At 29.2% G+C, this 57,671-nt stretch carries 53 protein-coding genes and 1 tRNA gene (2 of these 54 cut by a window edge); 39 read left to right on the top strand and 15 right to left on the bottom strand.

What is annotated here, in order from left to right:
- The 6 genes in view from guaB to HMPREF9309_RS00845 are tightly spaced (at most 39 nt apart) and all read left to right on the top strand, a layout consistent with a single transcriptional unit that may run on beyond the window.
- Positions 1-1,294 carry the 3' portion of an IMP dehydrogenase gene (gene guaB, locus HMPREF9309_RS00870; protein WP_016646027.1) on the top strand. Its footprint begins 155 nt before the window's first position, so 1,294 of the gene's 1,449 nt are visible here — the last part of the coding sequence; its start codon lies beyond the left edge, outside the window; its stop codon occupies positions 1,292-1,294.
- On the top strand, positions 1,294-2,391 hold the full coding sequence (metX, locus tag HMPREF9309_RS00865) for a homoserine O-acetyltransferase MetX (RefSeq protein ID WP_016646026.1): 1,098 nt from the start codon (positions 1,294-1,296) through the stop codon (positions 2,389-2,391). The genes guaB and metX overlap by 1 nt, the downstream gene beginning before the upstream one ends.
- Positions 2,384-2,584 carry an exodeoxyribonuclease VII small subunit gene (gene xseB, locus HMPREF9309_RS00860; RefSeq protein ID WP_016646025.1) on the top strand — a complete coding sequence of 67 codons (201 nt, stop codon included), beginning with the start codon at positions 2,384-2,386 and terminating at the stop codon, positions 2,582-2,584. The genes metX and xseB overlap by 8 nt, the downstream gene beginning before the upstream one ends.
- Positions 2,577-3,380 carry a carbon-nitrogen hydrolase family protein gene (locus HMPREF9309_RS00855; RefSeq protein ID WP_016646024.1) on the top strand — a complete coding sequence of 268 codons (804 nt, stop codon included), beginning with the start codon at positions 2,577-2,579 and terminating at the stop codon, positions 3,378-3,380. The genes xseB and HMPREF9309_RS00855 overlap by 8 nt, the downstream gene beginning before the upstream one ends.
- On the top strand, positions 3,373-4,044 hold the full coding sequence (locus tag HMPREF9309_RS00850; protein ID WP_016646023.1) for a HesA/MoeB/ThiF family protein: 672 nt from the start codon (positions 3,373-3,375) through the stop codon (positions 4,042-4,044). Before HMPREF9309_RS00855 ends, HMPREF9309_RS00850 begins: the two co-directional genes overlap by 8 nt.
- A 39-nt stretch (positions 4,045-4,083) precedes the next feature.
- Positions 4,084-4,674 carry a YqiA/YcfP family alpha/beta fold hydrolase gene (locus HMPREF9309_RS00845; RefSeq protein ID WP_016646022.1) on the top strand — a complete coding sequence of 197 codons (591 nt, stop codon included), beginning with the start codon at positions 4,084-4,086 and terminating at the stop codon, positions 4,672-4,674.
- Between the two features lie 134 nt (positions 4,675-4,808).
- On the opposite strand, the gene HMPREF9309_RS00840 is transcribed toward HMPREF9309_RS00845, so the two are convergent.
- The gene (locus HMPREF9309_RS00840; protein ID WP_016646021.1) at positions 4,809-6,020 is read right to left on the bottom strand and encodes a multiheme c-type cytochrome; all 1,212 of its coding nucleotides are present in this window, start codon (positions 6,018-6,020) and stop codon (positions 4,809-4,811) included.
- Between the two features lie 133 nt (positions 6,021-6,153).
- Positions 6,154-7,353, bottom strand: a complete 1,200-nt coding sequence (locus HMPREF9309_RS00835; protein WP_016646020.1) for a multiheme c-type cytochrome — start codon at positions 7,351-7,353, stop codon at positions 6,154-6,156.
- A 170-nt stretch (positions 7,354-7,523) separates the two neighbouring features.
- On the opposite strand from HMPREF9309_RS00835, the gene murC reads away from it, so the two are divergent.
- The 11 genes from murC to HMPREF9309_RS00780 are packed head-to-tail and all read left to right on the top strand — an operon-like array spanning position 7,524 to position 17,667.
- On the top strand, positions 7,524-8,831 hold the full coding sequence (murC, locus tag HMPREF9309_RS00830; RefSeq protein WP_016646019.1) for a UDP-N-acetylmuramate--L-alanine ligase: 1,308 nt from the start codon (positions 7,524-7,526) through the stop codon (positions 8,829-8,831).
- Entirely contained in the window at positions 8,828-9,178 is a 351-nt protein-coding gene (locus HMPREF9309_RS00825; protein WP_016646018.1) for a hypothetical protein, read from the top strand. The genes murC and HMPREF9309_RS00825 overlap by 4 nt, the downstream gene beginning before the upstream one ends.
- Positions 9,165-11,363, top strand: a complete 2,199-nt coding sequence (locus tag HMPREF9309_RS00820; RefSeq protein WP_016646017.1) for an endonuclease MutS2 — start codon at positions 9,165-9,167, stop codon at positions 11,361-11,363. Before HMPREF9309_RS00825 ends, HMPREF9309_RS00820 begins: the two co-directional genes overlap by 14 nt.
- A gap of 39 nt (positions 11,364-11,402) precedes the next feature.
- Complete coding sequence (locus tag HMPREF9309_RS00815; RefSeq protein ID WP_016646016.1) at positions 11,403-12,008, top strand: LysE family transporter; 606 nt, start codon at positions 11,403-11,405, stop codon at positions 12,006-12,008.
- On the top strand, positions 12,005-13,117 hold the full coding sequence (gene dapE / locus HMPREF9309_RS00810; RefSeq protein ID WP_016646015.1) for a succinyl-diaminopimelate desuccinylase: 1,113 nt from the start codon (positions 12,005-12,007) through the stop codon (positions 13,115-13,117). The genes HMPREF9309_RS00815 and dapE overlap by 4 nt, the downstream gene beginning before the upstream one ends.
- 10 nt (positions 13,118-13,127) lie before the next feature.
- On the top strand, positions 13,128-13,499 hold the full coding sequence (locus HMPREF9309_RS00805) for a RidA family protein (RefSeq protein ID WP_016646014.1): 372 nt from the start codon (positions 13,128-13,130) through the stop codon (positions 13,497-13,499).
- A 1-nt stretch (position 13,500) separates the two neighbouring features.
- Positions 13,501-14,592, top strand: a complete 1,092-nt coding sequence (locus HMPREF9309_RS00800) for a nitrous oxide reductase accessory protein NosL (protein ID WP_016646013.1) — start codon at positions 13,501-13,503, stop codon at positions 14,590-14,592.
- Complete coding sequence (locus tag HMPREF9309_RS00795; protein ID WP_016646012.1) at positions 14,585-14,869, top strand: hypothetical protein; 285 nt, start codon at positions 14,585-14,587, stop codon at positions 14,867-14,869. Before HMPREF9309_RS00800 ends, HMPREF9309_RS00795 begins: the two co-directional genes overlap by 8 nt.
- A gap of 2 nt (positions 14,870-14,871) precedes the next feature.
- The gene (locus HMPREF9309_RS00790) at positions 14,872-16,041 is read left to right on the top strand and encodes an ABC transporter permease (protein WP_016646011.1); all 1,170 of its coding nucleotides are present in this window, start codon (positions 14,872-14,874) and stop codon (positions 16,039-16,041) included.
- A gap of 5 nt (positions 16,042-16,046) precedes the next feature.
- The gene (locus HMPREF9309_RS00785; protein WP_016646010.1) at positions 16,047-16,700 is read left to right on the top strand and encodes an ABC transporter ATP-binding protein; all 654 of its coding nucleotides are present in this window, start codon (positions 16,047-16,049) and stop codon (positions 16,698-16,700) included.
- Position 16,701: 1 nt separating this feature from the next.
- Complete coding sequence (locus tag HMPREF9309_RS00780) at positions 16,702-17,667, top strand: hypothetical protein (protein WP_016646009.1); 966 nt, start codon at positions 16,702-16,704, stop codon at positions 17,665-17,667.
- Positions 17,668-17,712: 45 nt separating this feature from the next.
- Here HMPREF9309_RS00780 and HMPREF9309_RS00775 read toward each other — a convergent pair whose 3' ends face one another.
- Positions 17,713-19,497 (bottom strand): biotin/lipoyl-containing protein, encoded by a 1,785-nt coding sequence (locus tag HMPREF9309_RS00775; protein ID WP_016646008.1) that lies wholly within the window; start codon positions 19,495-19,497, stop codon positions 17,713-17,715.
- Between the two features lie 160 nt (positions 19,498-19,657).
- Here HMPREF9309_RS00775 and pyk point away from each other — a divergent pair, with 160 nt between their 5' ends.
- Positions 19,658-21,112, top strand: coding sequence for a pyruvate kinase (pyk, locus tag HMPREF9309_RS00770; protein WP_016646007.1), 1,455 nt, complete (start codon positions 19,658-19,660; stop codon positions 21,110-21,112).
- Here pyk and recR read toward each other — a convergent pair.
- The 3 genes from recR to HMPREF9309_RS00755 are packed head-to-tail and all read right to left on the bottom strand — an operon-like array spanning position 21,109 to position 23,623.
- Positions 21,109-21,675 (bottom strand): recombination mediator RecR, encoded by a 567-nt coding sequence (gene recR, locus HMPREF9309_RS00765; protein WP_016646006.1) that lies wholly within the window; start codon positions 21,673-21,675, stop codon positions 21,109-21,111. The two genes, pyk and recR, sit on opposite strands and share 4 nt — an antisense overlap.
- Positions 21,672-22,955: an ArsS family sensor histidine kinase gene (locus tag HMPREF9309_RS00760; protein ID WP_016646005.1), complete on the bottom strand. Its 1,284-nt coding sequence runs from the start codon at positions 22,953-22,955 to the stop codon at positions 21,672-21,674. Before HMPREF9309_RS00760 ends, recR begins: the two co-directional genes overlap by 4 nt.
- Entirely contained in the window at positions 22,952-23,623 is a 672-nt protein-coding gene (locus HMPREF9309_RS00755; protein WP_016646004.1) for a response regulator transcription factor, read from the bottom strand. The genes HMPREF9309_RS00760 and HMPREF9309_RS00755 overlap by 4 nt, the downstream gene beginning before the upstream one ends.
- A 116-nt stretch (positions 23,624-23,739) precedes the next feature.
- On the opposite strand from HMPREF9309_RS00755, the gene dnaJ reads away from it, so the two are divergent.
- Complete coding sequence (dnaJ, locus tag HMPREF9309_RS00750; RefSeq protein WP_016646003.1) at positions 23,740-24,855, top strand: molecular chaperone DnaJ; 1,116 nt, start codon at positions 23,740-23,742, stop codon at positions 24,853-24,855.
- 67 nt (positions 24,856-24,922) lie between these two features.
- Here dnaJ and HMPREF9309_RS00745 read toward each other — a convergent pair whose 3' ends face one another.
- Genes HMPREF9309_RS00745 through HMPREF9309_RS00725 form a run of 5 tightly spaced genes read right to left on the bottom strand, consistent with a single transcriptional unit; the run spans position 24,923 to position 32,476 of the window.
- A complete protein-coding gene (locus tag HMPREF9309_RS00745) occupies positions 24,923-25,300 on the bottom strand; it encodes a response regulator (protein WP_016646002.1) in 378 nt (125 codons plus the stop codon).
- Positions 25,301-25,304: 4 nt separating this feature from the next.
- The gene (locus HMPREF9309_RS00740) at positions 25,305-29,381 is read right to left on the bottom strand and encodes a response regulator (protein WP_016646001.1); all 4,077 of its coding nucleotides are present in this window, start codon (positions 29,379-29,381) and stop codon (positions 25,305-25,307) included.
- On the bottom strand, positions 29,378-30,172 hold the full coding sequence (locus tag HMPREF9309_RS00735; protein WP_016646000.1) for a hypothetical protein: 795 nt from the start codon (positions 30,170-30,172) through the stop codon (positions 29,378-29,380). Before HMPREF9309_RS00735 ends, HMPREF9309_RS00740 begins: the two co-directional genes overlap by 4 nt.
- A gap of 56 nt (positions 30,173-30,228) precedes the next feature.
- Entirely contained in the window at positions 30,229-32,034 is a 1,806-nt protein-coding gene (gene uvrC / locus HMPREF9309_RS00730) for an excinuclease ABC subunit UvrC (protein ID WP_016645999.1), read from the bottom strand.
- Positions 32,021-32,476, bottom strand: coding sequence for a hypothetical protein (locus HMPREF9309_RS00725; RefSeq protein ID WP_016645998.1), 456 nt, complete (start codon positions 32,474-32,476; stop codon positions 32,021-32,023). Before HMPREF9309_RS00725 ends, uvrC begins: the two co-directional genes overlap by 14 nt.
- A gap of 164 nt (positions 32,477-32,640) precedes the next feature.
- Here HMPREF9309_RS00725 and guaA point away from each other — a divergent pair, with 164 nt between their 5' ends.
- The 14 genes from guaA (at position 32,641) to HMPREF9309_RS00655 (ending at position 48,859) form a co-directional block, all read left to right on the top strand.
- The gene (gene guaA, locus HMPREF9309_RS00720) at positions 32,641-34,179 is read left to right on the top strand and encodes a glutamine-hydrolyzing GMP synthase (protein ID WP_016645997.1); all 1,539 of its coding nucleotides are present in this window, start codon (positions 32,641-32,643) and stop codon (positions 34,177-34,179) included.
- Positions 34,180-34,491: 312 nt separating this feature from the next.
- Complete coding sequence (locus tag HMPREF9309_RS00715; protein WP_016645996.1) at positions 34,492-34,710, top strand: helix-turn-helix domain-containing protein; 219 nt, start codon at positions 34,492-34,494, stop codon at positions 34,708-34,710.
- Complete coding sequence (locus tag HMPREF9309_RS00710; RefSeq protein ID WP_016645995.1) at positions 34,707-36,680, top strand: HsdM family class I SAM-dependent methyltransferase; 1,974 nt, start codon at positions 34,707-34,709, stop codon at positions 36,678-36,680. Before HMPREF9309_RS00715 ends, HMPREF9309_RS00710 begins: the two co-directional genes overlap by 4 nt.
- Positions 36,667-37,731, top strand: coding sequence for a restriction endonuclease subunit S (locus tag HMPREF9309_RS08875; RefSeq protein ID WP_034907610.1), 1,065 nt, complete (start codon positions 36,667-36,669; stop codon positions 37,729-37,731). Before HMPREF9309_RS00710 ends, HMPREF9309_RS08875 begins: the two co-directional genes overlap by 14 nt.
- Positions 37,695-38,267 (top strand): restriction endonuclease subunit S, encoded by a 573-nt coding sequence (locus HMPREF9309_RS08870; protein ID WP_155827298.1) that lies wholly within the window; start codon positions 37,695-37,697, stop codon positions 38,265-38,267. The genes HMPREF9309_RS08875 and HMPREF9309_RS08870 overlap by 37 nt, the downstream gene beginning before the upstream one ends.
- 393 nt (positions 38,268-38,660) lie before the next feature.
- The gene (locus HMPREF9309_RS00695) at positions 38,661-39,305 is read left to right on the top strand and encodes a uroporphyrinogen-III synthase (protein ID WP_016645992.1); all 645 of its coding nucleotides are present in this window, start codon (positions 38,661-38,663) and stop codon (positions 39,303-39,305) included.
- 254 nt (positions 39,306-39,559) lie between these two features.
- Positions 39,560-40,807: a phosphoribosylamine--glycine ligase gene (purD, locus tag HMPREF9309_RS00690; protein WP_016645991.1), complete on the top strand. Its 1,248-nt coding sequence runs from the start codon at positions 39,560-39,562 to the stop codon at positions 40,805-40,807.
- A complete protein-coding gene (locus tag HMPREF9309_RS00685; protein WP_016645990.1) occupies positions 40,804-41,226 on the top strand; it encodes an RDD family protein in 423 nt (140 codons plus the stop codon). Before purD ends, HMPREF9309_RS00685 begins: the two co-directional genes overlap by 4 nt.
- Positions 41,216-43,453 (top strand): LPS-assembly protein LptD, encoded by a 2,238-nt coding sequence (locus tag HMPREF9309_RS00680; protein ID WP_051115714.1) that lies wholly within the window; start codon positions 41,216-41,218, stop codon positions 43,451-43,453. The genes HMPREF9309_RS00685 and HMPREF9309_RS00680 overlap by 11 nt, the downstream gene beginning before the upstream one ends.
- On the top strand, positions 43,450-44,160 hold the full coding sequence (locus HMPREF9309_RS00675; protein WP_016645988.1) for a hypothetical protein: 711 nt from the start codon (positions 43,450-43,452) through the stop codon (positions 44,158-44,160). The genes HMPREF9309_RS00680 and HMPREF9309_RS00675 overlap by 4 nt, the downstream gene beginning before the upstream one ends.
- Positions 44,145-46,307, top strand: coding sequence for a polyribonucleotide nucleotidyltransferase (locus HMPREF9309_RS00670; protein WP_016645987.1), 2,163 nt, complete (start codon positions 44,145-44,147; stop codon positions 46,305-46,307). Before HMPREF9309_RS00675 ends, HMPREF9309_RS00670 begins: the two co-directional genes overlap by 16 nt.
- An 81-nt stretch (positions 46,308-46,388) precedes the next feature.
- On the top strand, positions 46,389-47,240 hold the full coding sequence (locus HMPREF9309_RS00665) for a universal stress protein (protein WP_016645986.1): 852 nt from the start codon (positions 46,389-46,391) through the stop codon (positions 47,238-47,240).
- Positions 47,241-47,395: 155 nt separating this feature from the next.
- Positions 47,396-48,070 (top strand): hypothetical protein, encoded by a 675-nt coding sequence (locus tag HMPREF9309_RS00660; protein WP_016645985.1) that lies wholly within the window; start codon positions 47,396-47,398, stop codon positions 48,068-48,070.
- Between the two features lie 141 nt (positions 48,071-48,211).
- A complete protein-coding gene (locus HMPREF9309_RS00655) occupies positions 48,212-48,859 on the top strand; it encodes a hypothetical protein (protein ID WP_231370837.1) in 648 nt (215 codons plus the stop codon).
- Between the two features lie 789 nt (positions 48,860-49,648).
- Here the strand turns inward: HMPREF9309_RS00655 and argH are convergent.
- From argH to pckA, 3 genes are read right to left on the bottom strand one after another with little or no spacing between them, the layout of a single operon-like run.
- Positions 49,649-51,040 carry an argininosuccinate lyase gene (gene argH / locus HMPREF9309_RS00645; protein ID WP_016645982.1) on the bottom strand — a complete coding sequence of 464 codons (1,392 nt, stop codon included), beginning with the start codon at positions 51,038-51,040 and terminating at the stop codon, positions 49,649-49,651.
- Positions 51,041-52,372, bottom strand: coding sequence for a CAP domain-containing protein (locus HMPREF9309_RS00640; RefSeq protein ID WP_016645981.1), 1,332 nt, complete (start codon positions 52,370-52,372; stop codon positions 51,041-51,043).
- Positions 52,347-53,924, bottom strand: a complete 1,578-nt coding sequence (gene pckA / locus HMPREF9309_RS00635; RefSeq protein ID WP_016645980.1) for a phosphoenolpyruvate carboxykinase (ATP) — start codon at positions 53,922-53,924, stop codon at positions 52,347-52,349. Before pckA ends, HMPREF9309_RS00640 begins: the two co-directional genes overlap by 26 nt.
- Positions 53,925-54,159: 235 nt before the next feature.
- On the opposite strand from pckA, the gene HMPREF9309_RS00630 reads away from it, so the two are divergent.
- The 5 genes from HMPREF9309_RS00630 to HMPREF9309_RS09085 all read left to right on the top strand — a co-directional run bounded on the left by HMPREF9309_RS00630 (position 54,160) and on the right by HMPREF9309_RS09085 (position 56,874).
- Positions 54,160-54,855 carry a thiol:disulfide interchange protein DsbA/DsbL gene (locus HMPREF9309_RS00630; RefSeq protein WP_016645979.1) on the top strand — a complete coding sequence of 232 codons (696 nt, stop codon included), beginning with the start codon at positions 54,160-54,162 and terminating at the stop codon, positions 54,853-54,855.
- 31 nt (positions 54,856-54,886) lie between these two features.
- The gene (gene dsbI / locus HMPREF9309_RS00625; protein WP_016645978.1) at positions 54,887-55,552 is read left to right on the top strand and encodes a protein-disulfide oxidoreductase DsbI; all 666 of its coding nucleotides are present in this window, start codon (positions 54,887-54,889) and stop codon (positions 55,550-55,552) included.
- A gap of 154 nt (positions 55,553-55,706) precedes the next feature.
- Positions 55,707-56,051 (top strand): ATP synthase F0 subunit C, encoded by a 345-nt coding sequence (gene atpE, locus HMPREF9309_RS00620; protein ID WP_016645977.1) that lies wholly within the window; start codon positions 55,707-55,709, stop codon positions 56,049-56,051.
- Positions 56,052-56,088: 37 nt separating this feature from the next.
- A tRNA-Leu gene (locus HMPREF9309_RS00615) sits at positions 56,089-56,174 on the top strand.
- Between the two features lie 28 nt (positions 56,175-56,202).
- Complete coding sequence (locus HMPREF9309_RS09085) at positions 56,203-56,874, top strand: hypothetical protein (RefSeq protein ID WP_016645976.1); 672 nt, start codon at positions 56,203-56,205, stop codon at positions 56,872-56,874.
- A gap of 47 nt (positions 56,875-56,921) precedes the next feature.
- Here HMPREF9309_RS09085 and HMPREF9309_RS00605 read toward each other — a convergent pair whose 3' ends face one another.
- Positions 56,922-57,281 (bottom strand): histidine triad nucleotide-binding protein, encoded by a 360-nt coding sequence (locus HMPREF9309_RS00605; RefSeq protein ID WP_016645975.1) that lies wholly within the window; start codon positions 57,279-57,281, stop codon positions 56,922-56,924.
- 133 nt (positions 57,282-57,414) lie between these two features.
- On the opposite strand from HMPREF9309_RS00605, the gene pheS reads away from it, so the two are divergent.
- Positions 57,415-57,671, top strand: the 5' portion of a protein-coding gene (gene pheS / locus HMPREF9309_RS00600) for a phenylalanine--tRNA ligase subunit alpha (RefSeq protein WP_231370841.1). Its footprint extends 727 nt past the window's final position; 257 of the gene's 984 nt are visible here — the first part of the coding sequence; the start codon lies at positions 57,415-57,417; its stop codon lies beyond the right edge, outside the window.

Below are 57,671 nucleotides of genomic sequence, written 5' to 3'. Positions count from 1 at the left end.
TGAGTATAGAACAGCCATTATGATGGCAAGACTTGGAGGAATTGGAATAATCCATAAAAATATGGATATAAAAACCCAAGTTAGAATGATAAAAAGAGTTAAAAAAAGTGAAAGTGGTGTTATCATAGATCCAATTTTCATAAAACCTAATGCAACTATAAAAGAAGCACTTGATATAATGAGTGAATATAGAATTTCAGGAGTTCCGGTTGTAAATGATGATAGGGTTTTAATAGGAATTTTAACAAATAGAGATTTAAGATTTGAGACTGATTTTACTGCTTTAGTTGGTGATAAAATGACAAAAGCGCCTCTTATAACAGCTCCAAAAGGCTGCACACTTGATGATGCAGAAGAGATTTTTAAAAATAATAAAGTTGAAAAACTTCCAATCGTTGATGAAAACGGCAAATTAGATGGTTTAATCACAATAAAAGATCTTAAAAAAAGAATAGAGTATCCAAACTCAAATAAAGATAAATATGGAAGATTGATTGTTGGTGCTGCTATTGGCGTAGGACATTTTGAAAGAGCAGAAGCTTTAGTTGATGCAGGTGTTGATGTTTTAGTGCTTGATTCAGCTCATGGGCACTCTAAAAACATAATAAATACTTTAAAAGAATTAAAATCAAATTTAGATGTTGATGTTATAGTTGGAAATGTTGCAAATCCAAAAAGTATAGCAGATCTTGCAAAAGCTGGGGCGGACGCAATAAAAGTTGGAATTGGACCTGGAAGTATTTGTACCACTAGAATAGTAGCAGGAGTTGGTGTGCCACAAATTACAGCTATTAGTGATTGCGCCGAGGAAGCTAAAAAATATGATATTCCTGTAATTGCAGATGGTGGTATAAAATACTCAGGTGACATTGCAAAGGCTTTAGCTGCAGGAGCAAGTTCTGTTATGATAGGAAGTTTGCTTGCAGGTTGTGATGAGAGTCCAGGAGATTTAATAACATTCCAAGGAAGACAATATAAACTTTACCGTGGAATGGGCTCAATCGGAGCAATGACTAGAGGAAGTGCTGATAGGTACTTTCAAGAAGGAACTGCAAGTGATAAATTAGTTCCTGAAGGAATTGAGGGAAGAGTTCCTTATGCAGGAACTTTAAAAAATGTTGTTTTTCAGCTTTTAGGAGGACTAAGAAGCTCTATGGGATATTGCGGAAGTATCGATATACCAACATTCCAAGAAAAGGCTGAATTTGTAGAGATAACAACAGCAGGTCTAAAAGAAAGTCATGTTCATGATGTTGTTATAACAAAAGAAGCACCAAATTATAAAGTTCATTAGTGAAAATAAGCACAAATTTAGAGTATTTTAACGAGCCGCTTCATTTAGAAAGCGGTCGTATCTTATCATCGTTTAAGTTAAAATACGAAACTTATGGAAAATTAAACGAAAATAAAACTAACGCAGTTGTAGTGTGTCACGCTCTAACTGGCTCTTGTCATGCTGCAGGTCGGTATGATGGAGATGCAAAGCCAGGTTGGTGGGACACGCTTATTGGCGATAACAAAACAATAGATACAACAAAATATTTTGTAATTTGTGTAAGTATTTTAGGAAGTCCATTTGGCTCAACAAACCCTTTAAGTATAGATGAAAATACCGGCGCAGAATATAGACTAAAATTTCCTGTTCTTACAATTAGCGATGTTGTAAATGCACAAATGAGGCTTTTTACAAGGCTTGGTATAAGAAAAGCTCATGCTGTGGTTGGTGGAAGTTTAGGTGGTATGCAAGCGCTTTGCTTTGCGATTGACCATCCAAATTTTAGCGATAGAATTGTAATGCTTGCTTCAACTTATGCAACAAGAGCATGGGCAATAGCTTTTAATAAAATAGCAATTCATGGTATTTTAAATGATATTATTTTTGATAATGGAAACTACGATAAAAATTTAGTTGCAAAACACGGGCTTGTTGGCATGGAAGTTGGCAGGATGGCAGGGCATATAAGTTTTTTAAGTCCCTCATCAACAGATATGAAATTCGGAAGAAACTATGTTGCAACAGATGGACTTTACGAGCTTAAAGGAAGATTTGAAGTAGATAGATATATGGAGTATAACGCTTCAAATTTTGCCAAAAAATTTGACCCGCTTTGCTATCTTTATATTGTAAAAATGATGAATATATTTGACTCAACAAGAAATTATGATGATTTAAAAGATGCACTTTCAAATGTTAAAGCAAAGCTTACACTAATTGCATTTAAGGGCGATATGCTTTTTATGCCAGATGAGATGAAAGAAATTTATGATGCATTAAATGATCTTGGCAAAAAAAGTGAGTTTTATAATATTGAAAGCAGTTATGGGCACGATGCGTTTTTAGTAGAGTGTGATAAATTTGAAAATTATATAAAAAAGGCGTTAAATGAGTGAAAAAATAGATGAAATTGAAAGTTTTGAAGATAAAGTAAAAAAGCTTGAAAGCTTACTTGAAAAACTAAAAGATGAAAATTTAAGTTTAGAAAAAAGCGTTGAAATTTACAAAGAAGCTTTAAGTTTATTAAAACAAACTTCTAAAATTTTGGATAAAGCAAAACTTGAAATTACTGAGATTAGTGATGAGTAAAATTTGTATTATTCAGCTCCCGACTTTATCGATGAGTGAGGGGCGAATTGATTATTACATGAGAATTGTAAAAGACAGCGGTGCATCACTTGTTGTTTTGGGTGAATATGTTTTAAATAGCTTTTTTACTGAGCTTTTAAAAATGCCAAAAAGTCTTATTAATGAACAAATCTTACACAAAAAAGAGCTTTTTATCAAGCTTGCAAAAGAATACAATACAACCATAATAGCACCCTTTATAACAAAAAAAAATAAAGGTTTTGTAAAAGGTGTAGCTAAATTTTCTCCAAATTCATATAGATATTTTGAGCAGAATTTTTTAATAAATTATGATCATTGGAATGAGGAAGAGTTTTTTTTAAATGATGTAAAAGAGTTAAATTTGCCTGTATTTAACCACGAAAATTTCAAATTTGGAGTTTTAATGGGTTTTGAAACTCATTTTGATATTTGTTGGCAGTATTTACTAAAAAAAGATGTTGATGTGGTTTTAGTGCCAACAGCTGGGACTTTTGACTCAAACCAAAGATGGGAAGAAATTTTAAAAACAAAAGCTTTTACAAATTTAGTCTATGTTTTAAGAGCAAATCGTATTGGAAAGGCTAAATTTGATAAAAAAGTTTGTGAGTTTTATGGAAAAAGTTTTGCTGTAACTCCAAATGGAATAATAAGTAGCAAGTTAAATGAAGAAGAGGGAATTTTACTTTTTGAACTTTCAAAAAATGAGTTAAAAACTCAGAGGAAATTTTGGAAATTTAGAGAAATTTTAGCTAAAAAAGGCTTTAAAAATGAGTGATTTCGAAAGTGCTTATTTTAAAAGACAAATTCAGCTTTGGGGCAAAAAAACTCAAGAAAGCTTAAAAAATAAAAAAATCTTAATAATTGGTAGTGGTGGGCTTGGAAGCTCGCTCGGTCTTTCACTTGGAAGTAGCGGGATTGGAGAAATTCACGTTGTTGATTTTGACAAGGTCGATATTTCAAATATTCATCGTCAAATTTTATTTAAATTAGATGATGAGGGGAAATTTAAAGCAGAAGTTTTTAAAAGCGTGGTTGAAAGTAGGTTTAACGGCGTTAAAGTTTTTTCTCATATTTTAAATTTTAAAGAGTTTATAAAAAAAAATAATGTTAAGTTTGATCTTATTTTAGATGCAACTGATAATTTAGAAACTAGAGTTTTGATAGATAAATTTGCTAAAGATTTAGAAATTCCTTGGATTTATACTTCTGTTCAGGAGTTTTTTATTCAAATTTGTTTTATGGATAAAGCTAAGTTTAATGCATTTGATAAAAAAGGGATAAAGCCAACTGGAATTGCGTGCCCAATTGTCATGATGGCTGCTGGGCTTGAAGCAAATTTGGCTATTAGATATCTAGCCGGACTCGAAGTAAAAAAAGATTTGTTTTATTATATTGATATTTCAAGTGGTGAGATAAAAATAAATAAATTTAAAATATGATTAATTTAAATTTTAAAATTTAAAGAAAGAAAATATAAAATGCAAAACTTTAAAGAGTGTTTAGATGATTTAAAATCAAAAAGAGTTCTTATCATTCATGGCTTTAATAGCTCGGGAAATGGAACAACCGCAAATAATCTAAAATCAGTTTTAAGTAATTTTGCAATAACTAAAATAATCGCACCAGATTTCAATCTATTAAATTATGATGAAACAATTTTGAAAATAAATGAATTATCAAAAAATATAGATATTGTAATAGGTCATAGTTTGGGTGGATACTACACAATGAGTTTAGAAAGATTAGAAATTTTTAAAATAGTAATTAATCCTTGTATTGACCCTTTGGTTATTAATCTTGATCTTAATAAAAAAATAAACTTAAGAGGACTTAATAGACAACTTACTTTTGGGATGTTTGCCAAATCAGATGAATTATTTGACTTTTATGACTGTTTTAAAGACAATTTTTCAGCAGAGTTTTATGGCGTTTTAAACTATACAAGAATTCCAGGCACTCACAGACCGGACAAAGACTCCTTAAATTTAGGACTAATAAAGGCATTTGAGTATTTTACAAAAATTCATAACTCGATAGATTTAATTAGTGAGAGTAAAAATATAAAATAAAGTTTATAATACTTAAAAAAGTTATATTGTCTTTTAAAAAATCTACAAGAACGACACTTTTTACTTGTATCTATAATATTTTAAATCGGTATAAGATAATAAAATATCTTATACCGATAATATTTTTTCAAAAATTATTTAATTATTAATTCGCGCTCTAATACCGGATATATCTTAGTAAAAGATTCATCCTTCACTAGAAGTCTTTTTTGAAGTTCTGGCTGAATTAAATAGTAATTAAGCTTAGCTTTGATAGTGCTTGTTCCTTTTGGAAATACAACTTCAAATTCTCTTGATTCATTTGGTTTTAAAGTAGTATCACTATCCATTACTTCAGCACTATATGAAAGAGTTATAAAGCCTGTTTTACTTCTATATCTTTTTTCAAAACTTAACTTTTGATCATCTAGTATTTTTGAATTTTTATCATAAAATGTTAGATTAAGCTCTAAAGATCTGCCACTAAATCCACTTGGCATATTGTGAGCTATTTTGTTTATAACGCTTACTTTAGCTGTTTTGTTGTCTATTTGATTAATATCAATATCAAGCGCATTTGATAAAATCCTTGGATTGTTTCTTACACTTGCAAAAAGATGAGGTCTTGTTTTTCTAAAAACTGCATTATCAGGTTCAATATTTGGTGATATTATCTCTCTTCCCTCTTTTCCCATGTGACAGTCCGCACAAAGTTCAGTTGAGCCAGAATTTATTAGTTCATGCCCTGTATTATAAACTGAATGTTCGCTTTTTCCTCCCTTTCCTTGATGACAAGATAAACATAGATTGTTATTTTCTTTAAAGAAATCTCTTTTATAGCTCAAATGAAACTCTTTTCCTCTTTGATGCTCATCATCAAACGGTCCAACTATGATATCTCCATTTACCCAGTTAAAGTTTTGATATCCTATCTGTGAGTCATCATCTCTTGGCTTTATGCTATCTACGTTGTGGCAGATATAACAGCTTATTCCATTTTGGATATGCTTTACTTTAAGTGAGCTATCAACATATTCAGTTTCTTTTGTATTTAATTCAAAAGTTTTAGCTAAGACATAATTACTACTTACATTTTTTACATCAAGCCTTGGATTGTGACAATTTGAACAGCCAACCAATGTTTGCTCGTATGTTTGAAAGCTATCTATACTCACAAGCCTTGCACTTTTGGCAAAAAGCTCATTGTTTTTTTCATGTGAGAGTGCATGAACTGATGTTTTCCACATGCTATATTGGGAGTTGTGACACTGACTACAGGCTTTTGGATCTGTAAATTTCTCAACTATTTGTGCATTTTGTGCCTGTAAAGAAAATACCATGATAAAAAATAAAAATATTAAACGCATAAATTTTCCTTTAGTTATAGTTTTTTGAGCCATTATACTGAAATAAAACTAAAAATATATATAAAATCAGTAAAAAAAGCTATATTTTAAAAAATATTTATTAAACCCTGGAAGACAAGTTAAAAAACTTGTCTTAATTTAAGCTAAATGTAGCCTTATAAATTTCATAAGGTTTTGTGTATTTTTCATCATTTATTATAATTCTTTCTTGAAGTTTTGGTGATAAAACATAGTATAAAACCTCAACTTTTGCAGAGCTTGTATGAAGTGGGATATCAATTTTTATATTTCTATCTTCATATGCTTTTAAAGTAGTATCTGATATAAGCTTATCCGCAGTATATGAAAGAGTTATAACTTCAAGCTTATTGTGATAAATTTTTTCAAAATTTATACTTTGTGATTTTAACTCTTTTGCGTTATTATCAAAAAATGTAACTATTATAGTTATATTTCTTCCACTAAATCCACTTGGGAGATTGTGTGATGTTAAATTTAAAACATTTAAATTTACTTTATTTTGAGCTATTTTTTTAAGATCTATTTTTAAAGAATCATTTAAAAGCTCAGAGCTGTTTCTAACGCCTGCAAAAAGGTGAGCTCTAAGATCCCTTACTTTAGCTGTTTCTGGTTTTGAATGTGGTGATATAATACCTTTTGTAGTAGGTTTCATATGACAATCTACACATCTTTGGGTATCGCCACTTTGTAAATGTTCATCGCCTGTATTATAAATAGCCAAAGGGTTATTTAAAGCAGTTCCTTGATGACAAGATAAACATAAATCATTTCCATCTACAAAAAAATCTCTTTGTGAGCTTGTGTGAAAACCAGCTCTATTATCTGGATCTTCATAAGGGCCTACAATAGTATCATCTTCTGTCCATTTAAAATTTTTATATCCCACTTGGTTTTGAGAACTTTTTGCCTTTATGCTATCAACATTGTGGCAGATATAACAACTTATTCCATTTTGTATATGTTCAACACCTAAAGCCTCATCTATTTTTTCAGTTTTTTGGGTTTTTAGATCAAAAGCTTTTGCAATTGTATAAACATCATCAACTTCTTTTATCTCAAGTCTTGGATTGTGGCAATTTGAACAAGATACTAAAACTTCCGCATGTCCTTTACTTGCTTCAAGAGCTACAAATCTTACACTTTTTTCATAAAGTTCATTGTTTTTTTCATGCGAAAGTGAGTGAAGTGAAGTTTTCCACGCACTAAACTGTTCATCATGGCATGATTTACAATTTTCAGGTTTTGTAAAACGCTCAATAATCCCAGCATTTCCAAAAATTACAGTAATTAAAATACAAAGTAACACTCTCATAAAAACACCTTTTTATAAAATTTATTTTCAGCATTTAATTTTCTTATATTTTTAATTAATAAATTATTAAATTATAACATAAAATAATCAAAATAAGTATATAAAATAGATAAATATTAAAAAGTTTTTGGTAAAATAGGCAATTCTAATAATTTTTAAAGGTAAATATTTTGAAAAAAGTTCATTTTATAGGAATTGGTGGAATTGGAATTTCAGCAATTGCAAGATTTTTAAAAGAAAAAAAATTTATTATAAGTGGCTCTGATATTAGTGAAAGTGAAACGGTAAGGGATTTAAGAAATGAAGGGATGAAAATTTCAACTCCTCACTCAAAAAACAATATCACAGATCAAGATTTTGTGGTTTATTCAGCTGCCATAAAGCCAGATAATGAAGAGCTTGTGGAAGCTAATAAAAAAGGAATTAAATGCTATTCAAGAAAAGAAATTTTACCCTTTGTTTTAAAAGATAAAAAGGTTTTTTCAGTTGCTGGAGCTCATGGCAAAAGTACCACCTCAGCAATGCTTTCAAGTTTGATTGAAGGAAGTGTTATAATTGGAGCTATTTCAAAGCAGTTTGGCTCAAATATGAAATATTTTGAAAGCGATAAGATAGTTTTTGAGGCAGATGAAAGCGATAGCAGTTTTTTAAACTCAAATCCTTACTTGGCTGTTGTAACAAATGCCGAGCCAGAACATATGGAACATTATGATTTTAGTATAGAAAAATTTCATGCTGCTTATAAAGGCTTTTTAGAAAGAGCTGAAATTTGTGTTATAAACGCAGAAGATGAGTTTTTAGGAAGTTTAAAAAAAGAGTGTATTAAACTTTTTCCAAGCAAAGATATAGAGGACATTAAACTTGTTTTAAGGGATTATGAGCCATATATGAGTTTTAGGCTTAAAAATTTAGGAAGATTTGAAGTTTTTGGCATTGGTGAGCATATCGCAATTGATGCAAGCCTTGCTATTTTAGCGGCAAGTTCTCAAATAGGGCTTGAAGAAATTAGAAAAAATTTAACATTTTATAAGGGCATAAAAAAAAGATTTGACATTTTAGTTGCAAAAAAAGACTTTGTTTTAATAGATGATTATGCTCATCATCCAACTGAGATAAAAGCAACTTTAAAAAGTGTAAAAGAGTATGCAAAACTTTTAGGGATTAATAAAATCACAGCTATTTTTCAGCCACACAGATTTACAAGGCTTAAAGCAAATTTAAATGGCTTTAAAGAATGCTTTAAAGAATGTGATGATTTAGTTATTTTGCCAGTTTATAGTGCTGGAGAAAGTGATAATGGAATTTCATTAAAAGATGAGTTTTCACATTTAAATCCACTTTTTGCAAACTCTGTAAAAAGAGTAGATGATCATATAGAATTTAGTGATATTTATGATGTTAAGCATATTTTAAATGAAGGCATTGTTGTTGGGTTTGGTGCTGGAGATATATCAAATCAGTTAAGGCAAAAAATATGAGATATGTTATTTTTATAGCTTTAATAATTTTTATTTTAATAATTTTAAGCTTAGAAAATTTAAGTAAAAAAATTAAAGCTTTAATTATATCAATTTTAGTTTTAATTGCACTATTTGGGTATTTTTTTGAAATTAATAGCGAAGAAAAAAGTTCAAATTTAGACACAATAGTAACTGCATTTTTACAAGGACAGACGATAAAGTGTGGAAAAATAGATGCAAATTTAACAAATTTTGACTATCTTCCTGCAACAAAAAGCTTAAGTGCTAAAAGAGACGCACCTGAAAATTTTAAAAATTTAATATTTGATATAAAAGATTGCAAGGTTTTAAATGGAAATATTTAAAAAACTTGACTTGGATGAATACTTAGCCGAGTTTAACTCATATCTTGCAAGGAAAAAACCACTTTTTTTAGAAGGCGATAGTAAAACTTATTATGACTGGATAGATGAAATATCAAAATTTGATGTCACGCTTTGTGAAAATATCTCAAATTTAGACGATGCGTTGATGAGAATTTCTAAATTAGGCATTTTACATATAAGTGAAATCTATGAAATTTCAAAAATTATAAAATATTTTAACTATATAAAAAAAATTGAGTTTGACGGAAGTTTTGCAAACTGGCTTTTAAAGATAGAAATTCCAGAAGCTATAACAGAAATATCAAATTATTTTGATGAAAAAGGTGAGTTTAAAGATAGTGTTGATGAGAGGTTTTTTACTTTTAAAAATGCTTTTAAAATTAAAAAAGATGAGATTAACTCGCAACTTAAAAAGTTAATTTATACAAAAAGTTTAACGCCATATTTAGTAGATACTCAAATTCATTATATAAATGATAGTGAAACACTTTTAGTAAGAGGTGGGTTTAATCACGCTTTAAAAGGAAGTGTTGTAGCAAGAAGTAGTGGTGGGTATTTTTATGTTTTGCCTAGTGCAATATCAAAACTAAAAAGCGATCAAGCTGAAATTTTAGATAAAATTGAGGAAATAACCTTTGAACATTGTAAGAGAATTTCAGGTATTTTTAATAAAAATTTAAGTTTTTTAAGATTTATAAATAAATCATTTGATCGTCTTGATAGTGTTGTAGCAAGGGCAAATTTTGCCAAAAGCAAAGACTACGAGTTTATCTTAGCGTCAAATTCAAACGAAATTATTATAAAGGATTTTGCTCATCCAATACTTAAAAATCCAAAAAAAGTAAGTATAAATTTTACTAAAAATATACTTTTAATAACTGGTGTAAATGCGGGTGGAAAAAGTATGCTCTTAAAATCAATTTTAAGCGTAGCACTACTATCAAAGTATTTACTTCCTATGAGAATCGATGCAAATAAAAGCAAAATTGGCACTTTTAAAGAGTTTTCGCTTATCATGGAAGATCCGCAAAACTCTAAAAATGATATTTCAACTTTTGCTGGAAGAATGCTAAGTTTTTCAAAACTTTTTGGTAAAAAAAACCTTCTTTTAGGAATTGATGAGATAGAGCTTGGAACTGATTTTGAAGAAGCAGCAAGCCTTTATGCTGTTATAACCCAGCATCTTTTAAAACAAAATATAAAAATGGTTATTACAACTCATCATAAGCGTCTAGCTATGATTTTGGCTAAAAATAGCGATGTGGAGCTTGTTGCTGCACTTTATGATGAAAAAAAATCTCTTCCAAAATATGAATTTTTAGAAGGCACAATAGGAAAGTCGTATGCTTTTGAGACAGCTTTGAGATATGGAATTTCACCAAATATTGTAAAAAACGCAAAAGAACTTTATGGAGATGAAAAAGAAAATTTAAACGAAGCTATCAGTAAGACTTTAAATTTGGAGTTAAAACTAAAAGAGGAGCTAAAAAAAACCTCTCAAAAACAAAATAAATTAGATGATTTATTAACTAGTCTAAAAAATCAAAAAGAAAATTATGAAAATGCTCAAAAAGAAATTATTTCAAAACTAGAATTAGAGTATTATAAAGCTATAAATGAGGCTAAAAAAGGTATAAATTTACAAGATACAAAAGATAAACAAAGAAGTATTAATAAAGCAAATGAGTTTAGAAAAGCTATAAAAAAACCTGAATTTAAAGCCCAAAACGAGACTTTTGAAGTTGGGGATTATGTAAAATATGGTTTATTAAAAGGAACTATTTCAAAGCTTAATAAAACAGATGCGATAATTTTAACGGATGATTTAAGTCTTAGAGTTCCTTTAAAACTTCTTAAAAAAAGTAACTCTAAACCTATAAATCAAAAATCAAAGATAAAAATAAGTATAGAAAAACCACAAAAACCAGATTTAGTTTTAGATTTACATGGTCAAAGAGTTGAAGAGGCTTTAAATAATTTAGATAAATTTATCTCAGATAGCCTTTTAATGGGATTTGATGAGGTTATCATAAAACATGGAATAGGAACAGGTAAACTGTCAAAAGCGGTTAAAAATTTCTTAAATTCTCATCCAAGTGTGAAATCATATAGAGACGGAGCACCAAATGAGGGTGGTTTTGGCTCAAAAGTAGTTAGTTTATGATAAGAAATTTAAATTGAATTTTAAAAAGCAGAATTTTAAATGAGTTCATTTTTGCAAGGTGTTTTGCTTGGTTTTGGTGTAGCAGTGCCAATTGGTCCTTTAAATATTTTAATAATGTCATACGCTTTTACAAGCTATTCAAAAGCTCTTTGTTTAGGGCTTGGAGCGATGAGCACTGATGTTTTTTATTTAATACTTCTTAGTTTTGGAGTTTTGCACTTATTAAACACTCCAATAACTTTAAAAATAGTTGCTATTTTTGGAAGTTTGTTTTTGATTTATATGGCTTTTGGTCTTATAAAAGATGTAAATAAAGAGATCAAAACAAAATCAAATTTAGAGCCAAAAGGATATCTAAACACTTATTTTAAGGGATGTTTTTTAAATTTAACAAATCCTTACGTGATAATTTTTTGGTTTAGTATGGCAGCAATTACAACTAGTACAAATAATTTATCATTAACACTTTTTGGGCTTATTGTAGGAATTTTAAGCTGGATTTTAGTTTTTCCACTTATTATTTACAAAAGTAAAAATTTTATAAGTAAAAAAATGATGAGAGCACTAGCTTATTTTTCAGCTTTTGTGTTGCTGTTTTTTGCTTTAAATTTATTGTATCAGCATTTTTTTAAGGAAATTTTATGAAAAAAGAGATAGATCAAGAACTTTCGCTTTTAACAGAACTTTTGAAATTTAAATCAATTACTCCTAATGATGATGGTTGTTTAAACTATATAGCTATGCTTTTTGTGGATTTTGAAACTAAATTTATAGAAAAAAATGGAGTTAAAAACCTTTTTTTAAAAAAGAAATTTGGTGATGGCAATCACCTTTGTTTTGCAGGACATGTTGATGTTGTTCCACCAGGAGATGGTTGGCAAAGTGATCCGTTTAAACCAGTAATTAAAGATGGCTATATCTATGCCAGAGGTTCGCAAGATATGAAAAGTGGCGTTGCTGCGTTTTTATCAGCGATTTTAGAAACAGATGATTTTGATGGGACTTTAAGCATACTTTTAACAAGTGATGAAGAAGGGGACGCTATTTATGGAACTAGGGAGGTTTTAAAATATTTAGATGAGATAGGTGAACTTCCTGATTATGCTGTTGTAGCTGAGCCAACTTCTGATATAAAATTTGGAGATACTATAAAAGTTGGAAGAAGAGGGTCAATTAATGGCACATTAACTATAAAGGGCAAACAAGGACATGCTGCTTATCCAAATAAGTGCATTAACCCAGCCCATATTTTAGCAACTAAATTTAATGAGTTTGCTGGATTTAATTTAGATAATGGTGATGAGTTTTTTGAGCCAAGCAAAATTGTAATTACCGATATTCGTGGTGGTATGGAGGTTTGTAATGTCACTCCAAATGAAGTAAAAATTATGTTTAATGTAAGAAATGGAATGCTTACAAATTTAGAAAAAGTTGAAAATTATATTAAAAATTTATATGATGATTATGAAATTGATTTAAAAATTTCAGCTTCATCTTTTCCTTTTATTACTTCAAAAAACTCTAAAATCATTACAAATTTAAGTAAAAGTGTGGAGAAAATATCTGGCATTAAGCCAAAGCTAAACACAGCTGGTGGCACAAGTGATGCAAAATATTTTGCAAAATTTGGCGTTGAGTGTGCTGAGTTTGGCGTGGTAAATGATAGAATTCATAGTCTAGATGAAAGAGTTAGCATAGATGAATATAAAAATTTATGTAAAATTTTTAAAGATTTAATACAAAATTTCAACTAAGGAGAAAAAAATGAAAGTTATAAAAACATTAGAGGCACCAGCGGCAATTGGTCCATACTCACAAGCTATTAAGGCAAATGGATTTTTGTTTGTTTCAGGACAAATTCCACTAACTCCAAACGGTGAACTTGCAGGAGATGATATAAAAACTCAAACAAAACAAGTTTTAAAAAACTTAAAAGCGATTTTAAAAGAAGCTGATTTATCGCTAAAAGATGCAGTAAAAACAACAATTTTTTTAAAAAACATGGATGATTTTTCTGTAGTAAATGAAATTTACGCACAAGCTTTTAAAGAGCATAAACCAGCTAGAAGCACGATTGAGATTTCAAAACTTCCAAAAGATGTTTTAATAGAAATAGAGCTTATCGCAAAAGCATAAAATGATAAGAAGCTTAACCGTTTTTTTATTTTTTTCTTTATTTGTTTTTGGGGATGAGCCAAATTTACAGTTAGGCTTAGATGAAAATTTATCTACAAAATTAGATGATTTTTCATCCTTTAGTGCAAAACCTTTAAGAAATTGCATTAAAACGGCATATTTTGCAAAGCTAAAAAGTGGTGAAAATTTACAGTATTGCGACCTTGGAGAGCTTTCATTTCACTCTATGGATGAGGATATTTTATTTAGCTCTATAAAAGTTGCTGATTATAAAACCTTGTCCTTAATGCCTGCTTTAAAAGCAAATTATGTGGTAAATGAAAAAGGCGAGTTTGCTTTTTTAAATAAAGATGATGCAATTAGTTTTACAAATAAATTTGGTGGTAAAATAACCGATTTTGATAATGCATTTGACAAAGCCTACATAAGACAAAGTAAAATAAAAAAAGATAAATTTAATCAAACAATGGCTAAGAGAATTTATGAAAAAAGGTGTGAAAAGCTATCAAAAAGTGATTATAAATTTATAAATGAATTAAAAGTTGATATTTTTAAAAAATGTAAAAATTTATACTATGATGATAGGCTCAAAAATTTTGAAAATTTAAGTGGCATTTTAGAGGGCATTTTTGATGAAAAAAAAGCAGATCTTGTAGTAAAATATATCTGGTTTTTTGAAAAGCAAAAAGATGAATTAAAAATAGAATTTTCTAAAACTGATAGATGTCCAATTTGTGGAATGTTTGTCTATAAGTATCCAAAATGGGTAGTTGTGGTTAATTTAGAAGATAAAACTTTTCATTTTGATGGTGCAAAAGATATGATGAAATTTATCTTAAAAGATGAAAACATAAAAAATAAAGCTAGCATTTTAATAAGAGATTATTACACTCAAAAAGTCATTAATGCAAAAAAAGCTTTTTTTGTTGCGGGAAGCGATGTTTTAGGGCCTATGGGAAATGAGCTAATTGCTTTTGAAATGCATGAAAGTGCAAGAACTTTTAGGCTTGAGCATGGCGGAACTGAAATTTATAAATTTGATGAGATTACAAACTCAGTAACTTGTGCTTTAGATGGAAGAAGTTGTGAATAATAAATTTATTTTTTTAGTTATTTTTGTATTTGGGTTTTTGTTTGCCCAGATAATTTATTTAAACTCAAGAGATGAGCATTTGGATGAAAGGCTTGAGTTTGTAAAATTAACCAAAACAAATAGTTTTGCATTTTATAACGAAACTCCATATTTAAGGCATCAGTTTTCTTATGAGATAAATGATGTTTTTAGTTTTCATCCTGGCTTTAGAGAAGTAGAAATTGGCACTTTTGTAAACTCAGGCTATGCTAAAAAATTTATAAACAATAAAGAGTAAGTATGAAAAATATATTTAATTACACCTTAGCTTCAATTACAAGATATGGTTATAAAAACTTAACTATTACATTTATTTTTGGAGTTTTAGTTTGGCTTTTATCATCGGTTTTGATGATAACAAACTCACTAAATAACGAATATAAAAGCATTTCAAAAGAATTTCCTGATATTTTGGTAAGTAAGAGTTATGGTGGGAGAAGCTATTTAATAGAGGGAAATTTAACTGGTGAGTTTTTGAAAATTGCTGGAGTAAAAAGTGCAAAAGGGCGTGTTTGGGGGCAATATTATTTTGAAAGAAATAGGGTTTATTTAAGTATTTTTGGTATAAAAAGTTTTGAAGAGCAGTATCAAAAAGAGATAGAAAAAATAGCCGAAGTTTTTAACGAAAGTAAAAATCCGCCTTTTATGATAACTTCAAAAAGTATTTTAAAAGTTTTAGAGGGGGATTTAAAACTTTATAAAAGTGTGCCATTTTTTACACCAGAAAACAGTATGATAAAAGTAAATGTTGGTGGGGTTTATAAATTTAACCACTCTTTGGAAAACAACGACATAATACTGCTTGATGAGGATGTTGCAAGAGAAATTTTAGGTATTAAAAAACCATATTTCAGTGATATAACTATAGATGTTTCAAATCCTTCAGAAGTTGATTTTATAGCCAAAAAAATAGCCATTTCAAACTCAAATTTAAAAGTCATTACAAAAAATTCTATGTTAAAACAATATCAGCTTTTATTTGATTATAAAAGTGGGCTTTTTTTAATGCTTTTTGTGATATGTTTTGTAACATTTGCAACCGTTTTATATGATAAAGCAAGTGGTTTAAGAAGTGAAGAAAAAAGAGAAATAGGCATTTTAAAGGCTCTTGGCTGGGAAATTTCACATATTATAAATTATAAATTGATGGAAAGTTTAATTTTATCGGTTTTTGCTTTTGTTATTGGTGTAAGTTTGGCAATATTTTTTGTCTATATTTTGCAAGCACCTTTTTTAAAGCAAATTTTTGTAGGATATAGTGAGTTAAAATTTCCATTTGAGCTTGTTTTTAATTTAAATTTTAAAATAATAGCGCTTTTGTTTTTTGTTACAGTGCCTTTATATGTGGCAGTTTGTATAATACCAGCATGGAAAATAGCCGTAAGTGATGCGGGTGAAATTTTAAGGTAGGCAAAATGGAAAATTTTATAGAGATAAAAAATATTACTAAAACTTTTAATGAAAACACAAGCCAAGAATTTACTCCGCTTAAAAATATAAGTTTTAATATTAAAAAAAATGAGACATTTTTTTTAAAAGGAGTTAGCGGAAGTGGCAAAAGCACGCTTTTAGGTCTTATTGCAGGACTTTATAAGCCAACTTTTGGAGATATTGTAATTGGTGGGGAGAGTATTTCTAAACTATCTTTAAAATTTGCTTCCAAATTTAGGAGAAAAAATATAGGCATTATTTTTCAAAATTTTAATTTAATTCCAACTTTAAGTGTGATTGATAATATTTTACTCCCAACTTTGCCTGATAAAAATGGAAATTTAGAGTATATAAAAGAGCTTCTAGATAGGTTTGGAATTTATTCAAAAATCAAATCAAAAGCCTTAAATTTAAGCGGTGGAGAGCAGCAAAGAGTTGCTATAATTAGGGCCTTAGTAAATAATCCAAGTATTATTTTAGCCGATGAGCCAACTGCAAATTTAGATAAAGCATTAAGTCAAAAACTTATAGAATATTTTTCTTTAATGAAAGATAAAACAATAATCATATCAACACATGATCCATTTTTATTAGAAAGTGGCTTAGGTAATGATTTTTATGAGTTAAAAAAGGATTAAAATGCTTATGTTATCACCTTTTATAATAGCTCTTTTAGTTGTTGAGAGTTTAATAATTTTTTTTGGAACAATAGCTTTTGTATTTGCAATTAAAATTGTCAAAAACTACAACCCCGATATTCTTTCAGATTCTCAGTATAACTTAGCAAAAAATGGATATTTGGTTTCAACCATTATATTTTTTATATTAGCAGTAAAAATTCCACTATTTTTATTTTTTGTTTGGACTATGGATGATATTTCGTTTTTAGTTCCAGGTGCTATGTGCGCTGCTGGGATAGTTGATGCAACAAATTATGGTGTTTTTATGTTTGGAGTAAAAATTTTGAATCTTTTCTTTTTAAGTGGCTGGATATTAATAAATAAAGAAGACTCTAAAACTAAGAATTCCATTTTTTTAAAGCTTAAATTTAAATTTTTTATACCCTTATTCTTGCTTTTAGTTTTAGAATTTATTTTAGAAATTTTACATTTTAGTGGCATAAATTTAAGTGAACCTGTGGTTTGTTGTAGTGATATTTTTAGACAAATTGGACTTCACGATATGAAATTTTGGCATAAAGATAGTTTTATTTTGGGTATTTTTTATATTTTATTTTTTTTAAATTTCATATCTGCATATTATAAAGCTGATCTTTTGATAAGCATTTTTTCATTTTTATTTATACCATCCACAATTTATGCAATAATTAGATTTTTTTCACCATACATTTATGAACTTCCTACTCATAAATGTCCATTTTGCATGCTTCAAGCAGATTATTATTATATTGGATACTTTATTTATGCGCTTATTTTTATAGGTGGAATTCCTGGATTTTTTATATTTATAATGGATTTGTTAAATGTAAAAATTTCAAATTTGTGGTATAAAATTTCCATGTTTGCAAATTTGGTTCTAGTGATTTTATTAACCTATTATCCAATAAGTTATTATATAAAAAATGGAGTTTGGCTTCAAAATTAATTAATAAATTTGTAAAACCAAATTTAAAATTTGGTTTTACTTTTTTTATTCCAAAGAGGCTATTATATCGCCACTTTCTACATTCCCGCCAACTTTTACAAATACTTCTTTTATAACGCCATCGCTTGGGGCATTTACTTCTATTTCCATTTTCATAGCCTCTAAAACAACAATTGGCTGGTTTTTCTTTACAGTTTCACCATTTTTAACAAGCACTTTATAAACATTTGCTGAAATTTCAGAAATTATATCTTTGTTTGATGCTTGTCTTTTTTCTTCTTTTTTGTTGGTTTTGCCTGAGCTTAACTTTTCAATATTTTTAATGCTTAAATCTTGATTTTGACCTCTTGTAATTTGAACATTGTATTTTTCACCATTTACTATTATTGTATAATCACCTTGCTTAGCTGGTTTTGGTTCAAATTTTCCTTTTCTCACATTTACTTTTGCCTCACCTTTTAAGTAAGCAATTCCTTTTTCTTTACATGCAAGAGCTATGAAAATGTTTTCTTCAGTTGTTTCTATGTTTGCGTGTTCAAGTATTTTTTTAGCATACGCTATACTTTTTGTAGAGTCTTCATCAGCTATATCAATCGCAGCTCTTGTAGTTGGCTCTAAGCCAAGTTGCTTGCTAGCAAGTTCTATAATTTTCTCATCAGCCTTAACAGGAGTTTTTCCAAAGTATCCAAGCACCATTTTGCCATATCCTTCTGCTATTTTATTCCATTTTCCAAACATGACATTATTAAATGCTTGTTGGAAGTAAAACTGGCTAACTGGAGTTACACTTGTGCCAAATCCACCTTTTTTAACAACCTCTCTCATTGCTTTTATAACTTCTGGAAATTTATGAAGAATATTATTATCTCTCATCATTTGAGTATTAGCCGTAAGAGCTCCACCTGGCATTGGAGAAAATGGGATAATAGGACTTACTTTTGTAGCTTCAGGTGGTAAAAAATACTCTTTCAAACAGTCATTTAAAACATCTTCGTATTTTAATATTTTTTCACTATCAAGACCACCTAAATCATAGTTTTTACCTTTTACAGCATGAAGCATGGTTAAAATATCTGGTTGGCTTGTGCCACCACTTACAGGACTTGCTGCAAGATCGATTCCATCAACTCCTGCTTCAAGTGCAGCTAAATAACATGCCACGCTAACGCCTGCAGTTTCGTGAGTATGAAGTCTAATGTGAGTATTTTGTGGAAGTAGTTTTCTAGCCATTTTTATAGTTTCATAAACTTTATTAGGGCTTGATGTTCCACTAGCGTCTTTAAAACATATACTATCAAAAGGAATTTCACTTTTTAAAATTTCTTTTAAAACTTTTTCGTAAAATGCCGCATCATGGGCTCCAACACACCCATTTGGTAAATCCATCATAGTAATTACTATTTCGTGTTTTAATCCATATTTTTTTATAGATTTACCACTAAATTCTAAATTTTTAACATCATTTAATGCGTCGAAATTTCTAATTGTTGTAGTGCCGTGTTTTTTAAACATTTTAGCGTGTAAATCAACAATTTCACGGCTACCGGTATCAAGTGTGACTGTATTTACACCACGACTTAGAGTTTGAAGATTTGCCTCATCTCCTACGATGCTTCTAAATTTATCCATCATATCAAATGCATTTTCATTTAGATAAAAAAACAAACTTTGAAATCTAGCTCCACCGCCAAATTCAAAATGCGTAATACCAGCCTCTTTTGCCGCGCTAACTGCTGGTAAAAAATCATCCATTAAAACTCTTGCACCATAAACAGACTGAAAGCCATCTCTAAAAGTTGTATCCATAACATCAATAAATTTTTTTGCCATTTTTTTTGCCCTTTTGTCAAACTAATTTAGGATTGATTTTATCAAAACTATGCATTAAAAAAGCTGAAATATCAAAATTTATAAAAGTATCTAAAAAGTTATAAAAATATGATATTATTTTATCAAATTTAAAGGAATGGATTAAAATCAAGGAGTTAAAATGGATAAAAGAACTAAAATTTTAGCAACTATAGGTCCTGCAAGCGATGACATTGACATAATTGAAGGTTTAGTAAAAGCAGGAGTTAATGCTTTTAGGATGAATTTTAGTCACGGCGATCATAACTATCATAAGTCAAATTTGGAAAAAATTAAAGAAGTTGAAAAAAAACTTAATAAAAGAATTGGAATTTTTCAAGACATAAGTGGTCCAAAAGTTAGGGTTAAGACTCTAAAAGAGATGTTTAATTTAAGTTCAGGCGATAAGCTTATTTTTGTAAAAGATGAGATAGTTGGTGAAAAAATAGATGAAAAAATATATAAGCTTTGTATAAATCATCCTGAGATTTTAGAGCTTATTAAAAATGGTGAATATATTTATCTTTGTGATGGTGCAATAAGAGCAAAAGTTAATTTTGCAAGTAAAGATGAAGTTCATGCTGTACTTGAGAATAGTGGAATTTTAACATCAAATAAGGGAGTAAATTTTCCAAATACAAAATTAAATATTGATGTTATTACAAAAAAAGATGAGCTTGATTTGGAATGGGGAGCAAAAAACGGTGTTCATTTTGTGGCTGTTTCGTTTGTGCAAAAAGCAAGTGATGTCTTAAGAGTAAAAAGAATACTTGAAAACTACGGAAGCAAAGCAAGAGTTTTTGCCAAAATTGAGAAATTTGATGCTGTTGAAAATATTGATGAAATCATAAAAGTAAGTGATGGAATAATGGTTGCAAGGGGTGATTTGGGAATCGAAGTACCTTATTACGAAGTGCCGAATATACAAAAAATGATAATTAAAAAAGCAAATTTATACTCAAAACCAGTTATTACAGCCACTCAAATGATGCTTTCAATGACACAAAACGAAAGAGCTACAAGAGCTGAGATTAGCGATGTTGCTAATGCTGTACTTGATGGAACTGATGCTGTAATGTTAAGTGAGGAAAGTGCCGTTGGAAAACATCCTGTAAAAGTTGTAGAAGCAATGAGTAACACCATAAAAGAAATTGAAAAAATTTATCCTTATTATAAGAGTTTTGATGCGGTTGATGAAACAGATATGGTGGCTTATAGCTCGGTAAGTTTAGCTAAAAATATAAATGCAAAAGCTATACTTTCTATAACAGGATCAGGCAGATCAGCTATAAAAATGGCTAGAAATCGTCCAGAAACTAAAATTTATGCCATATCTCATGATGAAGAAACAGCTCACTTTTTAACACTTGCTTGGGGGGTAAGTCCTGTGATAGTAAAAGATAAAAGCGATGTTGATTTTTTAATCGCAGATACGATAAAAGAGGCTTTTGAAAAAGGATATATTGATCTTGATCATACCTATATAATGACAGCAGGTTTTCCAACAGGAGTTGCTGGAAGCACAAACTATATAAGAATTATCAAAAAAGATCAAATTAAATACTACCAAAATATTGCTAAAAATAGAAAAAATTAAGTTTTCATTCTATTATTTAAAGCCTTGATAAGAGAGAGCATATCAACATTATCAAGGCTTACGCCAGTTGGAATTCCTTGAGCTATTTTACTAAAATTTATATCAAAATCACTAAATTTATCTTCGATATAAAGCATGATTCCATCGCTATTAATTCCAGGTGTTAAGGCAAAAATAACTTCTTTTATTTGATTTTCATCAATGTATTTTTTTAAACGTTCCAAAATGCTATTATCTACATCATCTAAAACAAAATATAATCCATTATAAGAGCCGCTTTTTTCTATTATCAAAATATCTTTTGGGCTTTCTACAATGCAAAGAATTTCTCTATCTCTTTGATCATCTGCACAAATTTCGCAAATTTCATCTTCGCTTAAAGCCCCGCATTTTGAGCATCTTTTTAAAAGCTTAACCGCATCTTCTATACAGTGAGCTAAATTTAATCCAGCAAAAGAGTCATTTATACTTACATGATACGCATATCTTAAAGCTGATTTTTTGCCAACTCCAGGAAGCTTCATAAAAGCTTCTACCAACTCATCAAATTTGGAAATATTCATTTTTTCTTTTTTAGAAATTTTGGTTTTTTAGGGATTTCACAACTTGCTTTATTTTTGTTAAAAACTATGCAAAAATGGTGCTTTCCATCTGAATAGTAATAATCTAAACAGTACTTGTGCATATCACAAATTCTATCAATTATATAAAGTCCAAGTCCCATTCCAGAAACTTTTTCATTTATATTTCTAACAAAAGCTTGTTTGTAATGAGCTATATCTACTGGAAGTGGGTCACCACTATTTGCAATGCAAATTTGCTCATTTGTTGAGGTGATATAAACTTTTTGATCATTTGAATATTTTAAAGCATTGTCAATTAAATTTTTAAGTGCTAATGAAAACATTTGAAAATCGGCTTTTAAAAGTGGATCGCTTATTAAATTTAGTTCAACTTTTTTATCCCAATCATCAAGCATTAGTAAATCTTTGGCTTGTTCCAAAATAAGACTAAAATGATAATCTTCATAATTTATAGAGTAAGATTTTGATAAGAGTTGTTCAATTTTAGCAAACTCGTTTATTAAAATTTCAAGTCTTTCAAATATATTTATAAGGCGTTTTTTTTGAAGCTCATTTGGTATCATTTCAGATACGATTCTACCTTTTCCAATAGGTGTTTTTAATTCATGCATAATTGTTCTTAAAAACAGTTGGCGCGATCTAATAAGCTCTTTTATTTTTATAACCGCTTTATCAAATTCTTTTGCAACTTGTGCTATTTCATCATCACCTTCGACATTTACTGTTGCGGTTTCTAAATTTCCTGTTGCAAATTTTTTAATATTATTATTTAATTTTTTAAGAGGAGCCAAGCTTTTTAAAACTGAAAAATAAAGTGATCCTAACAAAATAATAGTTATAAAAAATCCAACCCAAAGTGGATCGTTTAAATTTTTGCCACCGCTACTTTCAAAAGTCGCACTAAAATTTGGATTTTTTATATGCATAAACATAGAATTTTGATATTTTAATGAAACAATATCTCCAATTGGAGTTTGGCGAGTAAATACAATATCGCCTCTTGTTAGAACATTAGATATTAAATTTTTATCTTTTGTAGCGGTTAGATTAAAATTGCTAAAATATTCATCTAAGTTTTCAGGCGGAGTTTTTCTCTCATATAATCCTAAAAGATAATTTATGGAATTTATCTGTGAAACTGTCATTCTATCAAATGCTTGGTTTAGTTGAATTCTTCCAAAAGTTATGAAAAGAATGCATACTAAACCAAAAGCAATTGCAAAGACAACACTTATTTTTGTGCTTAGTGAGTATCTCATCCTAAAAGTTTATATCCGATTCCGCGAACTGAAAAAATATGAGTTGGATTTTTAGAATTATCACCTATTTTTGTTCTTAATCTTCCAATTATAACATCTAAGCTTTTTGAATTTTTATCTTTTAAGCTTTTGCAATGATATACAAGTTGCTCTCTTGAGACTGAAAAGCTGTGTTGTTTGATAAGATATTCTAAAATTTCATATTCAGCTGGAGTTAAAACTAAAGCCTCATCGTGAAAATAAATTTCATGTCTTTTTTCATCGACTCTAAAAGCACTATCAATATCGTTTTCTTCTACTTGAGCTGTTTTTTTATAGCGTCTTATTAAACTCATTATTCTTGCATGCATCTCTTTTGGATCATAAGGCTTTGGAAGATAATCATCAGCTCCAATTTGAAGTCCAACAACTCTATCGCTTACATCACTTCTTGCAGAAGATATAATGATAGGAATATCATACTTTTCTCTTATTTCTTTACATACTTCAAGTCCATCAAGTCCTGGTAAAGTAAGATCAAGTATTAATAAATCGTAGTTTTTTATGCCAGCACTAAGTCCCAAATACGGATCCTCAAAATTTGTTATTTTTATATTAAATTGACTTAAATACTCAGATAAAATTTGTGCAAATTCTGTATCGTCTTCTATCATTAGTACATTAACCATGTTAATCCTTTCAATTTTTTTAGTGATAATTATAGCTGAAATTTGTAAAGATTTATAAATGCTTAAAATAATTTTGATAGAATTAAAGGTTAAAATTTTTTAGGAGTATATAAAAAGTGGCTACAGAATTGGATTATTACGAAATATTGGAAGTCTCAAGAAATGCAGACTCTGAAACAATTAAAAAATCTTTTAGAAAACTTGCTTTAAAGTATCATCCAGATAGAAATCAAGGCAATAAGGAAGCTGAGCAAAAATTTAAAGAGATAAATGAAGCCTATCAATGTTTAAGCGATAAAAACAAAAGAGAAATTTATGATAGATATGGAAAAGACGGCTTAAATAATGCTGGGTTTAGTAGTGGTTTTGCCGGAGGTTTTGGCGGCTTTGAAGATGTTATGGGCGATATATTTGATTCATTCTTTGGAGGCGGTAGAACAAACTCAGGAAGAAGAAAAAAACCTATTGATAATTATGATTTAGACATTGAAATTTTAGTTGATTTAGATTTTAAAGAAGCTGTTTTTGGAGTCCAAAAGGAATTAAAATATAAAATAAAAAAACCATGTAAAGAATGTGATGGAGTAGGTGGCCAGAAAACAACTTGTGATTATTGTGGAGGAAGAGGGCAAATAAGCCAAAGACAAGGCTTTATGAGTTTTGTTCAAACTTGTCCAAAATGTGGCGGTCATGGTGAAATGCTAAAATCAAAATGTCCAAAATGTGGTGGCAAAGGGTATGATGAGGTTGAGCAAAGCTTTAAATTTGATATACCAAAAGGCGTCGATAATGGCATAAAAATAAGAATAAGCCAAAAAGGAAATCTCTCAAAAGATGGAAGTTACGGGGATTTATATGCTGTAATTAGAGTTAAAGAAGATGATAAGTTTGTAAGAGATGGTGATGATGTTTATTTAGAAGTACCAGTTTTTATAACTCAAGCAATGCTAGGAGAAACTATTATCATACCAACATTGGATGGCCAAAAAGAATTAAAACTTAGAGTTGGAACACAAGATAAAGAGCAATTTGTTTTAGAAAATGAAGGAATTGAAAATTTAAGAACTAAAAAAAGAGGAAATTTAATAGCTCAAATTTCAATTAAAATGCCAAAAAAATTAAATGAAAATCAAGAAAAACTTATAAAAGAACTTGGAAAAAGTTTTGGAATAGAACCAAATAAGATGGTTGAAGAGAGTATGTTTGATAAGATAAAAGGTTGGTTTAAATAAGGATAGGGTTTATATCTACTATTACAAAATATAAAAAGATTTTCCGCCACTAATTGGCGGGAAATCCTTATAGACCAATAAAATTATTTATTTTTTCAAATAAAACTTTTTCTGTTATAGGTTTTGTTACAAAATCATTAGCACCTTTGCTAAGTGAATCTTTTTTAGTGGTTTCATCTGTTGTTAAAACTATAACAGGTATGTTTTTTATAAGTGTTTTAACTTGAGTGTTATCCAAAAACTCAAGCCCGTTCATAACGGGCATTACAATATCAAGTAAAATTATACCGATATCTTTTCTTTGAGTTAAAATATTAAGAGCTTCAAGTCCATTAGGAGCTTTAATAATCTCACCTATACCACCATGTTTTTTTAGCATCATTTCTACCAATTTTAAGTTAATAACATCATCATCAACTGCTAATACATTTACTAAATTTTCCATTCATTCATCCTATATATTTTTTAGTTAATTCTTCAAGTTCAGCCTTATTAACCTTACTATCGGTTATTTCAGCAAATCTATTTTTAACATCTTCACTAATATTATCATTTTGATTACTAAATAAGACTACTTTTGTGTCAGGGCTTACTTGATCTATGATATCTAGTAAAAGCTTAGCATCAAAATTTTCAAGCTTAGAATCAAGCATAACTAGTTTATATGAATTCGCACTAAGTAAATTTACGATTTCATCTATATTGTTAGTTTTGTCAATTTCTTTGGCAAATCTTTTTAAAATAGTATCAAAAATTCTATTTTCCAAATGACTTTTCCTGCAAATTAAGATATCTTTTTTTGTTAAACTTAAATTTTCAGTTTTAACTTCCTCTTTTTTTGGCAAATCACTTTCTACTGGAATTTCTTTTTTGACAATAACAGGTTTTTGTTTTAAAACTTTCTTAACAACGGTTTGTGGTTTTAAAACTTTTTTAATAACAGTTTGAGGAACTTTTTTGATAACTTTTCTTATCTCTTTTTTCTTTATAGTTCCGCCTCCACTAGCTCCTTCTTTTTTCTCAGGAATAAACATATTAAGCATTGCTGATAGCGCTTCTTTTTTAATTGGCTTTGTACAATACTCATCAAGTCCTTGAGACATAAATCTTTCTCTATCGCCTTTTAGTGCATTTGCTGTAACAGCAACAATTGGTATATGTGGAAGGCTATTTTCAAGTTCATAGTTTTTAATTTGTTTAGTTGCTTCAACACCATCCATTACAGGCATTGCGATATCCATAAAAATCATATCGTAATTTTTTTCTTTTCTCTCTTCAAGTGCTAGCTTACCATTTCCTACTATTGTTATATCTAGTCCAAACAGTCCAAGAGTGTGTCTCATAAGTTTTTGGTTGATTTCGTTATCTTCTGCAACTAAAACTTTTGCATTATACTTATCCATACCGCCAGCTGATGGTGCTGCACTTGGTGCTGGTACTTCAACCTCAACTTCTTCCTCAACTTCTTTATCGACATATTCAGTTACTTCTTCTTCAACTTCAACATACTCAGTTACTTCTTCTTCAACCCACTCATCAACCATGATTGTTTCTTCAACAATCTTTACTTGAGGTTTTACTACTTCAGGGGCTTTAACTACTTTTTCTTTTTTAGCTACTTCTTCTGTTTTAACTGGTGCTTGTTGCTTAGGCTCACTTATAGTTTTAATCTCTTCATCTGCTACCTTAAGGCTTTCATCAGAAATTTTTATCTCAGGTTCTTTAGCTGGAGTTGGCTCAATTGAAATTTTTTCAATAATTGGTTCCTCAACTACCACCTTAGGCTCATCAACTACTATCTTAGGTTCCTCAACCACTACCTTAGGCTCATCAATTTTTATGCTAGAATCTACTTTAGGCTCAATTACTTCTTTTATTTCATCTTTTTTTATAATTGTAGGCTCTTCAATAGAAATTTTTATTTCAGCAGGCTCTTCTTCTATTTTGATTTGCTCTTGTGGTTTAGTTTCCGGTGCTTTTTGAATGACAGGTTCAACTTTTGGTTCTTCTTTTTTTATGGCCACTTTTGGTTCACTAGGAGTGCCTTGATTGATTCTAGCTCTTAGTTTGTCTCTTAAGCTAAGTTCAGCTTTATCTTCTTTTGCAGGTTCTTCTACTACTACCTCTTCTTTTACAGGCTCTTTTGCTACGACCTCTTCTTTAATAGGTTGTTCCACTACAGTTTGTTTTGCAACAGGTTCAGTTGCTGCAGGAGCTGTAGGTTCAGTATATACTGCATCTTGAGCAGGTCTAGAGGTTGCTACAACAGGACCAGCTTCTAGTACTCTTTGTGTGGTTCTTAAAATTTTTGTTATATTTACAGGTTCTGATAAGGTGAAAATGCTTTCTTTGTCAAATCTTGCATTTTGAATCTCTCTAAGATTTCCACAGACTACAATAGGTATATCTAGTTCTCTACTAATCATTGGATAGTCTTCAAGTCTTATTATCAGAATATCAAAATAGTTTCTATTTATCTCTCTATCACTTTCAAGGATTTTTATATTTGCACCCATGTATGTAAGATAATCTTTTACAATTACATTGTGTATATCTTTAGGATCATCAGTTAAAAGTGCAAATCTCTTACCTTTTATACCGTTATAAATAGTATCTGAGTCTGACTTTTTGGTTTCTTTAAATGATAGAGTGAAGAAAAACTCACTTCCTTGTCCGACCTCAGAAGTAACTTGAAGCATACCACCCATCATGGCAACGTATTTAGATGAAATTGTAAGTCCTAGTCCAGTTCCACCATATTGTCTTGTTACAGTAGAATCAGCTTGTGAGAATGCACTAAATATCTTTCCAAGTTTGTCTTTTGCTATACCAACACCAGTATCTCTAACACTAAATTTTATGTTGGTTTCATTTTCGCTTACAGAAGGAAGTCTTCTTATATCAATTATAATGCTACCATTTACAGGAGTAAATTTAACAGCATTGCTCATTAGGTTGATTAAAACCTCTTTTATTTTTGTAATATCACCATAAAGTAAATTTACAAGACTTGGATCAATATATGATAAAAGATTTATATTTTTCTCACTCGCTTTTGCTGCATAAACTTCAATAGCACCTTCAAAATCGTTAATCGGATCAAATAAAATATCTTCAAGTTCAACTTTATTACTTTCAATTTTAGAAACATCAAGAATGTTATTTATAATTGTAAGTAGGTTTTCAGAACTTTTTTCTATTGTATCAACATAATCTTGCTGCTCATCATCTAGGCCTGTGTTTTTCAAAAGCTCAGTAAAGCCAATAACTCCATTTAATGGGGTTCTTATTTCGTGTGACATATTAGCTAAGAATATTGATTTTGCCTTATTTGCCTCTTCAGCAATCTCTTTTTGATCAGCAATAACATCAATCGCATCTTGGATAATTGTATAGGCTCTTGACATACCTTCTGATGTTCTTAAGTCTATTTTAATATCTTGTTCTGAGATATGGCTTATGCTATTTAAAACATCATCAAGTTCAGATATGTTTCTTTGGAATCTGTTGATAAATCTAAGAGTTATAAATAAAAATAGTATCGCTATTGCAAATAGTCCAATTGCTATAAACAAAACTTTTTGTAGTTCGTGTTTATATGCATCTGTTTGAACCATAAGCTCTTTACTTAGTTTTTGAGTTATTTCTTTTGCTAGACTGATTTTGCTACTTGCTGCACTAAACCACTCCATAAGACCAACACTATATTCACCAGATAGTGCCTCTTGTTGAAGTTGAGTATTAAGAGTGTTGGCTGATGAAATTATAGCTTGTGAATCAGGCGAAGAAAGAAGTTTTAAAATTTCTGTTTTTGCTTGTGATTCAGGAAGTGATGTATAAGATATAAATGCACTTTTATTGCTTATTTCGCTCCATTTTGAAAGAGTTGAATAATCAATTGCCTCTCTTGTACCAAGTAAAGATATAACATAATCTCTTTGATAGCTTGAAGCGCTCATTATCTCATAAGTAGTTACCAAGTTTGAACTCAAAGATGCAATGTCTTGTGAGGTTGCATATTTTTGAACAAATCTTGCATAATTTAAATACTCTTCATCAATAACTGAAAAGAAATTTGTAAAAACAGTATTAAAGTCAGCATCTAAATTATCCACCTTAGATCTTGCTTCATTAATGTTTTTAAGCAGAGATGACATTTTTAAAAGTTCACTTGGAACGCCTGAACTTTTATTTAAGAAGTTACTACCAACAATGCTTTCATAATTTGCTATGAGGTTATTAAATTTCTTTATCTCAGCATCTGTTTGTGCTCTTTGGTTTTGCAAAAGATCAGAAACATTAAGTCTTCCACCACTTGCGGTGTAGATAACACTTAGTCCTCTTTCGTTTCCAAGTTGTTCAATTAGCTCGCTAATGCTGTTAAGATTAGCAACTGATTTGTTAAGAGTATCTGCTTCTTTATAGTTATTATATGAACTGTAAAGATAGAACGATCCAATCAACATAATGATTAGTAACGGTATACCTGTTATAAATCTAAGTATAGAAGTCGTATTTAGCTTCATATGTCATTCCTTTTTGTAATAGTTTTATCAATTTTTTCAATAACATCTTTGTATTGTCTAAAATTTTTTGAAATTTCATCTATTTGTGAATTTTCAAGCCTATAAATAGCCTTTGTAAGAGGCTTAATATTATAAGAGTAGGCTAGTTTTTTTATTTCGTTTAAATTTTTCACTGATTCGTTTAAATCGCCCAAAACAATTGCTTCATATAAAATTTCTTCTTTTTCATATGCTTTATTAATTAAGTTTTTTAAGTTATTTGTAAATTTACCTAAATTCAAAGAAAGATTATCTGCTGTTTTTTTAAGCCATTCATCATTTATTGAAGTGCTTTCTTCTAAATCATTTAGCTTAATCTTCTTAATATTTTGAAGTTCTAAATCATATGTTTTTTTAAAAATATTATCAACTGATAGCAAATTTGATCTTTTTACACTGCTTTTTGGTAAAAAATCATCTTGCGCATTTTGACTTTTAACACTTGGAGAATTTAAAAAAATCACGTAGCCATTGTTTTCATCACTGAAAAACAAGTTGTTTATTTCGAATTTAATTTCTATTTCTAAATTTTTAGAGTTTTTTAACAAGATTAAAAGAGGTTTTTTGCTTTTAAGCATATATTCTTGAAAGCTTACTTTTTTTCCGTATATATAAAAATCTTCTTTATCTACAAATAGTTCAGAAATATCACTGTGGTTTGAATAAAATGCATTAAAAGTAGGATATCCTAACAAATTTAAAGCATGTTCGCTCACCCCAAGTAATTTAAAATTTGCATCATAAATCAGCATTAAATACCTTTCTTAAAATTAATGAACTACATTTTACCATATATTTTCTGTTTTATTTATAAAAATATTTTTTTTGCAGCAGTTTTTCCTATTAAATTTGAAATTTCGTCAAAATTTGAATCATAAATTTTTTCAAAACTACCAAAATAATCAAGCAATTTTTTTATTTTTCCTTCGCTCAATCCTGATTTTATCAAATTTGATTTTTGCAAATCATTTTTTCTTTTTGTTTTTTGATGAAAACTTATGGCAAATCTATGAGCTTCATCTCTTAGTTTTTGAAAAAATTGAAGTTTTTTATCGCTTGGTGGTAGTAAAAATTCTCCATTTTTTGTATAAAGTTTATCTTTTGCTGCGCCTTTTGAACGATATGCTTTAGCATCAACTTTTTCTTTTGAAATAGCTATTATATCTACATTTGCCCCAACGCTTTTTAGTATTTCATCAGCTAAATTTAAAAGCGCAACTCCACCATCAATTACCCATAAATCTGGTGGATTTAACTTATCAAATCTATTTACTCGCATTGTTAAATACTCTTTCATTTGATCATAGTCATTATTTGATTTAAGATGGGCGTGACGATAATTTTGCTTGTTAAATCCATCTTCATTATAAGCTATCATAGCTCCAACCACAGCGCTTCCAAACATGTGTGAGTTATCATAAGCTTCTATATTTATTGGTAAATTTGTAAACCCAAAATACTCTTTCATGGAGTTTAAAAACTCAAAATCATAAGCTTTTAAGTGTTTTTGAATATTAATTTTCGCATTTTGGTGCGCGATATTGCAAATTTTTCTTTTTTCTCCAATTTTTGGAACAATTATCTCAAATTTTTTGCTATGTCTAGCTTCTAAAATCTCACTTACTAAGCTAATATCTAAAAAATCATCATTTACATATATTTTAGAAACTGCCACAGGTGATTCAGCAGGAAAAGCATCAAGTAAGGTTTGTTTATAAATTTCATCAATTTCACTTTTTTCTAAATTTTCAAAGTTTTTTAAATTTATGATTTTTGAGTTTGAGTTTGTTATTTTTCCATCTCTTATGCTAAGTCTTACAGCACAAGCAAAGCTTTGGAAAGAATTTATAGCAAATACTTCAAAGTCTTCAAGTCTTGCTAAATCAACTTCTATTTTTTGATCACTTTCTTTAAGCATTTCTATTTTATCTCTTAAATTTGCAGCTTCTTCATAGTTTTCATTTAATGAGTATTTCAACATAAGCTCTTTTAAGTATTCAATCATTGAGGTTGGATTTTTAAGGGCATATAGTGCATCTTTTATTATTAAATCATACTCTTTTTTTGTTATTTTTTCTTCACAAGGCGCTAAACAACGATTTATTTGATAAAACAGGCAAGCTTTTTTATTTTTTAAACATCCATTTTTTTGAACTAGTTTAAATTTCATATATAAAGTTTCTAAAATTTCACGTGATCCTTTAAAATATGGTCCAAAATATTTAATATTTGAGCCTTTTATTACTTTTCTAGTTATATTAAATCTTGGAAAATCTTCATTTAAATCAATATAAATGTATGGATAAGTTTTATCATCCCTTAGTAAAATGTTGTATTTTGGATTAAGTTGTTTTATAAACGAATTCTCTAAAATCAATGCATCGGCTTCGCTTTTTGTTACGATATATTTTAGATGAATACTTTCATTTATCATCTTTTGTATTCTTAAACTAACCCTTGGATTTGGGGCTAAATTTGGCGTAAAAGAAAAATAACTTCTTACTCTTTTTTTTAAATTTTTAGCTTTTCCAACATATAATAGCTTTGCGTTTTCATCAAAATATTCATAAACTCCAGGCAAATTTGGGAGTGATTTTATATCATTTACTAGCAAGGATCAATTTCCTTATTTCTTCAAATAAAGCGTGATTTTCTTCATCTTTGATATTGTTTTTAAATTTGCCATCGCTTGGTTCTATAAATTTAGTTGGTAAATTTATCTTAAAAATTTCTTTAATTTTTTCTTTTTTTCTCATAAATTTACTTGCAACAAAAAATCTTATATCTTTAATTTCTTTCAAATTTGAATCGGGGTGAAATTTTATATATGTTTTTAATAACTCTTTTATCAAATTTATATTACTATCTTTTTTAAGTTCTTGAAGACCTACATTATGTTTGCAGGCAAAATAGAGAATTTGATCTTTTGAGTAGATAAAAGCAATTAATTTTTGATGTGTTTTACTTAGTAAGCTCAAAAATTTACGCTTATCATTAATATCATTAAATAGGGGTGAAGTTTGAATTTCTTCAATTATATTTTTAACACTTTTCATAAGGACATTTTAGCAAAATTATTATTAATTTTTCTTGTAATTGGAATTTGTGGATGTGGTTATAAAGGACCGCCAGTTTATACGCCAAGCGATACAAACACAACAAAATCAAGCTAAATTTAGTTAAATTTGGTATAATTTTCGATATTTTTTAAGGATTTTATATGAAGACAGCAGATATTATTATTTTGGATTTTGGATCACAATACACGCAGTTAATCGCACGAAGATTAAGAGAGCAAGGTGTTTATGCCGAGCTTTTGCCCTTTGATGCAAAACTTGATGCTATAAAAGCAAAAAAGCCAAAAGGCATTATTTTAAGTGGTGGGCCAGCAAGCGTTTATGCAAAAGACGCCTATTTTTGCGATGAGGGAATTTTTGAGCTTGGACTGCCGATTTTGGGAATTTGTTATGGAATGCAGTTAATTGCTCATAAATTTGGTGGAAGTGTTGTTCCAGCAGCAAGCAAAGAGTATGGAAAAGCTGAAATTTCTCTTGCTTGTGAAAGTGATCTTTTTAAAGATACGCCTAAAGATCAGGTTGTTTGGATGAGTCATGCAGATAAAGTTGAAGCACTTCCTTCAAATTTCAAATTATTAGCCAAGACAAAAAGCAGTGAATTTTGTGCATACGCAGATGAAAAAGCTAAAATTTATGCTTTGCAATTTCACCCAGAAGTTGCTCACAGCGAGTTTGGTGATGCAATACTTAAAAACTTTGCTAAATTTATATGTGGTTGTGAAAGCACTTGGAATATGGGGAGTTTTGCCAAAAATGAGTGTGAGAAAATCAAAAATCTAGTTGGCAAAGATAAAATTTTATGTGCAGTAAGTGGCGGTGTGGATAGCTCAGTCGTTGCAGCACTTTTAGCTCATGCAGTACCTAAAAACCTTATAGTTGTTTTTGTTGATAACGGGCTTTTAAGAGAGGGCGAAGCAAAACAGGTAAGTGATACATTTAAAACAAAGCTTGGAATTGACTTAATAAGCATAGATGCAAGTAAGATTTTTCTAGAAAGATTAAGTGGTGTTATAGAGCCAGAAGTTAAAAGAAAAATTATAGGAAATACCTTTATAGAGATATTTGAAGAAGAGGCTAAAAAACATAAAGATGTAAAATACCTTGCTCAAGGGACGCTTTATAGCGATGTTATAGAGAGCAGTAGTTTTGGTGGAGCTAGTAAAACTATAAAAAGCCATCACAATGTTGGCGGACTTCCCGAGCATATGAAATTTAAACTAATCGAGCCTTTAAGAGAGATTTTTAAAGATGAAGTTAGAGCTTTGGGGCTTGAGCTTGGGCTTAGTCGTGATTTAGTTTTTAGGCATCCATTCCCTGGACCTGGACTTGCTATACGCATAATGGGAGAGGTTACAAACGAAAGACTTGAGCTTTTAAGAAAAGCAGATGTTGTGCTAAGACAAGAGCTTAAATCAAGCGGTTGGTATGAAAAAACTTGGCAAGCATTTTGTGTGCTTTTAAATGTAAATTCCGTTGGAGTAATGGGTGATAATAGAACTTATGAAAATGCAGTTTGTGTTCGCGTGGTCGATGCAAGTGATGGAATGACTGCAAGTTTTTCAAGGCTTCCGTATGAGCTACTTGAAAATATAAGCCGCCGCATCATAAACGAAGTAAATGGCATTAACCGCGTAGTTTATGATATCTCAAGCAAGCCACCAGCAACAATTGAATGGGAATAGTTGCAAAAATTTATAAAATGGCTTGATTGCAAGCTATAAAGAAAATGTAAAATAGCTACTGGTACTCAAATGGTACTAGAAGCTAAAAAATAAACTAAATAATAGTTCCAAGTGGCTTACATTTGGACAAAAAATTAGACAGTGGTATTAAGGTGTGGTCGGTCTTTTTTTGTATGAACTTTAAAGTAGCTTTAATATTAGCTTATATGCAAGTATGCAAATTAAAAAATATTGGACCCATAAGAAGTTTTAAAATAATGTTAGTGCATGTAGACGAAATTCAATTTTAGAAATTTTAAGGAATAAAAATTTATGCAAAACTTTGGCAAGATTATTTTAAAAATAAACCAAATTTTAGAAGAAAAAAATATAAGTAAAAATATTTTAGAAAAAGAAACAAATTTTCAAAAAACACAACTTAATTCTTATTGTAATAACAATGAGGTTCAAAGAATAAGTCTGAAAGCTATTGCAAAGATTTGTTGCGTGCTAGAAATGTGTGTTGAGGAAATTATGGAGTATAAAAGATGATTTTAAAAGAAAAAAGTACAGATTTGTGGGTCTATGATTTACTGAAAGAAGCTGGATTGGGATTGGAGGCACAAGGCTCTACAATAAAGGAACTAAATAATGCACTTAAAACAGCATCTAAAAGAGGAACTGGCAAAGTTGGATTTCCAGAATATGTAGGAATAATTAAAGATTTTATTGTAGTTATTGAGGATAAAAGCTCTCTATCTATGCATGAAAAAAGGACAGAAGATGGGATATTAGCAGAGGATGTTACATCTATTTGTGATTATGCTGTAAATGGAGCATTATTTTATGGCAAACATCTAATTAAAAACACCTCTTATGCGAAAGTAATTGCTATTGGGGTTTCTGGAAATGAGAAGAAACATAGAATAAGCCCTTTATTTATAAATGATAGGCTTGATTATTATGAATTACCTGAAATAGAAACATTTATTTCTTTTAATGAAAAAAATATATATGAATACTATACAAAAGAAATATTGAAAGAAAATACAGATTTTGAAAAAGAAACAAAAGAAATTTTAAAAGATGCCGCTTTACTACATGAAGATTTGAGAAATTATGGCTCAATCCAAGATAAGGATAAGCCATTAATTGTATCAGGTATTTTACTAGCACTTAGAGAAATGGAATATGGAAATTTTTCCATTGATATGTTGACAGGTGATTCTAAAAAAACAGATGGACAAAAAATTTATGATGCTATACGAGATAATCTGAATAGAGCTAATGTGTCTCCTGATGTGAAAAGGGATAAATTGTTAAATCAGTTTTCTGTTATAAAAGATACTACAAAAATAAATCAGATAGACTCTAATTTGGGTAAAACGCCTAATAAGCATTATACAGAATTTCTATATAAGAGTATATTTCAATCCATAAGATTCCACCAAAGTGGGGAAGATTATTTAGGCCGTTTTTATGGGGAGTTCATGTCATATTCAGGCGGAGATGGACAGACACTAGGAATTATTTTAACGCCAAGACATATCACAGAATTATTTTGCGATTTACTTGATTTGAGTCCGGATGATAAGGTAATGGATCCATGTTGCGGAACGGCAGGATTTTTAATTGCAGCAATGCATGATATGTTGCAAAAAACGGATGATGATTTTATTAAAAACCATATTAGAAAAGAACAACTTTTTGGAATAGAAGACCAATCCTATATGTTTACTATTGCTACAACAAATATGATACTTAGGGGGGATGGTAAGAGCAATCTTGAAAACCAAGATTTTTTGAAACAAAACCCAGCAAAACTTCAATTAAAAGGCTGTACTGTAGGAATGATGAATCCTCCTTACTCTCAAGGATCAAAAGATAACCCAAGTCTTTATGAAATATCTTTTACAGAACATTTACTAAAATCACTTGTAGAGGGTGCTAGAGTTGCCGTTATTGTTCCTCAATCCACAATGACAGGTAAAACTAACTATGAGAAAGAAATGAAGTCTAACATTTTAAAATATCACACTTTAGAAGGTGTTATAACCTTAAACAAAAACACTTTCTATGGAGTTGGAACAAATCCTTGCATAGCTATTTTTACTGCAGGCATACCACATCATAAAGATAAAGTTTGCAAATTTATAAACTTTGAAGATGATGGATATGAAGTCGCAAAGCATATAGGTCTAGTTGAAACACCATCTGCAAAAGATAAAAAACAGCATTTGCTAGATGTATGGTTTGATAGAATTAGTGCCGAGACAAAGTTTTGTGTTGAAACAACGATTGAAGCAGATGATGAGTGGCTACACTCTTTTTATTATTTCAATGATGAAATTCCTACTGATGAAGATTTTAGAAATACAATAGCTGACTATATTACTTTTGAAGTTAATATGATAACTCATGGTAGAGGATATCTTTTTGGAATAAAGGATGATGAAGAAGAATTACTTGATACAAACTCTCTTTTAGCAGCCAAAGATGGTGAAGATTATGAAACAAAATAGATTGTCACTTAATGATGTAGAGTGGGGAGAGTTTTTTATCAAAGATATATTCACATTCACTGAAAGGGGTAAAAGATTAAAAATTAATGATCGAGAAGTAGGTAATATTCCATTTATAACTGCTGGAGAATCAAATAATGGCATAAGTTCTTTTATTAATAATAAAAAACAAAAAAAATACTATAAAGCCATAACAATAGACATGTTTGGTAATGCTTATTATCAGGAAGAAAAATTTACATGCGATGATAATATTACAATTTTAAAAAACAAATCTTTTTCTAAAGAAATATATTTATTCTTAACATCAAGATTAAATATCTTAAAATATAAATACTCATATGGAAAACAATTAAGGCCTAATAGACTTAATAGAGATAGAATAATGCTTCCAATAGATTCTAATAGTAATCCAAATTGGAAATTTATGGAAGACTACATTAAGCAAGAGCAAAAAGATATTGCTCAGAAAGTTATATCTTATTATGAGCAAAAAATACTTGAAACAGGATTTGATTTAATCGGACTTGAAGACATTGAGTGGAAACAGTTTAGATTAAATGAGATTTTCAACATATATACGGGAAGAGATATAATAATATCTAAAGTAAAAGAAGGCATATATCCAATAATAACACATTCTATTGAGAATAATGGGATCGGTGCGTTCTCGCAGGAGATTAACAATAGAAAATTATTCAACTATAAAAATACTATATCTTTAGCTGATAGAGGAAATTTCCACGCATATGTTCAAAGTCATGATTTTTATATAGGTACAAGAGTAAAAGCATTGGAATTAAGAGAAAGTCTTGATGATGCTTATTTATTAAAATTTTTATGTATGAGTATAAACAAACAAAAGGTTAGATTTTCTTACGGATTTAATGCAACAAATAATGTGGATAATATAATAATTATTTTGCCGAGCGATAAAAGTGGCAATCCTCACTGGAAATATATGAGCAAGTTTATGAAAAAATTAGAAGTTAAAAACCTTGAGAAGGTGCTTGAATATATATATATATATATATATATATATATAGACTAGCTATTTCTTACGAGTCTAAACTTATACCACTTTATAAAAAAGAATGGAAAGAATTTTGGCTTGAAGACATTTTAAATATAAAATCAGGTGTAAGGCTTACAAAAGCAAATCAAATTGATGGAACTATACCATTCATAGGTTCGATAGATAATAGCAATGGAATAACTAATTTTATTAAAAACATCAACTCTAGCTTGGATAAAAATGTATTGGGGGTGAATTACAATGGATCTGTTGTAGAGAACTTTTATCACCCATATCAAGCTGTCTTTTCTGATGATGTAAAGAGAGCTCATTGGAAAGATGAAAAAAAAGAAAATAAGTACACATATTTATTTCTAAAACAGGCAATACTTCAACAAAAGGAGAAATATGCCTATGGGTATAAATTTAATGTATCAAGGATGAATAGACAAAAGATATTATTACCAATTAATGATTTAGGAGATTTAGATTTTGATTACATTGAGAAGTATATGCAAATTCAAGAGATAAAAGGGCAATGCAAAATCTTAGACTACTATCATAAACAATAATTAGAATCTTAAGCTAAAATGAGAATTATAAGGATGCTAATTTTTCCCAGTACTGGGACTGGGATGGGACTAAAAATTTGAAAATGGTCCTATAATTAGATGAATTTGGTGATATTAGAAAAAATAGAATATAGTATTTTGAATGGTTTGGGATATATCGGATGTTTGGAAAAGAAGAATGGGAATAATATTTAAAAAGGTTAAAGTAAAATTTAACCTTTTTATTATTTTTACTATGTTGAGGTGTAGTTAGAAAAAATTTTTATGTTTGCATTAAAAAATAAATAAGAAATTTATCATATAATTATAATTTTATTATATGTCTTTAATGTAAAAAGGTTTTAATATTTTAAAATAAACTATAGATATGGAAGTTTAAAAAAGGCAAAACAAATGGATGAAATTTATCTCATATCCCACACGCAAAATAAAGCAGTTAAAAATTTAAAAGTTTGTGAAATAGAGTTTTTAAAATTTAGTGTTGATTTAAATAAATTTGAAGCTTTAGTTATTACTTCAAAAAACTCTATTAAGGCTTTAAAATTTAACAACATAAAAAAAGCAAATTTAAAAGTTTTTAGTATAGGCGATGGCTCAACAAAAGAAGCTTTAGAGTATGGATTTAGTGATATTTATACAGCGAAAAACTCTCACGGAAATGAATTTGCAAATGAAATAGCTTCTTTTTTAAAAGGTAAAAAAACTCTATTTTTAAAAGCTGAAAAAACAGTTTCAGATGTTGGTGAAATCCTTATTGAAAATGGAGCAATTCTTACAAAAATAACTGCATATAAAAATAATTTTTTAAATTTAGATAAAAGCTTAAAGCCACCACTTGGAAGTATTTTGATATTTAGCTCTCCTTCAAATGTCGAAGGTTTCATAAAAAACTTTGGAAAAATAGATGAGAGTTATAAAGTAGTTGCGATTGGAAATGCTACTGCAAAGCTTTTATCATCTCACAAAAATTTAATTATTTCACAAAAGCAAAGTATAGACGAGTGCCTAAAATTAGCTAAAAATTTAACAAATCATTAAACAAAACTATTTTTTAAGTATTTTTTTGTTATAATTTCTTTGCCTGAGTGGATCGACAGCGTTAAAAATGAGGGTCCAACACTAATAGTATGGCGAAGATGTGAGCTTTTGGTGCGATGTGATTTTGTTTAAGCTTGAAAAAGTGAGAATTTGCAACCTAAAAAAAGCTCCTATTTGCAAGATTGGCTTTTATAGGGCCGAATCTAAATCTATGCATCGACCACTTGGGTTTTACTAAATTTATGGAGCTTGGTTTGAATATTTTAATTATTGGAAATGGTGGGCGCGAGTATTCGATAGGTTTAAAACTTAAAAAAGAAAAAATTGTAAATAAGATGTATTTTGCCCCAGGAAATGGTGCCACTATAAATTTAGGTGAAAATATAGAAATAAATGATTATGAAAAATTAGCAAAATTTGCTGTAGATAACAACGTTGATCTTACAATTGTAGGGCCTGAAATGCCTCTTGGCAAAGGCATTGTTGATATTTTTAAAAAACACAATTTAATTATTTTTGGACCTAGCAAGGATGCTGCTAGACTTGAGACAAGTAAATCTTACATGAAAGACTTTTTACAAAAATACGGCATAAAAACTGCAAAGTATTTAAGTAGCAGTAATTATGATGAAATTTCAAAATTTATAGATAAAATGGATGGTAAGATTGTCGTAAAAGCAGATGGATTGTGTGCTGGAAAAGGCGTGATAATAGCAAACAACAAAGATGAAGCAAAAAAAGCGGCCAAAGAGATGCTTGATGGCAAAAGTTTTGGCGATGCTGGAGAAAAAGTTGTAGTTGAAGAGTTTTTAGATGGCTTTGAGCTAAGTTTTTTTGCGATTTGTGATGGTAAAAATTTTGTAAGTTTGCCAGTAGCTCAAGATCATAAAAAACTTCTAGATAAAGATGAGGGGCCAAATACTGGTGGAATGGGTGCTTATGCTCCAACTCCTCTTGCAACAAAAGAATTAATAAGTAAAATAGAAAATGAAGTTGTAAAACCTACTTTAAGTGGTATGCAAAAAGAAGGTTCTTCATTTTGTGGAGTGCTTTTTGTAGGGATTATGGTGGTTGATAACAAGCCTTATGTTTTGGAATTTAATGTTAGATTTGGTGATCCTGAGTGTGAGGTTATAATGCCTTTGATAGATGGAAATTTAAGCGAAATTTTATATGAAGCAGCAGTTGGAAGATTAAAACCGATAAGTTTAAAAAATCAATTTGCAGTTGGTGTTGTGGTTGCAAGTCAGAATTATCCATATAAAAGTTCACCTGAAAAACTTATAAAAATAGAAGAAATACCTGAAAATTCACACATTTGCTACGCAGGGGTAAGTTCTAAAAATAGGGAGCTTTATGCAGATGGCGGTAGGGTTTTAGTTTGTGTTGGAAAAGGCGATACCATAAAGCAAGCTACTAAAAATGCATATGAGCTTTGCAAAAAAGTAAAATTTGATGGCATGCAGTATAGAAGTGACATAGCCTATCAGGTGAATAAATGAATGATGAAGTAAGTCTTGCTTCATTTGGCAAAAGATCATTTGCTTTTTTAATAGATGAGCTTATAGTATCTTTTTTGATAATAGTTATATTTTATAATCAAATTTTAAATGCCTCAACACCTGAAGATATTGCAAATCTTGCACCTCTTTTTTTGGTGCCTCAAACTGTGATAAGACTTATTTACCACACTTTTTTTATTTATTATTATGGTGCTACTCTTGGCAAAAAGGCTTTAAAGATAAAGTGTATAAACCAAGATAAAGAAAATCCTAGCTTTTGGGCATCGCTTTCAAGAGCCTTAGTTAGATTTTTTAGCGAGGCGATTTTTTATTTAGGTTTTGCTTGGGCTTTTTTTGATCCTTTAAGACAAACTTGGCACGATAAAGTAGCTAAGACTTTGGTGGTAAATGTTGAATAAAAGAATATTTTTTTTAATCTTTTTTATAATTTCATCAGTTTGTGCTAATGTTCAGGATGTAGAGTTTTTAGCAGATAATGTAAAAAAAATTGATACAAAAATCCATGCAAATGGAAATGTTATAATGTATTCAAAAGATTATTTAGTAACTTCTGATATGGCTATTTATGATGAAAAAAATGAAGTTGCTGAGTTTTTTGGAAATGTAAATTTACTTAAAGGCAAAAACGAAACCTCAAAAACAACTTATCTAAAATTAGATTTAAAAAATAAAGAAAATTTTGCCAAAGAAAATTTTATGATGGATAAAGAAGCTGAGATTTGGATGCAAAACAAAACAAGCTGCACTGATCAAAAATACTACCGAACAAAAAACTCAGTTGTTTCGAGCTGCAATATAGATAATCCTGACTGGAAGATAAAATATACTAGTGGGAAATTAAACAAAGAAACTAAATTTTTGCATCTTTTTAATCCTGTTTTTTATGTAGGAAATGTTCCAGTTTTGTATCTTCCATACTTTGGTTTTCCAACTGATAAAACAAGAAGAACAGGGCTTTTAATACCAGAAGTTGGATATATTTCAAAAGAGGGATTTTATTATAAACAACCAATTTATTTTGCTCCTTATGAAAGTTGGGATTTACAACTTGACCCACAGGTTAGAACAACTCGTGGATTTGGAATTTATGCTACTTTTAGATTTGCTGATTCGCCTTATTCTTACGGAGAAATTAGAGGTGGTGTTTTTGATAATTTTAAAAGAGCGCAAGAAAAATTAGAGTATAAAAACGAAAAACATCATGGATATGAGTTTGACTATGATAGAAGCAAGCTCTTAGGGTATTTAGTAAATGGAGAGTTTAAAGAAAATTTATGGATTAGATTTACTAATATAAATGATGTGGAATATTATGACTTAAAAGAAAAAAGTGGAAGCGATGAAGATGGAGACTCCCTTGCTACTTCAAAGCTTAATTACTATTTAACAACTGATGAACACTATTTTGGAGCTTATGCAAGATATTATATCGACACTGATAAGTTAAATAGTAAAAATCATTTTAAAAACGATGACACCTTACAAGAGCTTCCAACTTTGCATTATCACAAATTTACAAATTCTGCTTTTTTAGATAATTTACTTTATTCAGCTGATTTTAAAGCTCATAATTACACTAGAAAAGTTGGTGTTACAGCTAGACAATATGAGTTTAATCTTCCACTTGTTTTTACAACTCCAATACTTAATGATTGGTTAAATTTCAAATTTACAGAAGCACTTTATGCAACCCATATTGATTATAGTAAAAACTACATATATCAAAATGGTGAATTTTATAAAGACAAAAGTAGTGATTATATAAATAACTACCACAAATTTTCTCTTGGCACAGATGTTGCAAAATCGTATGAAAATTATTTTCATACGATGAATTTAGATCTTTCATACTTGATTCCAGGATATCAAAGTGGCGATATAAATCAAAGATTATTTAAAGAATTTAAATATAACTATGATAAAGATAAAAATATTGTAAATAACAATGCCTTAAAAGATATGGCTAATAGACTTTATTATGAAGATAATTTTTTGGGCGAGCTAGGCAAAGACTATACCCAAAGAAATTTAATGGCAAATTTTACAGAGTATCTTTATAATAAAAACGGCCATAAATTTCTTCGCCACTCAGTAAAACAAAAATATGATTTTGAAGATAAAGAATTTGGAAATTTAATTCATAGACTTGATTTATATTTTTCAAATGGTTTAAATTTAGGCAATAAATTTGAGTACTCAAATGAAAATAAACGCTTTGAAAAAGTTCAAAGCTATGTTGGATACTCAGACAAGACTTTTAGTGCCAGACTTTCTCACTCGTATGAAAATATAAAAAGATTTGAAAAATACGATAAAGATAATTATTTGATTTTAGATACATCTTTAAATTTACCATATTTTTACAAGCTTTTTGCTAAATATGAGTATGATTTAGAGCGTTCATATAGTAAAATGTGGCGTTTGGGTCTGACTCGCAATAGAAAATGTTGGAATTACACATTTGTTTACCAAGAGGATTTAGAGCCAAAAACTTCAAGTAATTTTTACTATAAAAAAGCAAACAGAAAAAGAGCATTTTACTTTTTTATAAATTTCTATCCTTTTGGTGGTGTTGGATATGATGTATCTAAAAATATAGATTATGATAAAGATATATCAAAATGATAATTCCAAGAAAAAATCTAATTTTTAAAGATCAGATTGAGGCAGCAAAGGCACTGTATGATATCTTGCCAGTTGATGATATACTAAGAACAAAGCCATTGATAATCGTGCCATCTTTAGCTTCAGTTTTATTAGTTGATGAGCTTGCAAAAATGTTAAAGCTTAACTATGAATTTTTATTTACTGAAAAAATTTACTCTCCATTAAATAAAGACTGCGTTATAGGTATGGTTAGTGAAACAGAAGAAATTGTTTACCTAGAAGAGCTTGTTAATTCATTTAATATTAGCATGGATTATGTTTATGGAGAGGCAAACAGAAAATATGAAGAAAGTATTTTAAAAAATATTTATAAATATAGAAAAGGAAAATTAATACAAAGTTTTCAAAATAGAGATATTTTACTTTTGGATGAAGGTTGTGAATCGGGCGTTACAGCTTTGGTTTGCTTAAAGTCAATTATTGGTTTAAATCCAAAATCTTTGAGTTACGCAACACCACTTATAGCAAGTGATATGGTAGCAAATTTAAACTCAATGGTAGATCAAATTTACACAGTTAGAAACATTACAAATTTTGTAAATGTTGATTTTTATTACGAAGAAAAGATTGAGTTATCACCACAAAAAATTATTTCTATTTTAGAGACAAGTCCGTATTATTTACCGTTACAAAAAGAAGGAGAAGAAACATGCGTTATAGAGTAGATATAAATAACAATTTAGAAATTTATGATGTTGATAAGGTTGCAAAACAAGCCGCGGGGGCTGTTTTATTACAAATTAAAAATGCAGTTGTTTTAGCAACTGTTGCAAGAGAAGATGAAAAAGTAGAAGGAGATTTTTTACCTTTAACTGTTTCATATATAGAAAAACAATACGCAGCAGGAAAAATTCCTGGTGGTTATATTAAAAGAGAGACTAAACCAGGAGATTTTGAAACACTTACTTCAAGGATAATTGATAGAAGTTTAAGACCGCTTTTTCCAAAAGGATATGCTTATCCTACTCAAATAGTTGTTTTTGTTTTATCAGCTGATAGCGAAGTTGATTTGCAAGTTATGGCACTAAATGCAGCAAGTATGGCGCTGTATCTAAGTGATATTCCTGTAGATGCACCAGTTTGTGGTGTTAGAGTTGGTATGATAGATAATGAGTTTGTTTTAAACCCTACAAATAAAGAGCTTGATAAAAGTGTATTAGATCTTTATGTTGCAGGTGTTAAAGATGAGCTTTTAATGATAGAAATGCGCTCAATCCCACAAAAAAATGATAAAAAAGAAATTTCTAATGATCCACTTGATGCTTTAAATTTTACTCCAAATCAGAATATGAATGAATTTGATGAAGAATTAATGGTAAAGGCTATAGATTTTGCTGGAAAAGCTATATTAAATGGAAGTCAAATTTATGAAGATACATTTAAAGATGCTAGAAAAGCTAAACTAGATTTAGAGTTAAACCCTGAAATGGAAGATGAGGAAATAGCTAAATTTATTGATGAAAATTATAAAGATGAGGTTAAATTCGCTATAAATCAAATGGCAAAAAGCGAAAGAGCAAGTGAGCTTAATAAAATAGTCAAAAAGATATCAAATGGTGAAATGGCACTAAATTTGGACTGGAAAGAAGAAGTTATTTCAACTGTTTTAAATAAATACAAAAGAAAAATAGTAAGAAGTCAAATTATAAATGAAAATGTTAGGGCTGATGGAAGAGGTCTAAAAGAAATTAGACCAATAAGCATTGAAACAAACATTCTCCCAAGTGCTCATGGAAGTTGTCTTTTTACAAGAGGTCAAACACAAGCCTTGGTGGTTGCGACACTTGGCAGTGAAAATGACGCTCAAGTAAGCGATGTTTTAACTCAAAGTGAACCACTAAGTGAGAGATTTATGGTAAATTATAATTTCCCAGGATTTAGTGTTGGCGAAGCAAGCCCTTTAAAAAGTCCTGGAAGAAGAGAGCTTGGTCATGGAAATTTAGCTAAAAGAGCTTTAGCCCCTAGTGTTGATTTAGAAAATGCAGAAGTTATAAGGCTAGTTAGCGAAATTCTTGAAAGTAATGGATCTAGCTCTATGGCAACAGTTTGTGGAGGGTCTTTAGCCCTAAGAGCAGCTGGAGTAAATACCTATAAGCTAGTTGCAGGAATTGCAATGGGACTTATATTTGAAGATGGAAAACATGCTATTTTAAGTGATATTATGGGACTTGAAGATCATGATGGAGATATGGATTTTAAAGTTGCCGGTTCACTTGATGGTATAACTGCTCTTCAAATGGATATAAAGCTTGGTGGAATTAGCCTTGATGTTTTAAAAGAAGCTCTTTATCAAGCAAAAGAGGGAAGAGAGCATATATTAAATTTAATGAATGAAGCTGATCTTAAAATAAAGGTAAATGATGAAATTTTGCCTAAAACTGAAATTTTTAATATCGATCCAAGCAAAATGGTAGATGTCATAGGACAAGGTGGAAAAACAATAAAAAGCTTAGTTGATGATTATTTAGTTACAATTGACCTTGATAGAGATAGCGGCGAAGTGAAAATTCTTGGTAAAAATAAAAATTTAGTTTATGAAGCAAAGGAAAAGATTCTTGAAATTGCAAAAAAAGATAATAAATTTAAAGGTTCAAAAAAAGATCATAAAAAAAATATCAAATTTGAAATAGGTGAAGAATTTGAAGGTGAAGTTAAAAGCGTTATGCCTTTTGGAGCATTTATTAGTTTAAGAGATGGGGTTGATGGATTGCTTCACATATCAAATATAAAAGATGAACTAAAAGAGGGTGATATAGTAAAAGTTGCAGTAGATGGGCAAAAAGGTAACAAAATATCTTTAAAGCTTGTTTAAAAAATAAGCAAATTTAAAAGTTAAGGGCATTGTTAGTAAATAAAAAGTAGAATAAGTAAAATACATTAAAAAGGATTTAATATGGATTTTAAAAAGTTATTTTTTCCAATCGGTGGCGGAGAAGAGCTAAGAGAGAGAATTCATGCAGCTTTACTTATAAATAAGTATTTTGGATCTCATCTTAGCATTATTGCTTGCCAGCTTGATCCTGAGACTGTTTATAATACTAGAATGACTCTTAGGGGCGGAATAATGCTTGATGAGTTTTTAAGAACTGCAAAAGAGGAACTCGCTGAAGAGCAAAGCTTAAATGAAAAAATTGTAAAAGAGGAATGTAAAAAGCTTGGGATAGCATATAGCGAGGATCAGCACACTAAAAATAGTGCATTTTTAAGAAATATGCTTGGAACAAGATCTGAGCTTGTTGAAAAGCACTCTAAATATTGTGATTTAGTAGTGGCTGCAGTTCCTCCGCATGGCGTTATAACAGGTACTTTTGAAGCTTCTGTTGTAAAAAGTGGTAAGCCAGCTATTGCATTTCCAAGAAAAATGACTGAGTTTAAAACAGATAGAATTTTACTCAGCCTAACAGGCAGCACATCAAGCGCAAGAGCATTGCATAATGCACTTCCACTCATTAAAAACGCAAAAGAGGTATTTTGTATAACTTCTCAACATTATTTACAAGATGGAATGGATGAAACAAAAGGAAGAATTTTAAATTATCTTGATATTCATGGTATTAACCCTAATTTTGAAGTTGTAAAAACAGAAGGCAAAGTTCCAGGTCAAGCACTTTTAAAAGCAGCTGATAAATACGAAGTTGATATGATCGTAGCGGGTATTGACACAAATACTGGAATTAGAGAAATTTTCTTAGGTGGAGCTTCAAAATACTTCCTTGAAAATACAAAATATCCTGTAATGATGTAAATTTAATAGCCCTTTTTGGGCTATTTTATCATCTAAAATTTATTATATAAATACTTGGCAGTACTATAAAATTTTATAAAAAATTTAAAAGATAAAATAGATAAAAATATTTTATAATTTTCAAAGTTGTAAAATTGCATTGTGACGGAACTAAAATGACAAATGAAAAATCTAAAATATCGCTAAATAACAAAAGAATTTTTTTAGTAAAAGTTCAAGCTATTATATTTTTAGTTGGTATGGCTTTTGCTGTATATTTTGGTGGCTTGGATTCTGTTAATAGATATAACTATAATAAAATAGATATCTTTGACATTTTAATAGGATCTTTGCTTGAAACTGTTTTTTATAAAATATATATTTTATTTTTTTCTATAATTTTAGCTTTAAAAGCATTTTATCCTTATGATTATAAGTTATCAAAAAAGTATTTATTTGGTATATTGCTAAATTTATTACCAATTTATATTTGTCTTGTAAATTTATATACATTAAATAATTTATATGTATCTTTAAGTATTTATTTAACATGTGTATTTATTTATCTATGTTCCATCTTAGTAATGGATAAATTTTATAAGTTAATAAATGAAATTCCGCTATTTAAGTCATTTTTATATATAAATTTTTCAACGATTCTTATGGCTGTTTTATACATTGGCTTGTTGTATGATAATTATGCTATTAAAGGAAAAGAACTTGGATTTTTTATGGCATTATTAGTCGTTGTTGTCGCCATATTTTTACCACTATCAATTTGGCTATCCGTCCCAATAAATTTAATAAACGAATACAGATATTTTAAAAAAGAGTTAAATATAGGCAAATAAAATTTTTAACTGCAATGTTTTTTACAACCAAATAATAACTAAAAAGATTTATAATTTTAAAAGTCATAAATTTGTAGCATAAAAAGGAAAAAGATGCCAAATGAAAAATTTCAAATATCGCCAACTAAAAAAAGAATTTTTTTGGTTAAAGTTCAAGCTATTATATTTTTAGTTGGTATGGCTTTTGCTGTATATTTTGGTGGCTTAGAATTTATAAAAAGTCTCAATTATAGTAAGATAGATATTGTTGATATTTTAGTAGGAGCACTATTTGGAGCCTTAGTGGAAGATACTTTTCGCAAAATATATGTTTTATTTTTATCTATAATTATACTTTGTAAAATGTTTTATTTTGCAGATTCTGGCAATAAAAAACAACTTTTTTTAACATATATTTTTAGTATTTTTATCTTGTATATAGCCTCTATGAATAAAAATAATTTAATATTTGCATATATTTTATATTTTATCTCTATTTTTATTTATATTATTTTTGTGCATAAAATTAAAAAAAACTATAAAATATTGAATGAAATAAAGCTATATAAAGCATTTATTTTTATAGTTCTCCCAACAATCAGCATATTTCTACTTTGCGGAATTGATTTAATTCAGATTACTAATTTTTCTGATGAAGTACAGAATAATGGTATATTTCGTATGTTTTATGTATTTTTCTTATTGGGCTTTTTTATTATATATTTACCACTATCAATTTGGCTATCTATCCCAATAAATTTAATAAAAGAATATAGATATTTTAAAAAAGAGTTAAATATAAGCAAATAAAATTTTTAATTGTAATGTTTTTTGCAACCAAATAATAACTAAAAAGATTTATAATTTTAAAAGTTATAAATTTGTAGCATAAAAAGGAAAAAGATGTCAAATGAGAAATTTCAAATATCGCTAAATAACAAAAGAATTTTTTTGGTTAAAATACAGGTTATGATATATTTCTTGTGTATTGTTGCTGTTATATTTAGTGCATATTATTTTGGTGATGATTTGGTAATAAAATTTCAATTTTTCAAGATATATTTTTTATTTTTTATATTAATTTCTTTTTGCAAGACTTTTTATTTCGACAACATTATACAATCTAAAAAATATATGTTTATTTTATTTTTAAATTTATTATCGCTATGTTATTTATATATTATTGATGAAAATATTGTAAGTATTTCATTTTTTTTATTAAGTATTTTTTTGTTTTTATTTACAACTTATCTGATGTATAAATTTTTAAAATCAATTTCTAAAAAGGCTTTATTTAAGTCGTTTTTATATATAAATTTTTCAGTAATTTTTATGTTTATTCTACATATTGCATTGTTATATGATAAATATTCAGTTAAAACTAAAGAGCCGGAATTGTGGATTGTATTAGTATGGATAGCCGTTTATACAATTTTGCCACTATCTTTTTTACTATCAATACCTTTAAATTTAATAAGCGAATACAGATATTTTAAAAAAGAGTTAAATAAAAATTCAAATAAGATATAAAATTAAAATTCCAAAAGCACTCTTGGAATTTTAATTTATAATTTTTTTTACTTTTTTGCTTGTAAAAATTTAAATTTCATTAATTTTTAAAAACTCATCTATAAATTCAATTTGAGCTAAAACGCTTTTATTTGCTGTTCCACCAAAGCTTTTTCTAGCTTCTTTTGAGTTATGTAAGTCTAAAACTTTTAAAGCCTCTTCATCAAAAATTTCATTAACACTTTGTAATTCTTTAAGCGAAATTTGGCTTAAATCTATTCCTTTGCTTTCAGCCAATGCCACGCATTTACCAGTTATAAAATGAGCTTCTCTAAAAGGAATATTTTTTTTACTTACTAGATAATCAGCCAGATCAGTTGCACTTAAATGTCCCATTTGACAAGCTTTTTCCATATTTTCATTTTTAAATAGAGCAGTTTTTAGCATCTCATTTAATATTATTAGCGATGAAGTAGCTGTTTTTACGCTATCAAAAACTCCTTCTTTGTCTTCTTGCATATCTTTGTTGTATGCTAGTGGTAAAGACTTCATAGTAGTTAAAAGTGATATTAAATTTCCATAAACTCTACCTGTTTTTCCGCGTATTAGCTCAGCTACATCAGGATTTTTCTTTTGTGGCATTATGCTTGAACCTGTCGCAAACTTGTCGCTTATCTCAATAAATTTAAACTCTTGTGAGCTCCATAAAATAAGCTCTTCACAAAGTCTTGAAGTGTGCATAAAAACAACACTTATATTAAATAAAATTTCTAAAGCAAAATCTCTATCACTCACACTATCCATTGCATTTTGTGTTGGAGCAGTAAAATTTAATAATCTTGCTGTAATGTTTCTATTAGTTGGATGTGGTGTTCCTGCTAATGCACATGCTCCAAGTGGTAAAAAGTTATTTCTCTCAAAGCTATTTTGAAATCTTTCAAAATCTCTTTTAAACATATTTGCATAAGCTAATAGATGAAATGCAAGACTAACTGGTTGAGCATGTTGAAGATGGGTAAAGCCAGGCATTAAAGTGTTTAAATTTTTTTTAGCAATCTCATTTAATGTTTTTATCAATTTAAGCAATAAATTAGAAATTTCTTTGTTTTCATTTAAGACAAACATTCTAAAATCAAGTGCAACTTGATCATTTCTACTTCTTGCTGTGTGAAGTTTTCCACCTATTTCTTTGCCGATAATTTCACTTAGTCTTTTTTCAACAGCCATGTGAATATCTTCATCTTCTATTTTAAATTCAAATTTGTTATTTTTAATTTCATCTAAAATTTGATTTAACCCATTGCAAATTTTATCTTTTTCATCATTTGTTAAAATGCCACATTCACAAAGCATTGTAGCGTGGGCTATTGAGCCGTTAATATCTTCTTTATACAAAGCTTTATCAAAACTAATTGAAGCATTAAAATCTTCTAAAAGTTTTGAACTTGCCTCTTTAAATCTTCCTTCCCACATTTTTTGCATTTATCTTCTCCTAATTATAAAAAATAAAGCTAAAATTATAACTAAAATAACACCTAAATAAAGTTTATTTATAAAAAAACCACCAGAACTATTTGTGATATAAACAGTTATTTTTTTTCCATTATCTGTTTTTATAGTAAGTTTTGCATTTTTTGAACCACTTAAATTTATATTTATTAAATTTGTATCAACTGACTCGATAAGTGGCTTTTTCATGAATCTATATGTTGTTTTGTAGCTTGTAAAAACATCATTGCAATCATTGGGCTCAAAAAATATGCTATACCATTTATTTGCCTCAACGCCTATTTTATCGCCATCTTTTACAACAAAATATGGAAATTTAGGCGAGGATGTTTTAAAACTCCATTCCAAGTTTTTTTCTTTATTATCTTGAATGTAAGAAAATGAAACTTTATAATCTTGGTTAAACTTAAATACATCTTTTGAAAAAAATGCAAATTGAAATTCATTAAAAATAGAATTTGGATCATTTTGTTTAGTTAAAATTTTACTATTTTTAAGCTCATTTCCGTTTTCAAAAACCTTAAAACTTTTCATTTTTACAGGTTTTCTAAACTCATTAAATTCGATACTTACAGGATTTGCAGTAATTTTACACTCAGGCATTGGATCAGGAGTCTCTCTACTAAAAAATGCTTTTGTTTGGCTGGAGTTTGGAAAATAAACATATTCATTTTTATCAATTCTATTTAAAGAGTTATATTTATCTCCAGAAATTGCAACATTTTCATTTTTGCAAACTTTTGTGTAAAATTTACCATATCCATCATCAGATTTTGCCTTTTTACAAAAATCATTTAGTTTTGAATTTCCCATATTATAAACGAAATTTTGAGATTTTTCATCACCAAATTTGGCATATCCAATCTCGTTTATTTTTGTATCCAAAAAGCCAAAACGGTGATAAATCGCACTCATTAATCCATCAATTGATGCAACTTCATCTTCTGCGCCAACTGACAAATTTTCACTAATTTGCGTAAAATATCCTACACTAAAAGCTCTATCTTTTGGGGTTGTGCCTGTGAAATTTGGCAAATTTGAAACTTCATTATGCGAATCAACCTTGTTTATAAAAGTATATTTTGCATGATTTTGTGCTGAGGTTGTTAAAATATCATTTTTGGAAAGTGTGCTTAGATTTGAGTTAAGCCTTAAAGAATTTAAGTAGCTTAATGCATTATTTGAAATAACTCCACCAGTTGGTTCTAGTGGAGTTTTAAGATCTTTTTTATCATCACATGCACTTAGTAAAAAAAGCAGCGAGAGCGAAATTAAAAGCTTATAAATTTGGTCCAGCTTTTGCAAACTCAATGCCTTCTTTTACATCTTCATATCTTTTGAAATTTTCTATAAATCTTTTTGCTAAATTTAGCTTTAATTCAGCATATCTTTTTTTATCAGCCCAAGCGTTTATTGGGTTTAAAAGTTTTGTTTCAACGCCATTAAGTTCTTTTGGAATTAAAATATTAAAAATATCAAAATTTTCAAATTCGCATTTATTTATACTTCCATCTAAAATAGCATTTATGCAAGTTCTTGTGGCTTTTATGCTCATTCTTTTGCCAACGCCGTATTCACCGCCGCTCCAGCCAGTATTTACAAGATATACATTAACCTCGTGCTTATCTATTTTTTCACCTAAAAGCCTTGCATAAACTGTTGGGTGAAGTGGTAAAAATGCCTCTCCAAAACAAGCGCTAAATGTTGCAACTGGCTCAGTTATGCCTCTTTCAGTTCCTGCAACTTTTGCAGTATATCCACTTAAGAAATAATACATTGCTTGCTCTTTATTTAGCTTTGCAACAGGTGGTAAAACACCAAATGCATCTGCTGTTAAGAAGATGATATTTTTAGGATGATTTCCTTGTGAGTTTTCTTTTCTATTTTTAATGTGAGTTATTGGATAGCTTACTCTTGTGTTTTCTGTTTTACTGCCATTGCTATAGTCAACTTTCCCGTTTTCATCAGCCACAACGTTTTCTAAGAGTGCATTTCTTTTGATAGCTGCATAAATTTCAGGTTCACTTTTTGGATCTAAATTTATACATTTTGCATAGCACCCACCTTCAAAATTAAATACACCATCATCATCCCAGCCATGCTCATCATCGCCTATTAATTGTCTATTTGAATCAGTTGAAAGAGTTGTTTTTCCAGTTCCGCTAAGTCCAAAAAATAAAGCTGTATCACCATCTTTACCAATATTTGCAGAACAATGCATTGAAAGTTTGCCTTCTAGTGGAAGCCAATAATTCATCATTGAAAAAATTCCTTTTTTCATCTCTCCACCATACCATGTTCCGCCAATTACAGCGATATTTTCCTCAATATTAAAAATGACAAAAACCTCACTATTAAGACCATCTTTTTTATACTCTTCATTAACACATTTGCAAGCGTTATATACTACAAATTCAGGATGAAATTCTTTTAGCTCTGCTTCAGTTGGGCGAATAAACATATTTTTTACAAAATGTGCTTGCCACGCAACTTGAGTTACAAATCTAACATTTTTTCTGCTTGAAATACTTGCACCACAAAACGCATCTTGGATATAAATTTCTGAGTTTGAAAGTTGAGATTTTGCTTTTTTATAAAGCTTATCAAAAAGTTCTTTTGAAATAGGTTTATTGATATTTCCCCAAGCAATATACTTTTGCGATGGGTCTTGCTTCACAAAATACTTATCTTTTGGGCTTCTTCCTGTAAAAATACCTGTATCAACCATAAAAGTTCCATTATCACTTACTCTACCTTCTTTGTTTTTAACTTCATGTTTAAAAAGTTCATCATAGCTAAGATTGTGATATATCTTTTTTATGTTTGTAAGTCCGAGTTTGTCCAAGTCATTTACCATTTTTAATCCTTTTTTAATAAATTTTTTATCTTATTTTAAAAACTTTTGTGAAATTATACCTAAAAATAGTCTTTATAAGGTAAAGCAATACCTTAATTTTATAAAATTTTATGAATTTATAAATATCATTAATAAAATCAAAATAAAATTTAGGTAAATTAAATTTGACTTTTTACTAAAAATATTATAAAATGTGAGTTGAAATTTTCAAAAATAATTTTTTAAGGAGTAATAAATGAAAATATCTTCAATTTTTAAAAGTGTTGCAAAATCAATTGCTGTTTTAGCTTTAGTATTTGGCGTAGGAGCTAATGCTTTAGAAGAAGGAAAAGACTATGTTTTACTTGAAAGAGCTATTCCAAATACTGAAGGAACAGTTATAAAAGCATTTAGTTATGATTGCCCGTTTTGCTATAAGTATGATAAAGCCGTTACAAAACCAGTTATGGAAAAAGTTTCTGATATGAAATTTGTACCTTATCATTTAGCTACAAAAGGAGTTTTTGGTAAATATGGTAGCGAGGTTTTAGCTGTTGCAATCGCAAAAGATAATGCTGATGGAATAAACCTACTAGATGATAAATCAAAATTTAAAAAAGCTAAATTTGCACTTTATAAAGCTTATCACGATAAAAAAGAAAGATGGGGAGCTGATGCAAGCAATCAAGCAAATGTAGATGCGTTTTTAAATACTGCTCTTGAAGCAGCTGGTATTTCAAAAGCTGATTATGAGGCTGCTTTAAACACTGATGAAGTTAAAAATATTTTAAATTCATGGGGTATGGATAATGACGGAGATGCTTATATGATAGCTAAAGTTCAAGGTGTTCCTGCGTTTGTTGTAGATGGAAAATATCTTATTAAAACAAGTGCTATTAAGGGCATAGATCAAATGGCTGATATGATCAAAGAACTTCATAATATGAAATAGTAAATAAAATTTAACTTTAAGGATAAAATTAATGGGGTTATGGAAAAATTTTAAAAGCTCGCCAATAAATACAGTAGCAAGATGGCAAGATCAAAGATTTTTATGGCTAGTTATGTTTGTAGCTATGCTTGGTATGGTTTTATTAGCTCACAGCTTTTTTCAAAACTACTTACATATGGCACCTTGTGAACAATGTGTTTATATAAGATTTTCAATGCTTATAATGGCACTTGGTGGATTAATAGCTGCTATAAATCCAAAAAATTTAATTAACAAGTTGATAGGTTATGTTTTTGGATTTTATGGTGCACTTATTGGCATTGGATATAGTGTAAAACTTCGTGCTATTCACAAAGCTGTTCATTCAGATGATCCATTTGCTATGATGGGTATGCAAGGATGCTCAACAGATCCTAGTTTTCCTTTTGGGCTTCCACTTGCAGAGTGGGCACCTGATTGGTTTAAGCCAACTGGGGATTGTGGATATGATGCACCGGTTATTCCAGATGATGTTACATTAAGCTCAATTCAGGAATTTTTTACAAATCTTTATAGTGAGGGTTGGTATCTTATCCCATCTATGAAATTTGCTGATATGGCAACTTGTACATTATTGGCTTATGTTGTTGCATTTGTGCTTTTAGCTGTAATGTTTATTTGCTGGATAATAAACTTATTAAAAGCTAAAAAAGCATAAAATTAAGCGAGTGCATATTAATTGCACTCGCAATTTCTCAATTTTTAATCAAACTAAAAGCTTATTTTTTGTAAAATTACACGTTTAAAGTTTTCTAAGTAGGGGTAATGATCCGAAAAGGCTTTAAATAAAATAAATTTTTAAGGATTATCATATGAAAAAACTATTTTTTCTTATGTTCGCATTAGTTGGCTTTGCTTTTGGAGCTGACAATGAGCTACTTGGCTCATATACAACTATAACTGCTTGCTCAGTTATTGGTGGTTCTATTGTTTTAGGAATTGCTGCATTAGGCGGTGCTTTAGGTATGGGAAATGCTGCTTCTGCAACTATTTCAGGAATAGCAAGAAACCCAAGCGTTTCTAACAAGCTTTCAACTACAATGTATATTTCTTTGGCTATGATAGAAGCTCAAGTTATTTATGCACTTGTAATTTGCTTTATTTTGCTTTTTGCAAACCCATTTGTTACAGACGCACTAAAAGCTGTAGCTAACTAATTTTTTACCCTGATTTTTCAGGGTAACTTCCTTTTATGCGATCATGGTGGAACTGGTAGACACGCTATCTTGAGGGGGTAGTGAGCTACGCTCATGCGAGTTCAAGTCTCGCTGATCGCACCATTAAAGAAACTTTTAGGCAAGGTTCGATATGTTTAAAAATACTTCAAAAAAATCACAAAACGATGAAAATTTAAAATCAAAAATTTTAACCGCAAAGGATATATCTGAAATTCTAGAACGTAAATTTTCAGCAAGCCAGATTAATCAAGTTTTTGTTGATATGAGTCTGGCTGAAAAATATGGTAAAGGCTACAAGATTACCAAAAAAGGTGAAAAATTTGGTGGAATTCAAAAAAACTATATGGGAAATTTCTATGTATGCTGGGATGAAAAAATTTTAAAAAATGAGCTGTTTTTAAAAATGCTAAGAAATGATGAGGGAAAAGATAAAATAACCGATGAAGAAGAGCGAAATTTTAGGGAAAAATTTAAAGCAAAGTATAGAACAAAAAGTGGGCATTTTGTAAGAAGTAGAGCTGAAGTAATTATAGCTGATTGGCTATATAGTGAATTTATCTGTTTTGCTTATGAAAAAATGGTTCCAATAAAAGAGGATATGTATTGTGATTTTTACTTGCCAAAAGAAGATATTTATATTGAGTTTTGGGGATATGAAGAAGATAGTAAATACCTAAATAGAAAAAATAAAAAAATAAAACATTATAAAGAAAATAACTTAAATTTAATAGAAATTGATAATGAGGCTATAAATAATATTGATGATTTTTTGCCAAAAGAGATACTAAATTTTAAAAAATAAGCGACTAATAATATTGATTTAAAGCCTAAATTTAGGCTTTAAATTTTCTAAAACTCATCTTTTGCGTTAAATCCTGCTGAATTATCCCATGCAAGCTTTGCACCTGCAAGCAAATGAAAATGAAGATGCATAACTTCTTGTCCGCCATTTTCACCGCAGTTATTTATAAGCCTATATCCTGTTTTATCAACACCCATTTTTTTAGCAACTTCTTGGATAAATTCAGTCATTTTAACCATAATTTTTGGATCTGTTTCTTGAAAGTTTTTATAACATTTTTTTGGGATTATTAATATATGGATTGGAGCTTTTGGGTTTATATCGTGAAATGCCAAAAATTCATCATTTTCTAAAACTTTATTACTAGGAATTTCTCCATCAACTATTTTTTCAAAAATATTTTTCATGACAATACCTTTTTTGTAAATTTAGGGTATTATAACCAAAATTACGGAATTTAGGAGAAATTTTACTTTTAATTTAAACAAATTTAGATAAAATCTACAGAAATATTTATCACAAGGAATAAAAGTGGATGAAATGATGTCAAAGATTTATTCATCAAAAACGCTTGATGAATTAGATGAGATTAGAGTTAAACTTTTTGGAAAAAAGGGGCTAATTACCGCTGAGTTTTCAAAAATAAAAGATTTAAAAGCGGATGAAAAAAAAGAATTTGCACAAAAACTAAATGAAAAAAAAGAGACTTTAAATAGTGCAATTTTAGAAAAAAAGCATGAACTTGAAAATTTGAAGCTGCAAGAGAGGATGAAAAAAGAAGCTATTGATGTTACGCT

Origin of the sequence: Campylobacter ureolyticus ACS-301-V-Sch3b (genome assembly GCF_000413435.1) — a bacterium.
GTDB lineage: Bacteria > Campylobacterota > Campylobacteria > Campylobacterales > Campylobacteraceae > Campylobacter_B > Campylobacter_B ureolyticus_A.
Note: the sequence above shows the minus strand (reverse complement) of the source record. Positions and strands in the feature narration are given on the sequence as shown.

Coding starts and splice junctions, on each gene's coding strand:
- HMPREF9309_RS00685 (WP_016645990.1), top strand. CDS start 40,804: ATGAATGATGAAGTAAGTCTTGCTTCATTTGGCAAAAGATCATTTGCT.
- HMPREF9309_RS00775 (WP_016646008.1), bottom strand. CDS start 19,497: ATGGCAAAAAAATTTATTGATGTTATGGATACAACTTTTAGAGATGGC.
- guaA (WP_016645997.1), top strand. CDS start 32,641: ATGAAGACAGCAGATATTATTATTTTGGATTTTGGATCACAATACACG.
- HMPREF9309_RS00740 (WP_016646001.1), bottom strand. CDS start 29,381: ATGAAGCTAAATACGACTTCTATACTTAGATTTATAACAGGTATACCG.
- HMPREF9309_RS00680 (WP_051115714.1), top strand. CDS start 41,216: ATGTTGAATAAAAGAATATTTTTTTTAATCTTTTTTATAATTTCATCA.
- HMPREF9309_RS00815 (WP_016646016.1), top strand. CDS start 11,403: ATGAGTTCATTTTTGCAAGGTGTTTTGCTTGGTTTTGGTGTAGCAGTG.
- HMPREF9309_RS00605 (WP_016645975.1), bottom strand. CDS start 57,281: ATGAAAAATATTTTTGAAAAAATAGTTGATGGAGAAATTCCTAGTAAT.
- HMPREF9309_RS00725 (WP_016645998.1), bottom strand. CDS start 32,476: ATGAAAAGTGTTAAAAATATAATTGAAGAAATTCAAACTTCACCCCTA.
- HMPREF9309_RS00715 (WP_016645996.1), top strand. CDS start 34,492: ATGCAAAACTTTGGCAAGATTATTTTAAAAATAAACCAAATTTTAGAA.
- HMPREF9309_RS00665 (WP_016645986.1), top strand. CDS start 46,389: ATGGATTTTAAAAAGTTATTTTTTCCAATCGGTGGCGGAGAAGAGCTA.
- atpE (WP_016645977.1), top strand. CDS start 55,707: ATGAAAAAACTATTTTTTCTTATGTTCGCATTAGTTGGCTTTGCTTTT.
- HMPREF9309_RS00695 (WP_016645992.1), top strand. CDS start 38,661: ATGGATGAAATTTATCTCATATCCCACACGCAAAATAAAGCAGTTAAA.
- HMPREF9309_RS00710 (WP_016645995.1), top strand. CDS start 34,707: ATGATTTTAAAAGAAAAAAGTACAGATTTGTGGGTCTATGATTTACTG.
- dapE (WP_016646015.1), top strand. CDS start 12,005: ATGAAAAAAGAGATAGATCAAGAACTTTCGCTTTTAACAGAACTTTTG.
- HMPREF9309_RS09085 (WP_016645976.1), top strand. CDS start 56,203: ATGTTTAAAAATACTTCAAAAAAATCACAAAACGATGAAAATTTAAAA.
- HMPREF9309_RS00850 (WP_016646023.1), top strand. CDS start 3,373: ATGAGTGATTTCGAAAGTGCTTATTTTAAAAGACAAATTCAGCTTTGG.
- HMPREF9309_RS00785 (WP_016646010.1), top strand. CDS start 16,047: ATGGAAAATTTTATAGAGATAAAAAATATTACTAAAACTTTTAATGAA.
- HMPREF9309_RS00755 (WP_016646004.1), bottom strand. CDS start 23,623: ATGGTTAATGTACTAATGATAGAAGACGATACAGAATTTGCACAAATT.
- HMPREF9309_RS00855 (WP_016646024.1), top strand. CDS start 2,577: ATGAGTAAAATTTGTATTATTCAGCTCCCGACTTTATCGATGAGTGAG.
- argH (WP_016645982.1), bottom strand. CDS start 51,040: ATGCAAAAAATGTGGGAAGGAAGATTTAAAGAGGCAAGTTCAAAACTT.
- HMPREF9309_RS00675 (WP_016645988.1), top strand. CDS start 43,450: ATGATAATTCCAAGAAAAAATCTAATTTTTAAAGATCAGATTGAGGCA.
- HMPREF9309_RS00845 (WP_016646022.1), top strand. CDS start 4,084: ATGCAAAACTTTAAAGAGTGTTTAGATGATTTAAAATCAAAAAGAGTT.
- xseB (WP_016646025.1), top strand. CDS start 2,384: ATGAGTGAAAAAATAGATGAAATTGAAAGTTTTGAAGATAAAGTAAAA.
- HMPREF9309_RS00780 (WP_016646009.1), top strand. CDS start 16,702: ATGCTTATGTTATCACCTTTTATAATAGCTCTTTTAGTTGTTGAGAGT.
- dsbI (WP_016645978.1), top strand. CDS start 54,887: ATGGGGTTATGGAAAAATTTTAAAAGCTCGCCAATAAATACAGTAGCA.
- pyk (WP_016646007.1), top strand. CDS start 19,658: ATGGATAAAAGAACTAAAATTTTAGCAACTATAGGTCCTGCAAGCGAT.
- HMPREF9309_RS00805 (WP_016646014.1), top strand. CDS start 13,128: ATGAAAGTTATAAAAACATTAGAGGCACCAGCGGCAATTGGTCCATAC.
- HMPREF9309_RS00800 (WP_016646013.1), top strand. CDS start 13,501: ATGATAAGAAGCTTAACCGTTTTTTTATTTTTTTCTTTATTTGTTTTT.
- HMPREF9309_RS00660 (WP_016645985.1), top strand. CDS start 47,396: ATGACAAATGAAAAATCTAAAATATCGCTAAATAACAAAAGAATTTTT.
- HMPREF9309_RS00670 (WP_016645987.1), top strand. CDS start 44,145: ATGCGTTATAGAGTAGATATAAATAACAATTTAGAAATTTATGATGTT.
- HMPREF9309_RS08875 (WP_034907610.1), top strand. CDS start 36,667: ATGAAACAAAATAGATTGTCACTTAATGATGTAGAGTGGGGAGAGTTT.
- HMPREF9309_RS00825 (WP_016646018.1), top strand. CDS start 8,828: ATGAGATATGTTATTTTTATAGCTTTAATAATTTTTATTTTAATAATT.
- HMPREF9309_RS00835 (WP_016646020.1), bottom strand. CDS start 7,353: ATGAGAGTGTTACTTTGTATTTTAATTACTGTAATTTTTGGAAATGCT.
- recR (WP_016646006.1), bottom strand. CDS start 21,675: ATGAATATTTCCAAATTTGATGAGTTGGTAGAAGCTTTTATGAAGCTT.
- HMPREF9309_RS00760 (WP_016646005.1), bottom strand. CDS start 22,955: ATGAGATACTCACTAAGCACAAAAATAAGTGTTGTCTTTGCAATTGCT.
- HMPREF9309_RS00735 (WP_016646000.1), bottom strand. CDS start 30,172: ATGCTGATTTATGATGCAAATTTTAAATTACTTGGGGTGAGCGAACAT.
- pckA (WP_016645980.1), bottom strand. CDS start 53,924: ATGGTAAATGACTTGGACAAACTCGGACTTACAAACATAAAAAAGATA.
- HMPREF9309_RS00840 (WP_016646021.1), bottom strand. CDS start 6,020: ATGCGTTTAATATTTTTATTTTTTATCATGGTATTTTCTTTACAGGCA.
- HMPREF9309_RS00745 (WP_016646002.1), bottom strand. CDS start 25,300: ATGGAAAATTTAGTAAATGTATTAGCAGTTGATGATGATGTTATTAAC.
- HMPREF9309_RS00790 (WP_016646011.1), top strand. CDS start 14,872: ATGAAAAATATATTTAATTACACCTTAGCTTCAATTACAAGATATGGT.
- HMPREF9309_RS00630 (WP_016645979.1), top strand. CDS start 54,160: ATGAAAATATCTTCAATTTTTAAAAGTGTTGCAAAATCAATTGCTGTT.
- HMPREF9309_RS00820 (WP_016646017.1), top strand. CDS start 9,165: ATGGAAATATTTAAAAAACTTGACTTGGATGAATACTTAGCCGAGTTT.